Source organism: Bartonella sp. AA56HLJMS (assembly GCF_042197145.1).
In the GTDB taxonomy this organism is placed as follows: domain Bacteria; phylum Pseudomonadota; class Alphaproteobacteria; order Rhizobiales; family Rhizobiaceae; genus Bartonella.
In genome coordinates this window covers 57,672-115,342 of the sequence record NZ_JBHIRL010000001.1, presented here as the reverse complement: position 1 = coordinate 115,342, position 57,671 = coordinate 57,672, and the positions used below count along the sequence as shown (strand labels likewise).

Annotated in this window: 50 protein-coding genes and 1 tRNA gene (2 of these 51 cut by a window edge); 33 read left to right on the top strand and 18 right to left on the bottom strand. The window is 37.4% G+C overall.

Annotation, left to right across the window (positions count from 1 at the left end; genetic code table 11):
* From rho to ACFINI_RS00455, 6 genes are all read left to right on the top strand, one after another.
* Nucleotides 1-965, top strand: partial view of a transcription termination factor Rho gene (gene rho, locus ACFINI_RS00480; RefSeq protein WP_015857121.1) — the 3' portion only. Its footprint begins 301 nt before the window's first position; 965 of the gene's 1,266 nt are visible here — the last part of the coding sequence; the start codon falls outside the window, past its left edge; its stop codon occupies nucleotides 963-965.
* Between the two features lie 31 nt (nucleotides 966-996).
* A complete protein-coding gene (gene mnmE / locus ACFINI_RS00475) occupies nucleotides 997-2,304 on the top strand; it encodes a tRNA uridine-5-carboxymethylaminomethyl(34) synthesis GTPase MnmE (RefSeq protein WP_375645373.1) in 1,308 nt (435 codons plus the stop codon).
* A gap of 106 nt (nucleotides 2,305-2,410) precedes the next feature.
* A complete protein-coding gene (mnmG, locus tag ACFINI_RS00470; RefSeq protein ID WP_375611340.1) occupies nucleotides 2,411-4,279 on the top strand; it encodes a tRNA uridine-5-carboxymethylaminomethyl(34) synthesis enzyme MnmG in 1,869 nt (622 codons plus the stop codon).
* Nucleotides 4,279-4,926 carry a 16S rRNA (guanine(527)-N(7))-methyltransferase RsmG gene (gene rsmG, locus ACFINI_RS00465; protein ID WP_375611339.1) on the top strand — a complete coding sequence of 216 codons (648 nt, stop codon included), beginning with the start codon at nucleotides 4,279-4,281 and terminating at the stop codon, nucleotides 4,924-4,926. Before mnmG ends, rsmG begins: the two co-directional genes overlap by 1 nt.
* 6 nt (nucleotides 4,927-4,932) lie before the next feature.
* Nucleotides 4,933-5,730: a ParA family protein gene (locus ACFINI_RS00460; RefSeq protein WP_273790170.1), complete on the top strand. Its 798-nt coding sequence runs from the start codon at nucleotides 4,933-4,935 to the stop codon at nucleotides 5,728-5,730.
* Between the two features lie 41 nt (nucleotides 5,731-5,771).
* Nucleotides 5,772-6,668 (top strand): ParB/RepB/Spo0J family partition protein, encoded by an 897-nt coding sequence (locus ACFINI_RS00455; protein ID WP_375639853.1) that lies wholly within the window; start codon nucleotides 5,772-5,774, stop codon nucleotides 6,666-6,668.
* A 23-nt stretch (nucleotides 6,669-6,691) separates the two neighbouring features.
* On the opposite strand, the gene ACFINI_RS00450 is transcribed toward ACFINI_RS00455, so the two are convergent.
* The 7 genes from ACFINI_RS00450 to dapF form a co-directional block, all read right to left on the bottom strand.
* Nucleotides 6,692-7,159: a hypothetical protein gene (locus tag ACFINI_RS00450; protein WP_375639857.1), complete on the bottom strand. Its 468-nt coding sequence runs from the start codon at nucleotides 7,157-7,159 to the stop codon at nucleotides 6,692-6,694.
* A 195-nt stretch (nucleotides 7,160-7,354) separates the two neighbouring features.
* A complete protein-coding gene (locus ACFINI_RS00445) occupies nucleotides 7,355-7,852 on the bottom strand; it encodes a hypothetical protein (RefSeq protein ID WP_375629108.1) in 498 nt (165 codons plus the stop codon).
* A gap of 2 nt (nucleotides 7,853-7,854) precedes the next feature.
* The gene (gloB, locus tag ACFINI_RS00440; RefSeq protein WP_375645372.1) at nucleotides 7,855-8,616 is read right to left on the bottom strand and encodes a hydroxyacylglutathione hydrolase; all 762 of its coding nucleotides are present in this window, start codon (nucleotides 8,614-8,616) and stop codon (nucleotides 7,855-7,857) included.
* A gap of 62 nt (nucleotides 8,617-8,678) precedes the next feature.
* Entirely contained in the window at nucleotides 8,679-9,365 is a 687-nt protein-coding gene (locus ACFINI_RS00435) for a septation protein A (RefSeq protein WP_375629102.1), read from the bottom strand.
* Nucleotides 9,362-10,615, bottom strand: coding sequence for a signal recognition particle-docking protein FtsY (gene ftsY, locus ACFINI_RS00430; protein ID WP_375611333.1), 1,254 nt, complete (start codon nucleotides 10,613-10,615; stop codon nucleotides 9,362-9,364). Before ftsY ends, ACFINI_RS00435 begins: the two co-directional genes overlap by 4 nt.
* A gap of 14 nt (nucleotides 10,616-10,629) precedes the next feature.
* A complete protein-coding gene (gene mtaB, locus ACFINI_RS00425; protein WP_375645371.1) occupies nucleotides 10,630-11,913 on the bottom strand; it encodes a tRNA (N(6)-L-threonylcarbamoyladenosine(37)-C(2))-methylthiotransferase MtaB in 1,284 nt (427 codons plus the stop codon).
* On the bottom strand, nucleotides 11,913-12,764 hold the full coding sequence (dapF, locus tag ACFINI_RS00420) for a diaminopimelate epimerase (RefSeq protein ID WP_375645370.1): 852 nt from the start codon (nucleotides 12,762-12,764) through the stop codon (nucleotides 11,913-11,915). The genes mtaB and dapF overlap by 1 nt, the downstream gene beginning before the upstream one ends.
* A gap of 225 nt (nucleotides 12,765-12,989) precedes the next feature.
* Between dapF and ACFINI_RS00415 the strand changes: the two genes are divergently transcribed.
* The 8 genes from ACFINI_RS00415 (at nucleotide 12,990) to lpdA (ending at nucleotide 24,119) form a co-directional block, all read left to right on the top strand.
* On the top strand, nucleotides 12,990-13,535 hold the full coding sequence (locus ACFINI_RS00415) for an AprI/Inh family metalloprotease inhibitor (protein ID WP_375620904.1): 546 nt from the start codon (nucleotides 12,990-12,992) through the stop codon (nucleotides 13,533-13,535).
* Between the two features lie 98 nt (nucleotides 13,536-13,633).
* Nucleotides 13,634-14,833, top strand: a complete 1,200-nt coding sequence (gene zapE / locus ACFINI_RS00410; protein WP_375645365.1) for a cell division protein ZapE — start codon at nucleotides 13,634-13,636, stop codon at nucleotides 14,831-14,833.
* A 289-nt stretch (nucleotides 14,834-15,122) separates the two neighbouring features.
* Nucleotides 15,123-16,085 carry a malate dehydrogenase gene (gene mdh, locus ACFINI_RS00405; protein WP_375645360.1) on the top strand — a complete coding sequence of 321 codons (963 nt, stop codon included), beginning with the start codon at nucleotides 15,123-15,125 and terminating at the stop codon, nucleotides 16,083-16,085.
* An 86-nt stretch (nucleotides 16,086-16,171) separates the two neighbouring features.
* Entirely contained in the window at nucleotides 16,172-17,368 is a 1,197-nt protein-coding gene (sucC, locus tag ACFINI_RS00400) for an ADP-forming succinate--CoA ligase subunit beta (RefSeq protein WP_375611327.1), read from the top strand.
* 3 nt (nucleotides 17,369-17,371) lie between these two features.
* Entirely contained in the window at nucleotides 17,372-18,274 is a 903-nt protein-coding gene (sucD, locus tag ACFINI_RS00395) for a succinate--CoA ligase subunit alpha (protein WP_375611326.1), read from the top strand.
* 163 nt (nucleotides 18,275-18,437) lie between these two features.
* Complete coding sequence (locus ACFINI_RS00390; RefSeq protein WP_375611325.1) at nucleotides 18,438-21,437, top strand: 2-oxoglutarate dehydrogenase E1 component; 3,000 nt, start codon at nucleotides 18,438-18,440, stop codon at nucleotides 21,435-21,437.
* A 32-nt stretch (nucleotides 21,438-21,469) separates the two neighbouring features.
* The gene (gene odhB, locus ACFINI_RS00385; protein ID WP_375628547.1) at nucleotides 21,470-22,681 is read left to right on the top strand and encodes a 2-oxoglutarate dehydrogenase complex dihydrolipoyllysine-residue succinyltransferase; all 1,212 of its coding nucleotides are present in this window, start codon (nucleotides 21,470-21,472) and stop codon (nucleotides 22,679-22,681) included.
* Nucleotides 22,682-22,712: 31 nt separating this feature from the next.
* Nucleotides 22,713-24,119, top strand: a complete 1,407-nt coding sequence (gene lpdA / locus ACFINI_RS00380; RefSeq protein ID WP_375645355.1) for a dihydrolipoyl dehydrogenase — start codon at nucleotides 22,713-22,715, stop codon at nucleotides 24,117-24,119.
* Between the two features lie 1,131 nt (nucleotides 24,120-25,250).
* On the opposite strand, the gene ACFINI_RS00375 is transcribed toward lpdA, so the two are convergent.
* Together ACFINI_RS00375 and ACFINI_RS00370 are read right to left on the bottom strand one after the other, a co-directional pair.
* On the bottom strand, nucleotides 25,251-26,489 hold the full coding sequence (locus ACFINI_RS00375) for a saccharopine dehydrogenase family protein (RefSeq protein ID WP_273790154.1): 1,239 nt from the start codon (nucleotides 26,487-26,489) through the stop codon (nucleotides 25,251-25,253).
* Nucleotides 26,490-26,543: 54 nt separating this feature from the next.
* A complete protein-coding gene (locus ACFINI_RS00370) occupies nucleotides 26,544-27,641 on the bottom strand; it encodes a carboxynorspermidine decarboxylase (protein WP_375645450.1) in 1,098 nt (365 codons plus the stop codon).
* Between the two features lie 167 nt (nucleotides 27,642-27,808).
* On the opposite strand from ACFINI_RS00370, the gene ACFINI_RS00365 reads away from it, so the two are divergent.
* From ACFINI_RS00365 to mnhG, 7 genes are all read left to right on the top strand, one after another.
* Complete coding sequence (locus ACFINI_RS00365; protein WP_375645348.1) at nucleotides 27,809-28,306, top strand: BA14K family protein; 498 nt, start codon at nucleotides 27,809-27,811, stop codon at nucleotides 28,304-28,306.
* A gap of 228 nt (nucleotides 28,307-28,534) precedes the next feature.
* Nucleotides 28,535-31,456 (top strand): monovalent cation/H+ antiporter subunit A, encoded by a 2,922-nt coding sequence (locus ACFINI_RS00360; protein ID WP_375645344.1) that lies wholly within the window; start codon nucleotides 28,535-28,537, stop codon nucleotides 31,454-31,456.
* Nucleotides 31,456-31,797, top strand: a complete 342-nt coding sequence (locus tag ACFINI_RS00355; RefSeq protein WP_273790150.1) for a Na+/H+ antiporter subunit C — start codon at nucleotides 31,456-31,458, stop codon at nucleotides 31,795-31,797. The genes ACFINI_RS00360 and ACFINI_RS00355 overlap by 1 nt, the downstream gene beginning before the upstream one ends.
* Entirely contained in the window at nucleotides 31,797-33,419 is a 1,623-nt protein-coding gene (locus ACFINI_RS00350) for a monovalent cation/H+ antiporter subunit D (RefSeq protein WP_375645340.1), read from the top strand. Before ACFINI_RS00355 ends, ACFINI_RS00350 begins: the two co-directional genes overlap by 1 nt.
* Nucleotides 33,416-33,901: a Na+/H+ antiporter subunit E gene (locus ACFINI_RS00345; protein WP_375611318.1), complete on the top strand. Its 486-nt coding sequence runs from the start codon at nucleotides 33,416-33,418 to the stop codon at nucleotides 33,899-33,901. The genes ACFINI_RS00350 and ACFINI_RS00345 overlap by 4 nt, the downstream gene beginning before the upstream one ends.
* Nucleotides 33,898-34,179 (top strand): K+/H+ antiporter subunit F, encoded by a 282-nt coding sequence (locus tag ACFINI_RS00340; RefSeq protein WP_375606068.1) that lies wholly within the window; start codon nucleotides 33,898-33,900, stop codon nucleotides 34,177-34,179. The genes ACFINI_RS00345 and ACFINI_RS00340 overlap by 4 nt, the downstream gene beginning before the upstream one ends.
* Nucleotides 34,176-34,586 carry a monovalent cation/H(+) antiporter subunit G gene (gene mnhG, locus ACFINI_RS00335; RefSeq protein WP_375611317.1) on the top strand — a complete coding sequence of 137 codons (411 nt, stop codon included), beginning with the start codon at nucleotides 34,176-34,178 and terminating at the stop codon, nucleotides 34,584-34,586. The genes ACFINI_RS00340 and mnhG overlap by 4 nt, the downstream gene beginning before the upstream one ends.
* A 16-nt stretch (nucleotides 34,587-34,602) precedes the next feature.
* Here mnhG and ACFINI_RS00330 read toward each other — a convergent pair whose 3' ends face one another.
* The 4 genes from ACFINI_RS00330 to ACFINI_RS00315 form a co-directional block, all read right to left on the bottom strand.
* Nucleotides 34,603-34,995, bottom strand: a complete 393-nt coding sequence (locus ACFINI_RS00330) for an MliC family protein (RefSeq protein WP_375611316.1) — start codon at nucleotides 34,993-34,995, stop codon at nucleotides 34,603-34,605.
* A gap of 17 nt (nucleotides 34,996-35,012) precedes the next feature.
* The gene (locus ACFINI_RS00325) at nucleotides 35,013-35,408 is read right to left on the bottom strand and encodes an MliC family protein (protein ID WP_375611315.1); all 396 of its coding nucleotides are present in this window, start codon (nucleotides 35,406-35,408) and stop codon (nucleotides 35,013-35,015) included.
* 415 nt (nucleotides 35,409-35,823) lie between these two features.
* Complete coding sequence (gene aroB, locus ACFINI_RS00320) at nucleotides 35,824-36,957, bottom strand: 3-dehydroquinate synthase (RefSeq protein ID WP_375620917.1); 1,134 nt, start codon at nucleotides 36,955-36,957, stop codon at nucleotides 35,824-35,826.
* The gene (locus tag ACFINI_RS00315; protein WP_375645449.1) at nucleotides 36,932-37,564 is read right to left on the bottom strand and encodes a shikimate kinase; all 633 of its coding nucleotides are present in this window, start codon (nucleotides 37,562-37,564) and stop codon (nucleotides 36,932-36,934) included. Before ACFINI_RS00315 ends, aroB begins: the two co-directional genes overlap by 26 nt.
* A gap of 260 nt (nucleotides 37,565-37,824) precedes the next feature.
* On the opposite strand from ACFINI_RS00315, the gene ACFINI_RS00310 reads away from it, so the two are divergent.
* The 3 genes from ACFINI_RS00310 to ACFINI_RS00300 all read left to right on the top strand — a co-directional run bounded on the left by ACFINI_RS00310 (nucleotide 37,825) and on the right by ACFINI_RS00300 (nucleotide 40,588).
* Nucleotides 37,825-38,763 carry a site-specific tyrosine recombinase XerD gene (locus ACFINI_RS00310; protein WP_375645336.1) on the top strand — a complete coding sequence of 313 codons (939 nt, stop codon included), beginning with the start codon at nucleotides 37,825-37,827 and terminating at the stop codon, nucleotides 38,761-38,763.
* A gap of 78 nt (nucleotides 38,764-38,841) precedes the next feature.
* Entirely contained in the window at nucleotides 38,842-39,798 is a 957-nt protein-coding gene (locus tag ACFINI_RS00305) for an acetyl-CoA carboxylase carboxyltransferase subunit alpha (protein ID WP_375611312.1), read from the top strand.
* 40 nt (nucleotides 39,799-39,838) lie between these two features.
* The gene (locus tag ACFINI_RS00300) at nucleotides 39,839-40,588 is read left to right on the top strand and encodes a L,D-transpeptidase family protein (RefSeq protein ID WP_375620918.1); all 750 of its coding nucleotides are present in this window, start codon (nucleotides 39,839-39,841) and stop codon (nucleotides 40,586-40,588) included.
* Between the two features lie 892 nt (nucleotides 40,589-41,480).
* Here the strand turns inward: ACFINI_RS00300 and ACFINI_RS00295 are convergent.
* The 3 genes from ACFINI_RS00295 to ACFINI_RS00285 all read right to left on the bottom strand — a co-directional run bounded on the left by ACFINI_RS00295 (nucleotide 41,481) and on the right by ACFINI_RS00285 (nucleotide 45,544).
* On the bottom strand, nucleotides 41,481-42,542 hold the full coding sequence (locus ACFINI_RS00295; protein ID WP_375611310.1) for a CobW family GTP-binding protein: 1,062 nt from the start codon (nucleotides 42,540-42,542) through the stop codon (nucleotides 41,481-41,483).
* 405 nt (nucleotides 42,543-42,947) lie between these two features.
* A complete protein-coding gene (locus tag ACFINI_RS00290; RefSeq protein ID WP_375611309.1) occupies nucleotides 42,948-44,045 on the bottom strand; it encodes a D-alanyl-D-alanine carboxypeptidase family protein in 1,098 nt (365 codons plus the stop codon).
* A gap of 692 nt (nucleotides 44,046-44,737) precedes the next feature.
* The gene (locus ACFINI_RS00285) at nucleotides 44,738-45,544 is read right to left on the bottom strand and encodes a lysophospholipid acyltransferase family protein (RefSeq protein WP_375611308.1); all 807 of its coding nucleotides are present in this window, start codon (nucleotides 45,542-45,544) and stop codon (nucleotides 44,738-44,740) included.
* 128 nt (nucleotides 45,545-45,672) lie between these two features.
* On the opposite strand from ACFINI_RS00285, the gene thiD reads away from it, so the two are divergent.
* A complete protein-coding gene (gene thiD, locus ACFINI_RS00280; protein ID WP_375645332.1) occupies nucleotides 45,673-46,527 on the top strand; it encodes a bifunctional hydroxymethylpyrimidine kinase/phosphomethylpyrimidine kinase in 855 nt (284 codons plus the stop codon).
* Between the two features lie 1,696 nt (nucleotides 46,528-48,223).
* On the opposite strand, the gene ACFINI_RS00275 is transcribed toward thiD, so the two are convergent.
* Nucleotides 48,224-48,298, bottom strand: a tRNA-Gly gene (locus ACFINI_RS00275).
* 186 nt (nucleotides 48,299-48,484) lie between these two features.
* Here ACFINI_RS00275 and ACFINI_RS00270 point away from each other — a divergent pair.
* The 7 genes from ACFINI_RS00270 (at nucleotide 48,485) to ACFINI_RS00240 (ending at nucleotide 56,912) form a co-directional block, all read left to right on the top strand.
* Nucleotides 48,485-49,462, top strand: coding sequence for an ABC transporter substrate-binding protein (locus ACFINI_RS00270; RefSeq protein ID WP_375645329.1), 978 nt, complete (start codon nucleotides 48,485-48,487; stop codon nucleotides 49,460-49,462).
* A 63-nt stretch (nucleotides 49,463-49,525) separates the two neighbouring features.
* Complete coding sequence (locus ACFINI_RS00265; protein WP_375645326.1) at nucleotides 49,526-50,422, top strand: ABC transporter permease; 897 nt, start codon at nucleotides 49,526-49,528, stop codon at nucleotides 50,420-50,422.
* Nucleotides 50,415-51,209: an ABC transporter ATP-binding protein gene (locus ACFINI_RS00260; RefSeq protein ID WP_375645323.1), complete on the top strand. Its 795-nt coding sequence runs from the start codon at nucleotides 50,415-50,417 to the stop codon at nucleotides 51,207-51,209. The genes ACFINI_RS00265 and ACFINI_RS00260 overlap by 8 nt, the downstream gene beginning before the upstream one ends.
* Nucleotides 51,210-51,213: 4 nt before the next feature.
* Nucleotides 51,214-52,254, top strand: coding sequence for a DNA polymerase III subunit delta (gene holA / locus ACFINI_RS00255; RefSeq protein WP_375612211.1), 1,041 nt, complete (start codon nucleotides 51,214-51,216; stop codon nucleotides 52,252-52,254).
* A gap of 1,956 nt (nucleotides 52,255-54,210) precedes the next feature.
* Nucleotides 54,211-55,140 (top strand): prephenate/arogenate dehydrogenase family protein, encoded by a 930-nt coding sequence (locus tag ACFINI_RS00250; protein WP_375645320.1) that lies wholly within the window; start codon nucleotides 54,211-54,213, stop codon nucleotides 55,138-55,140.
* A 410-nt stretch (nucleotides 55,141-55,550) separates the two neighbouring features.
* Nucleotides 55,551-56,405 (top strand): YihY/virulence factor BrkB family protein, encoded by an 855-nt coding sequence (locus ACFINI_RS00245; RefSeq protein ID WP_375645317.1) that lies wholly within the window; start codon nucleotides 55,551-55,553, stop codon nucleotides 56,403-56,405.
* Nucleotides 56,406-56,435: 30 nt separating this feature from the next.
* Complete coding sequence (locus ACFINI_RS00240) at nucleotides 56,436-56,912, top strand: YaiI/YqxD family protein (protein WP_375612882.1); 477 nt, start codon at nucleotides 56,436-56,438, stop codon at nucleotides 56,910-56,912.
* Between the two features lie 2 nt (nucleotides 56,913-56,914).
* On the opposite strand, the gene ACFINI_RS00235 is transcribed toward ACFINI_RS00240, so the two are convergent.
* Nucleotides 56,915-57,610, bottom strand: a complete 696-nt coding sequence (locus tag ACFINI_RS00235) for a TlpA disulfide reductase family protein (protein ID WP_375645314.1) — start codon at nucleotides 57,608-57,610, stop codon at nucleotides 56,915-56,917.
* Nucleotides 57,611-57,642: 32 nt separating this feature from the next.
* Here ACFINI_RS00235 and argH point away from each other — a divergent pair, with 32 nt between their 5' ends.
* Nucleotides 57,643-57,671, top strand: partial view of an argininosuccinate lyase gene (gene argH, locus ACFINI_RS00230; protein WP_375645309.1) — the start only. Its footprint extends 1,372 nt past the window's final position; the window shows 29 of its 1,401 coding nt (coding positions 1-29); it begins with the start codon at nucleotides 57,643-57,645; the stop codon falls past the right edge of the window.

Below are 57,671 nucleotides of genomic sequence, written 5' to 3'. Positions count from 1 at the left end.
AAGGCCCCATACGCAGTCCAAAAGAGGGAGAACGTTATTTTGCTCTCCTTAAAATTAATACAATTAATTTCGAAAAACCTGAAAAGATTCGTTATAAAATCCACTTTGATAATCTTACTCCTCTTTATTCAAATGAACGTTTCCAAATGGAAATACAAGATCCTACAGAGAAAGATATGTCATCACGTGTGATTGATTTGATATCTCCATTGGGAAAAGGACAAAGAGGATTAATTGTAGCTCCTCCTCGGACGGGAAAAACAGTTTTACTTCAAAATATTGCTCATTCTATTACCACTAATCATCCTGAATGTTATCTCATTGTTCTTTTAATTGATGAACGACCAGAAGAAGTTACTGATATGCAGCGTTCAGTAAAAGGAGAAGTGGTTTCTTCTACTTTTGATGAACCTGCAATACGTCACGTACAAGTGGCAGAAATGGTTATTGAAAAAGCCAAACGTCTCGTTGAATATGGGCGTGATGTTGTTATTCTTCTCGATTCTATTACACGTCTTGGGCGTGCATATAATACAGTTGTTCCTTCTTCGGGTAAAGTTTTAACAGGTGGTGTGGATGCAAATGCCCTCCAGCGTCCAAAGCGTTTTTTTGGTGCAGCACGTAATATTGAAGAAGGCGGATCTTTAACCATTATTGCAACGGCTTTGATTGATACAGGAAGTCGTATGGATGAGGTTATTTTTGAAGAATTTAAAGGAACAGGTAATTCGGAAATTGTTCTTGATCGAAAAGTTGCTGATAAACGTATTTTCCCTGCTATGGATATTTTAAAGTCAGGAACGCGTAAGGAAGAACTGCTGGTAGAACGACAAGATTTACACAAAATTTTTGTTCTTCGTCGTATTTTAGCATCTATGAATGTAACAGATGCAATTGAATTTTTGATTGATAAATTAAAGCAAACAAAAAATAATAGTGAATTTTTTGATTCAATGAATACGTAAAGTCATTAAAGTTTTTATTAGGATAAAACCTGTGGATACAATCTTTGCTGTTTCGAGTGGATTGTTACCTTCAGGGGTTGCAGTCATTCGGCTTTCTGGTCCTCATGTTGTGGATATAGTTAAAACGCTTTGTGGTCGTTTACCTAAAGCACGTTTTATGCATTATGGAAATCTTACTGCTCGTGATGGTAGTTTTTTAGATTCTGGTTTAACTGTTTTTTTTCCTGCTCCTCATAGTTTTACGGGGGAAGATTGTGCAGAATTCCATTTACATGGAGGAAAAGCAGTCGTTAATCGTTTTCTCGATGAATTGTCGACATTTTCTGGATGCCGTATTGCAGAAGCAGGTGAATTTTCACGTCGTGCTTTTATGGAAGGAAAATTAGATCTTGTTCAAGCAGAAGGTCTTGCTGATTTAATAGAAGCAGAAACGGAAAGCCAACGGCGTTTAGCTGTTATGGGTACAAGTGGACATTTAACGACGCTTTATCGTGATTGGCGTCATAAGCTTATGAAGGCGCGTGCTTTTATTGAGGCAGAACTTGATTTTGTTGATGAAGCAGATATTCCCAACGCAATATCTGATAAAGTTTGGAAAGATGTTGAGGATCTTTGTACTTCTATTCGGGAATATATTACTGAAGGAGAACGTGCGAGTATTTTACGTGATGGATTAAAAATTGTTATTGCTGGTGCTCCAAATTCTGGAAAATCAAGCATTATGAATCGTCTTTCAGGAAGATCTGTTGCTATTGTAACGGAAGAAGCAGGAACAACCCGTGATGCTTTAGAAATGAGAATTATTCTTGGTGGTTTACCTATTTTTTTAACCGATACTGCTGGTTTTAGAAAAACAGAAAATAAAATAGAACAGATGGGAATAGAAATTGCTAAACAGCATGTTAGGGAAGCTGATTTGGTTATTTTGGTTTATGATATAGGAAATCCTAAGCAAGTTGATTTACCAGAAACATCGGCTGAAATATGGTGTGTTGGCAATAAACTTGATCTTTATGAAAAAAATGATCAGCGTTGGTCTATACAATTTTCCGCATTAACTGGTTTAAATTTTGATTATTTTATAAAAGAACTTGAATCATTTTGTCATTATCGTGCTTCTAAAATTGGAAATATTGTTCCAGCACGTAAAAGGCAACTTCAATTATTAAAGCAGGCTGTTAAAGAGATTGAATTTTCTCTTAGTTATCATTCTCTTGATCTCAGTTTACGTGCAGAACATCTCCGTTGTGCAAGTGATTTTCTTGGGAAAATTACAGGAGATATTGATGTTGAAGATTTGCTTGATATTATTTTTTCAGAATTTTGTGTTGGTAAATAATGATTCACGTGAAACATTGATTATTTCATAGACAGATTATAAAGATTATGTAATTTATATCCTGTTTCACGTGAAACCTTAGAATATTTTCTACGGAATGAATTAAATGCAATCATATGATGTTGTTATTGTTGGTGGTGGTCATGCTGGCTGTGAAGCGGCTTCAGCTTCAGCACGTGTAGGAGCCAAAACAGCGCTTGTTACACATAAAATATCAGCACTGGGGACAATGTCGTGTAATCCTGCTATTGGTGGACTTGGAAAAGGGCATCTAGTTCGTGAAATAGATGCGTTAGATGGTCTTATGGGAAGAGCAGCGGATGCTGCTGGAATTCAGTTTAGACTCCTTAATAGACGTAAAGGACCGGCAGTAAGAGGACCACGGACACAGGCAGATAGACAACTTTATAAAAAAGCAATTCAAAAATTATTAAAAGAACAAGAAAATCTTACTCTTATTGAGGATGAAGTTATTGATCTGGTTGTTAAAGATAATTGTGTATCAGGTGTTATTTTAAAAAAACAAGGAACAATTTTTTCTGGTGCTGTTGTTTTAACAACAGGTACGTTTTTAAATGGCTTTATTCATATTGGTAATAAAACATGGGCTGCTGGTCGTATGGGAGATCAGTCAAGTGTAAAACTTGCTGAACATTTGAAAAAATATCATATAAAACTTGGACGATTAAAAACAGGAACCCCTGCTCGTTTGAGTAAAAAAACAATTGCTTGGGAAGCTCTCCAAAAACAACAAGCAGATGAAAATCCCATACCCTTTTCTCTTTTAACAGAGAAAATTGAACAACCACAAATTGAATGTGCAATAACACGTACAAATGAGAAAACACATCAAATTATTCGCGAGAATATTTATCGCTCTGCTTTATATTCTGGAAATATTGAAGGGTTAGGACCACGTTATTGTCCTTCTGTTGAAGATAAAATTGTGAAATTTGGAGAACGTGATGGACATCAGATCTTTCTGGAACCAGAAGGATTAAATGATAATACTGTTTATCCAAATGGTCTTTCTACTTCTCTTCCTGAAAATGTACAAATTTCTCTATTGAAAACCATTGAAGGATTGGAAAATGCTATAGTTTTGCAACCTGGTTATGCTATTGAATATGATTTTGTTAATCCACAACAATTAACGAGAAGCTTAGAATTACGCTCTTTACCAGGTTTATTTTTAGCAGGCCAAATTAATGGTACAACAGGATATGAGGAAGCAGCAGCACAAGGACTTTTAGCTGGATTAAATGCTGCACGTAAAGTAGGTAAATTAGATGAAATACTTATAAGTCGTTCTACTGCTTATATTGGTGTTATGATTGATGATTTGGTTTCACGTGGTGTTTGTGAACCTTATAGGATGTTTACATCACGTGCTGAATTTCGTTTATCTTTACGATCTGATAATGCTGATACGCGTTTAACACCTTTGGCACAAAAATGGGGTATTGTAAGTAAAATACGTTGGGAATGTTATCAGAAAAAACAACAACGGCTTGATCAAGCACGATCAATATGTCAAAATCTTTTTTTAACACCCAATGAAGCTTCTGCTCATGGATTACATGTTAATCATGATGGAATTCGGCGTTCGGCTTATGATTTTCTTGCTTATCCTCATATGACCTTAGAGCGTCTTTCAGATTTTTGGCCACAATTAAAAACAATTGATTCTAAAACAGCAGAATCTTTAGAAATTGAAGCACAATATGCGGTTTATTTAGATAAACAAGCACAAGATATTGCCTCTCTTCAGAGAGATGAGCGTTTAGAAATTCCTTCTTCTCTCGATGTTCAGGCAATTTCAGGTCTTTCAAATGAACTTAAATCAAAAATTCAAGAAGTGTCGCCGCGTTCAATTGCTGATGCACAAAAAATTGATGGCATGACACCCGCCGCGTTATCGCTTATTATTACACATATTCAACGTCAACGACGTGAAAAGGCTAAAACAGCTTAATGAATTTTTCTACAGAAAAAAAATATCAACAATTATTAAATATTGTTCCTTCTGTTTCACGTGAAACGATGGAAAATTTAATTCAGTTTGAGTCTTTAATACTTCAGTGGAATGCACATATTAATTTGATATCTGCTACAACTATACCAGATCTATGGACACGACATATTCTAGATTCAGCACAAATTTTTCCTTTGTATGCTCATTCTTTACATTGGTGTGATTTAGGATCAGGAGGAGGTTTTCCTGCAATTGTGATTGCTATCTTTTTGAAAGAAAAAAAAGCAGGACATATTAATCTTGTTGAAAGTAATGGGAAAAAAGTTGCTTTTTTGCGAACAGTTATTGCTCAACTTAATCTTCCAGCAACGGTTTATCACGCTAGAATTGAAGATATATATCAAAAAATTCCCATATCTGATATTATAACAGCACGGGGATTAGCGCCGCTTGATACTCTTTTACAACTCATTTTTCCTTTATTAACAGAAAAAACAATAGCTCTTTTGCAAAAAGGTCGGGATTACGCTACAGAAATAAAAAATGCCTCTGCCAATTGGCACTTTGATCTGTTAAAACATAAAAGTAAAGTTGATGAAAATTCTGTTATTTTGGAAATTTCTCATATTCGATCATATAGAGGGTAGAGCAAAATGAGCGAAACACGAATTATCGCTATTGCAAACCAAAAGGGTGGAGTCGGAAAAACAACCACAGCAATTAATCTTGCTACAGCTTTAGCGGCTATTGGTGAAAATGTCCTTATTATGGATGTTGATCCACAAGGTAATGCTAGTACAGGTTTAGGGATTGATCGTAATAGCCGTCCTTTATCTTCTTATGATGTTTTGGTTTCGGGCGTTTCAATTACACAGGCGGCTTTAAAAACAGCCGTACCCAATCTTTATATAGTTCCTTCTACACTTGATCTCTTAGGTGTGGAAATGGAAATTTCTTCATCAAAAGATCGCATACAACGCTTACGTAAAGCTCTCTATGATGATCCGGAAATGGAAAAAAAATTCAATTATATTTTAATTGATTGTCCTCCCTCCCTTAATCTTTTAACACTTAATGCTATGGGGGCTGCGGATTCTGTTTTAGTGCCTATGCAGTGTGAATTTTTAGCACTTGAAGGTTTAAGTCAATTACTTGAAACAGTAAAACAAGTGCGATCCGTACTTAATCCATCTTTAGAGATCCAAGGTATTGTTTTAACAATGTATGATGGACGTAATAACCTTTCAAATCAAGTTGTTGAAGATGTACGCTCTTTTATGGGAGATAAAGTTTATCGTACTGTTATTCCACGAAATGTAAGAGTATCAGAAGCGCCTTCTTTTGGCAAACCTGTATTGCTTTATGATCTTAAATGTGCTGGGAGCCAAGCTTATTTGCGTCTAGCATCAGAAATGATTCAACGTGAAAAACAAGCACGTGCTGCTGCTTAAAAATGTAAAATTTTTTGTAAGAAAACTCAAAGAGCAAAATTATGAACGATGATCTATCAAAAAAAAGACTAGGACGTGGATTAGCGGCATTGATTGGAGATATCAATTTAAACAACAATATTGCACGTTCATCAAGCTTTGATAAATTAAATGAATCCGGTAGTCTTTCTGAGCAATTTATTTCTATTGAATCTATTTCATGTAATCCTCACAATCCTCGGCGTCATTTTACTGAAACAGAGCTTGATAATTTGACACAATCAATTCGTCAACACGGTGTGGTTCAACCGGTTATTGTGAGGCCTTTAAGAGATCATCCTCATCGGTTTGAATTGATTGCGGGTGAACGGCGCTGGCGTGCAGCACAACGTGCAAATTTAAGTCAATTACCCGTTATTATTCGTGATGTGGACGATAAAACGGCTTTGGAATTGGCAATTATTGAAAATGTTCAACGTGCAGATCTTAATCCTATCGAAGAAGCAAAGGGATATGAGATGCTTCTAAATGAACATGATTATACGCAAGTAGATTTAGCGCAAGTTATAGGAAAAAGTCGTAGTCATGTTGCAAATACGCTTCGTTTGTTAAAACTTCCAGAAAAAGTACAACAATTCTTAACTGATGGACAACTTTCTGCAGGTCATGCACGTTGTCTTATAACCGTTGATGATCCACAAAATTTAGCTGAGAAAATTATTCGTGAAGGGCTTTCAGTACGTCAAACAGAAATACTTGCATATGAGCAAGCTAATCCTAAAACTAAAAAGCGTACCAATACGGAGAAAGATGCTGAAACAAAATCTTTAGAAAAATTACTTGCAGATGTGATAGGAATGAAAGTTATTATTCGACATGGTAAAAAAGGTGGAGATTTAAAAATACATTACTCTTCATTAGAACAATTAGATGAAATTTGTCGGCGTTTACAAAGTTAATCAATTGTTCTAAAAAGATTTTTTTAACAGTTATCTTTTAAAATTTTTATTATTCTATACATATGCTCTTTAGCAAATTCTATATTGCTTGAAGGTAAAAAGTTTTTTTCATAAGTAGAATTTTCTTCATCAGTAAGTACATACAATGTCGCTTGAAGTGCTAGGTGAGCAATAACAAACTCTTTCGGTGTTATATTATTTTCTTTTAAAATATTCACAAGTTTTGGATTATTAGAAATATAGGCAGCGTATTTTTCAATATTATCATTATAAGTATTGAAGTCACTTTTTTTATTTATTTGTTCTGGTTCTGAAGATAAATTTTTACATTCTATTTTGATTTTTTCCAGCTTTAAAAGAAGATCTTCTGTTAAGGGATAATTTGCAATGAAAGGCGGTATAAAAGAAAGATCATCTATTTCTTGTTTTTTTTCTTGAGCGTATGATGCAAAAGGAAAAATGAAGAAAAAGCACAAAAGAAGTTTAAACATGACTAAAAATTATCCTTTCTTTTTTGAATTTCAATAAATATTTTTTCGTCTGTTATTCTTTATTTTTATAAAAACATTTGTTAAATATAGTCGAAATAAACACAATTATTAGGAATGATAAAAACACGGTGATTTTTAATGCACGGACTTTTTTATTAGATTAATGGGATGATATTTTTAATGTGTCATAGCTGATTAGTTGCTCAAAATGAGTTTTTCACAGCTATCTAAAAGAATTGTCGCTTTAAAAAAATGTTTTTTAACAAATTCAAGATTGTTTAGAAATATAGTATTTTTCTCAGTAGAATATTCCTTTTCAGGTACAAATATGAGAAGCGTTGATATTTCTTTAAGAGCTAAGGTTCCTGAAGCAAAATCTTTCGATGTTATATTATTTTCTTTTAAAATATTTACAAGTTTTGGTTTACTAGAAATATAGGTAGTGTAATTTTCAATACTAGAGTGGATACTAGAATCATAAGTTATAAGATTATTTTTTGTTTCTGGAAGTAAGTTTTTACATTCTTTTTCAATTTTTTCCAGCTTTAAAAGAAAATCTTCTGTTAAGGGATAATTTGCAATGAGAGATGATATAAGAGAAGAATTATCTGTTTCCTTTTCCTCTGCCCTTGTTAGTTGAATATGTATCACGAAAAGAAAAAGGAGGAACAAACGTAATACGAACTTAAGCATGGTTAAAAATTATCCTTTCTTCTTCGAATTTCAGCAAAAACTTCTTCATCTGTTTCTTCTTCCATTACAAGGTTTCTTCGCAATACACTATCATCCCAGCGGAGAAAGGGATTGGTGGCTTTTTCTTGCCCTAAGGTTATTGGTAAAGTCATAGCGTTTTTTGCACGTAGCAAAAAAACTTCCTCTATTCTTTGGTGGAGTTTTTTATTATGTGGGTCAATTGTTAGTGCGAAAAGAGCGTTATTTTTTGTATATTCATGTCCACAATAAAGAAGTGTTTCATCAGGAAGTTTACGAAGTTTTTTTAAAGAATTCAGCATTTGTGCTGGTGTTCCTTCGAAAAGACGTCCACAGCCCAATGAAAAAAGTGTATCTCCAGCAAAGAGTAAATTATTTTCAGGAAAATAGTAAGATAATGCGCCTAGAGTATGACCAGGTGTTGAAAGAGCTAAAAGAAGGTGTGAGCCAAAAGAAAAACTTTCATCAGGTTGAAGTGTTTTATCAAGATGATCAATCTTTTCTTTTTCTGCTTCTGGTCCGATAACCGTAGTGTTGTAAACTTGTTTTAATTCTGATAGGGCTTCTACATGGTCGTGATGATGATGAGTTACAAAAATAGTGTCAAGTGTCCAATTGTGGCGCTTTAAGGCGTTGTGAATCGCTTTGCCTTCAGGAGCATCTATTGCAGCTGTCATACCACTTTTTTCATCATGAAGGAGTACACCGAAATTGTTTTCTCGACAAATAAACTGTTCAATCAACATATTTTTTCTCCCGAACAGTGTTTGGCGATGAATCTATAAAATAATCGGTAGTGATGATTTTTTTAAGAATCAGATTTGTCCTCTTCTGTAAAAAGTCCTTTTGAATGTTTTATAATTATAGGCATTTGGGTAAGCATGAAAAGGACTGTTATAGGCATGACGCCAAATACTTTGAAACTTGTCCAGAAATTATCGCTAAAATTACGCCAAATTATTTCATTCAAAATGGCAAGAAAAATGAAAAAAAACGCCCAACGATAGGTAAGTTTTTGCCAACCTAAATCATCAAGTTTTAAGGTAGAATCAAGAGCATAACGTAAAAGTGGTTTTTTAAAAAACATCCCACCAAAAAGTATAAAAGCAAATAAGCTATTAATGATTGTTGGTTTCATTTTTATGAAAGTTTCATTATGAAGCCAGAGAGTTAGAAAGCCAAAAACTAAAACAAATATTCCTGAAATAAGAGGCATAATAGGAATTTGTCTTGCAAGGATCCATGATAAGTTTAGGGAAATAATAATAGCTACCATAAAAATAGCTGTTGCAGGGAAAATAGGCTTACTAAAATTTTGAAAAAATCCAATGTTTTTTATCAGCCATTCTCCCTTATAATTGGCAAAAAAGAAGGCAACCAATGGACCCATTTCCAAAAGAAACTTAAGTGTTGGTGAGAGAGAATTTTTTTTATTGTTATTCATCTTTTTTTCAGAATTATTGTGTAAATTAGGATTAGATAAAGGCTGTTTCATGCGTGTTTTCCTGCAATAGTTTCGGCAAAGTCAGAAGCAGAAAAGGGTTGAAGGTCTTCAATATCTTCTCCTATACCGATAAAATAAACGGGTAATTTATATTTTGCTGCGATAGCGACAAGAATTCCTCCTCGTGCAGTTCCATCTAGCTTTGTCATAACTAAACCATTAACACCAGCAATATCACGGAAAATGTCCACTTGGTTGAGTGCATTTTGTCCGGTTGTTGCATCAAGAGTTTGAAGGATTGTGTGGGGTGCTTGGGGGGTGTGTTTTTTTAAAACACGAATAATTTTTGCCAACTCATCCATTAATTCAGATTTATTTTGTAAACGCCCTGCTGTATCAATAATTAATACATCACTGTTTGTTTTTTTTGCTTTTTCATAAGCATCAAATGCTAAGCTGGCGGCATCTGCACCCAATTTTGTCGAAATAACAGGAGAATTGGTACGTTCACCCCAAATGTGTAGTTGCTCAATAGCAGCGGCTCGGAAAGTATCACCTGCTGCCAGCATAACTTTTAATCCCCCTTCTGTTAATTTGGCTGAAAGTTTTCCAATAGTTGTCGTTTTTCCAGTGCCATTTACACCTACCAGCAAAATAACATGAGGTTTATGGCTGAGATCAAGTTCTAATGGTATTGCAACAGGTTCCAGAACTTTTTTGACCTCATCAGCTACAATAGTATGAATATCATCTGGGGAGAGGTTTTTTCCGTAACGACTGGAAGCTAAAGTATTTGTGATGCGTGTTGCCGTCTCTACACCTATGTCAGCTTGGATAAGAATATCTTCGAGCTCTTGCAATGTATCTTCATCAAGTTTTCTTTTAACAAAGAGATCGCCAATTGATCCGCTTAGGCGTTGTGAAGAAAGGGATAGGCCTTTTTTAAGGCGCCCAAACCACGCTGTTTTTTTTTGTTCAACAGAAGGTTCAGATAAAATTTCTTCATTCTTTTTTTCACGGATGTTGTCTGTGACAATAATTTTACCAGAAAAGGGAATTTTATCAGAATGGGATTCTAGAAATGGAGATTTTTCATCATATTTTGTAAGTATTGACTCTGGATTTTTTGTTTGTTCTTCTTTTTCTGTGTTTATAGAGATTTGATTATTTTTTGTCTTTTCATTTTTGTCTTTATTTTCTTCTATTATATCGCTTTTATCAGGAATAGAAATCTGTTGTTCAATTTCTTGCTCTTGAGATTTGTTAAAAGAGAATATTTTTTTTATAAAAGATTTAGTCATAAGAATTCTCCTGCTCAAGCAGCGTTTAATTTTGGAGGGACAGCAATCAATTTATCGCCATCATGATCAACGATAAGGGCTTGAACAATTGTTCCTGCTTTTGCACCTTTAACTTGTACAAGAGTATAATCTTCTGTTCGTCCGATTTCATCTTTTTCAACGAGAATTGTTTGTAGACTGTTTTGTAAATGAGCAAGATGCTTTTTGTAAGCCATATCACCTGCTTTACGCAATTTTTCAGCACGCAGCTTAATTATTTTACGGTTGATTTGTGGCATACGTGCGGCAGGTGTTCCTTCTCTTGGACTAAAGGGGAAGACATGGAGATGGGTTAAATTACAATCTTTGATTAAGGCAAGACTATTTTGAAACATCTCTTCTGTTTCTGTAGGAAAACCAGCAATTAAGTCGGCACCATAAACCATTGTAGAACGTTTGGCACGCAATTCTTGGCAAAATTGAATGGCATGTTCGCGCAGATGACGCCGTTTCATCCGTTTTAAAATCATATTATCACCTGCTTGCAAAGATAAATGCAAATGGGGCATGATTCTTGTTTCATAAGCTAAAAGATTTATGAGTTCTTCGTCTGCTTCAATAGAGTCAATAGATGAGAGGCGTAATCGGGCTAAGTCAGGGACATGATGCAAAATAGCTGAAGTTAATTTTCCTAGAGTAGCTTTTCCAGGAAGATCGTGGCCATAACTTGTAAGGTCAACACCTGTAAGGACCACTTCTTGGATACCCCCACCTATCAGCTTTTTAATTTGTTCTATGACAGCACCCATGGGAACTGAACGAGATGGTCCTCGTCCATAAGGAATAATGCAAAATGTACAGCGGTGATCGCATCCGTTTTGTACCTGTACAAAAGCGCGGGTGCGCTCTTGCATTGCACTGACCATATGTGGAGCAATTTTTTGTACTTCCATAATGTCATTGATATGCACCTTTTCAGAATGATTAATACCAAAATCAGGAAGTTGACGATAAGAATGAGCGTGAAGTTTATCTTCGTTTCCTAAAACAAGATCTACTTCTGTCATTGAGGCAAAATTTTGTGCTTCTGTTTGGGCTGCACACCCTGTTACAATGATACGCGCATGAGGATTTTCACGTCTTGCTTTGCGGATAGCTTGTTTTGCTTGTCGTACGGCTTCGGCAGTGACAGCACAGGTATTAAAGATAATAGCACCATCTTTAAGTTGATCTAGCCCTGAAGAAGTACTTTCTTTGCGAATGATTTCCGATTCGTAGCTATTAAGTCGACAACCAAAAGTTACAATTTCTATTGCCATCAGGAGTGATCCTTTTTGTAGCACCCTGTTAAAGGGCTTAAAAAACCACTAAAGTGATATTTAATTGGTCCTGTCATGATAATATGATCGTCTTCTCGGTAAAAAATATTAAGTGTTCCCTTTGGTAAATTTACATCAACATGGCGCTCTGTAAGTCCACGACGATAAGCAGCCACTGCACTTGCACAAGCAGCACTCCCACATGCTTGTGTTAATCCTGCCCCTCGCTCCCATGTACGTAAATTTAGACTTTTCTTTGACGTTATGCAAGCAATGGAAATATTGCACCGTTCGGGAAACAGGGGATCATGTTCAAGTTTTGGCCCATATTTTTCTAATGGAATATGTTGAATATCATTTTCAACAAAAAAGATAGCATGGAGATTGCCAATGGATATGAGACAAGCGTCTTTTAGGGGACCAGCCATAATTTCTACGTGATTGGTATCAACTATTTCACGTGAAACAGGCATCTCTTTTACACTGAAATTTGGGCATCCCATATCAACAGAAATGAGATTATCGGTTTGGTATTTTCCTTCAATAATTCCAGCGGGAGTTTCTAAATGAAATTTTTCACCAAAATTGTGATCTTTAAGCCATGCGATGACACAGCGGGTACCATTGCCACAAGCTTTAGCCATTGATCCGTCGGCATTCCATATTTCTATGCGGAAGTCGGTTTTTTTCTGGGTTGGTGTGTGGATAGCCATGATTTGATCAAAATGCATTTCAGGATCTGCCGACAAAGCAAGGATTGCTTGTGGTGTAAGAGCGTATGTGCTTTCACGCATATCAACAACAATAATTTGATTTCCAAGACCGTCCATTTTGCTAAATGGCGTTTTCATGAAACTTCTCTATTTCTAATGATTACTTATAAAAAGATATATGACTGAAAATATTATAAATTTCTAGTGTTTAATAAATATAAAATTGGGTACATAAATTATTTCTTTTAAAATAAGTGATTTTAACCTGTTTTTTTTAATTTGTTAATTTATCTTTGTAACTATAACAAATATTCGCTTAATTTTTTTGTGAACTTATTTATTGTCGTGGGAGAGAGTACAGACATGGCGTTTTCAAAAGTTTCGTTTTTCGTTGCACTATCAACTGTAATGTTTTTAGGGGGATGTTCAACAACACGGTTTGATGGTAATGACGATGGTAACGCATTAGAAGTTTTTTATCCATCTCAACAAATGACAATATTAGAAGCGTCTGATCTGTCGTCTACTTCTTCGTCGATATCTGAAGATGCAAACGCTCCGATGTATGAAAAAGGAGATTCTCAGAGCGATGGACGAATGGCTAGTCTCGAATTGCCAAGTAATGCCACTGATTTATTTCCTGCAAGTGTTGCTGGGGTATGGAATCTTTCTATGGGAGGAAAAGTTTGCCGGATTGCAACTCCACAAACAAAGTTTGGACAAGGGTACCGTGCTGGTCCTTTACACTGTCCAGGAATTGCTTCCCAAGTGAGATCGTGGGCTGTTAAAGGAAAAAGATTATATTTTTATAATAACTCTGGACGAGTTATCCTCGTTCTTTATTCTTCAAATGTTGATCGTTTTGAGGGACGTACACTTGATGATCATCCCGTTATTTTAAGTCGTTAAATCATTTTTGATCGTTTATGATAAACTAAACTAGACGGACAGATTCTTGAAAAGTATTTGTATTTTTCATTGAGATCAGTTTGAAAAAGGCTTTTTGGATGATTCTCGTTTCAACACGTTATAAGGAGCTTGTCGCTAAAGGAGAGGTTTGTTTTGATCCCGCTCAATTAGCTATAACAGAATATTTTGATCATTTATTAAAAAAAATTGCGGAACAAAATATCTCTCATTCTTTGCCTTGGATATTTTGCTCTTTCTTTAACAGAATATTTAAAAGGAAAAAACAAAATATTTCTTGCGTTGTAAAACAAGGAGATGAAACAGGTTTTTTTCAGGGACTGTATATTTATGGTGAAGTAGGACGGGGCAAAACCATGCTGATGGATTTGTTCTTTTCTTGTTTGCCTAAAGGTCATAAAAAACGTGCCCATTTTAATGATTTTATGGCTGATGTGCATGAGCGTATTAATTCTTATCGTCAAGCATCTGGGTGTACAAAATTTAAACAAGATAATCCTATTTTAGCTGTTGCTGAAGATCTTGTACGAGAAGCAAAAGTACTTTGTTTTGATGAGTTTAGTGTAACGGATATTGCTGATGCTATGGTATTGGGGCGGCTTATTTCTGCTCTGTTTGATAAAGGAATTTTCTTTATTGCGACTTCAAATGTGGCGCCGGATAACCTTTATTGTAACGGTTTGAATCGTGAGCTCTTTTTGCCTTTTATTCAAGTTTTGAAAGCATATGTTCGTGTTGTTAATCTTGATGCAAAAACAGATTATCGCCTTGAAAAATCAAATCTACAACAGATGTATGTATCGCCGTTGGGGGTCCAAGCAAATGAATATATGGATCAAGCATGGGCACTTGTATTGCAAGGACATAAGGAGATGTCTGATGAGCTTTCTATAAAAGGGCGCTTTATTCCTATTCCGCGCTTTGGTGCAGGATGTGCTCGTTTTGATTATGGGGATTTATGTGCAAAGCCTTTGGCCGCGGCTGAATATTTGTTATTAGGAGAGCATTATCATACGATTTTTATTGATAATGTACCGGTCATGGATGATACATGTCGCAATGAAACAAAACGGTTTATTTTGCTTATTGATATTCTTTATGAGCGGCATATACGGTTGTTTATGTCGGCAGCCGCAGGGATAGGGGATTTGTATAAAGGGCATGCGCAGATTACGGAAACATTTGAATTTCAAAGAACACAATCACGTCTTTTCGAAATGCAAAGCTACGATTATTTAAAACTTTGGGAAGAACATTTTCTTTTGAAGAAGAAGCATTGATTATACTTTTACCTTTACGTAAACTGTCAAAACAATAACTTTTTGAAATTAAAGAAATATAATAATTCTGTTGTATTTTTTTTAAATTCACTTTATCGATACATCGTGATAATTTTCTAATAGTTGTTTCAGCGGAGGGTTGTTGTTTCTGTAAGGAGATAAATTTGTAAATTTCATTTCTTTACTCCTTTTTATGATATTGTTTGAATATGGTTGAAGTCAAAAATATTCAGTATACGGACGTTGATTGGGTGTGCGCTGAATTATCTAAAAGTTAGGAAAAAATAAAATGGCACGGAAAAAAATAGCTCTCATTGGTTCAGGTATGATTGGTGGTACTTTAGCACATATTATTGGGCTTAAAGAGCTTGCTGATGTGGTCTTATTTGATATTACAGAAGGTGTGCCACAAGGTAAGGCTCTAGATATAGCCGAATCTTCTCCCGTTGATGGTTTTGATATCAGTCTAAAAGGTGCTAATGCTTATGAAGCAATTGAAGGTGCTGATGTTGTTATTGTAACAGCAGGCGTTGCGCGAAAACCTGGTATGAGCCGTGATGAACTTTTGGGCATTAATTTAAAGGTTATGGAACAAGTTGGAGCTGGAATTAAAAAATACGCTTCTTCAGCGTTTGTTATTTGTATTACCAATCCCCTTGATGCGATGGTGTGGGCATTGCAGAAATTTTCAGGTCTCCCTACACATAAAGTGGTTGGGATGGCTGGTGTTCTTGATTCAGCGCGTTTTCGTCATTTCTTATCTGAAGAATTTAAGGTCTCTATTAAAGATGTGACAGCGTTTGTTTTAGGGGGCCACGGTGATACAATGGTTCCTCTCGTGCGTTATTCAACGGTTGGTGGTATTTCTTTGCCTGATCTTGTAAAGATGGGCTGGACAACACAGGAAAGAATTGATCAAATTATCCAGCGTACCCGTGATGGCGGTGCAGAAATTGTTGGTTTGTTAAAAACAGGTTCTGCTTATTATGCACCAGCAGCTTCTGCTGTTTCTATGGCTGAGGCTTATCTAAAGGACACTAAGCGTGTTGTGCCTGTTGCAGCTTATCTTTCAGGAGAATATAGGGTTAATGATACCTACGTTGGTGTTCCTGTTGTACTTGGTGCAGGTGGTGTTGAACGAGTCATTGAAATTGATCTTGATAAGGAAGAAAGAGGTGCTTTTGATCATTCAGTAAATGCGGTTAAAAAGCTTTGTGAAGCTTGTATTGCTCTTGTACCTAGTCTCAAGTAAATTGAACAAGGTTTAATTCATTAAAATAAGTATAGAATATTAAAACTTTAGGATTAATAAGATCCATAAAAGAAAAGGACAAATGCATGAATATCCATGAGTATCAGGCCAAACGTCTGCTTCATGAATATGGAGCACCAATTGCAAATGGTGTCGCTGTTTATTCTGTAGAGCAAGCTGAAAAATGGGCGGAAAAATTGCCCGGACCTCTCTATGTGGTTAAAAGTCAGATACACGCTGGTGGTCGTGGTAAGGGTAAGTTTAAAGAACTTGGTCCTGATGCAAAGGGTGGTGTTCGGCTTGCACAATCTGTTGAAGAAGTTGTCGCAAATGTTCAAGAAATGCTTGGAAAAACTTTGGTAACTAAACAAACTGGTCCAGAAGGTAAGCAGGTCAACCGCCTTTACATTGAGGATGGTGCCGATATTGAACGAGAGCTTTATCTTTCACTTTTGGTTGATCGTAGCGTTGGTCGAATTGCTTTTGTTGTTTCAACAGAAGGGGGAATGGATATTGAAACGGTTGCTGAAGAGACACCAGAAAAAATATTCACGCTTCCCATTGATGCTGGAGAGGGTGTTACTTCTGCTGATTGTGCAAGACTTTGTGATGCGTTGAAACTACAAAGTAGTGCGCGAGAAGATGGTGAAAAACTTTTTCCGATTCTCTATAAGGCATTTTGTGAAAAAGATATGAGCCTTTTAGAAATCAATCCGCTTATTGTGATGAAAGATGGTCATTTGCGTGTTCTTGATGCGAAAGTTTCTTTTGATAATAATGCTCTGTTTCGTCATCCAGATATTTTAGAATTGCGCGATCTTTCAGAGGAAGATCCAAAGGAAATAGAAGCATCAAAGCATGATCTTGCTTATGTTGCTCTTGAGGGTACGATTGGTTGCATGGTTAATGGTGCTGGGCTTGCTATGGCAACAATGGATATCATTAAGCTTTATGGAGCAGAGCCAGCGAATTTTTTGGATGTTGGTGGTGGAGCATCAAAAGAAAAGGTGACAGCTGCTTTTAAGATTATTACGGCCGATCCAAATGTTAAGGGCATTTTGGTTAACATTTTTGGTGGTATTATGCGTTGTGATGTCATTGCTGAAGGTGTGGTTGCTGCTGTTCGTGAGGTTGGTTTAAAAGTTCCCTTGGTTGTTCGTCTTGAAGGCACTAATGTTGAGCAGGGTAAAGCAATTATTAATGAGAGTGGTTTGAATGTTATTCCTGCTGATGATTTAGATGATGCTGCCCAAAAAATTGTTGCAGCCGTGAAGGGAGCTTAAGCTATGTCGATTCTTGTGAATAAAGAGACAAAAGTTCTAGTTCAAGGGCTTACAGGAAAAACAGGAACATTTCATACAGAACAGGCGCTTGCTTATCATGGTACGCAAATGGTTGGTGGCGTTAATCCTAAAAAGGGTGGAGAAACATGGGAAGGTTCAAAAGGTGAAACTCTTCCTATCTTTGCTAATGTTGCAGAAGCAAAAGAAAAAACAGGCGCGGATGCTTCCGTTATTTATGTTCCTCCTGTAGGGGCTGCGGCAGCTATTATAGAGGCTATTGAAGCTGAAATTCGTTTAATTATCTGTATTACGGAAGGTATTCCCGTTATGGATATGGTTAAAGTGAAGGCGCGATTAGAAAACTCAAAGTCTCGTCTTATTGGTCCTAATTGTCCCGGTATTCTTACACCAAATGAATGTAAAATTGGTATTATGCCTGGTTCTATTTTTAGAAAAGGTTCTGTTGGGGTTGTCTCGAGGTCGGGAACTTTAACTTATGAAGCCGTTTTTCAAACGAGTCAGGAAGGTCTCGGACAAACGACTGCTATAGGGATTGGTGGCGATCCTGTTAAGGGCACTGAATTTATTGATGTGTTGGAAATGTTTTTAGCGGATGATGAAACCGAGTCTATTGTTATGATTGGTGAGATTGGTGGTTCTGCTGAAGAAGAAGCAGCACAGTTTTTGCAAGATGAAGCAAGAAAAGGTCGTAAAAAGCCAGTTGTTGGCTTTATTGCTGGCCGTACGGCTCCTCCAGGACGTACAATGGGACATGCTGGTGCTGTTATTTCTGGTGGTAAAGGTGGAGCAGAAGATAAAATTGCGGCAATGGAATCAGCAGGGATTCGTGTGTCTTCTTCGCCATCACAGATAGGTAAGACTTTGATGTCAGTTTTGAAAGGCTAAAAGAAAGTTTCACCTGAATAAGAAAAGGTTCTTAGATTCAGGTGAAAAAGCTTGAGTATAAAAAGGTAAAACTTTTTTGAATGTTCGAATCACTGCTTGTTTGTAAGCATTTAAAGGTCAAAAAGAGATATAAGGAGACGGAATAAATGTTCCGGAGAAGTATATGGCAAGGCAGGACGAAATAAATAGCCTTTTTGCACAGACATCATTTCTTTATGGTGGGAATGCGGATTATATAGATCAACTTTATGCTCAATATGAAAAAGATCCTACCAGTGTTGATTCACAGTGGCGTGCTTTTTTTGAAGGACTTCATGATAATAAAGAAGATGTTCTTAAAAATGCTGAAGGAGCAACATGGCAGCGTGATCATTGGCCATTAAAAGCAGAGGGTGAATTGGTTTCTGCTCTTGATGGTGATTGGTCTTCTCTTGAAAAATATCTTGGCGATAAATTAAAGGAAAAAGCAATAACAGGTGCTGCACAAAAGGGAAAAACTTCCAGTAAACAAGATATTATTCGTGCAACACGTGATTCCGTTCATGCAATTATGATGATTCGTGCGTTTCGAGAACGGGGACATCTTCATGCGCAGCTTGACCCTCTTCAATTGGCCGAAAAACAAGAAGATTATAAGGAACTTTCTCCAGAAGCTTATGGTTTTACTCCAGCTGATTACGAGCGTCCCATTTTTATTGATAATGTTTTAGGGTTGGAATATGCAACTATTCCGCAAATGCTTGAGATTCTCAATCGTACCTATTGTTCAACAATCGGTGTGGAATATATGCATGTTTCTGATCCGGTTCAGAAAGTATGGCTTCAAGAACGCATTGAAGGGCGAGATAAAAAAAATTCTTTCACACAACAAGACAAGAAAGCTATTCTGAATAAGCTTATTCAGGCAGAGGGATTCGAACAGTTTTTAGACACTAAATATAAAGGTACAAAGCGTTTTGGACTCGATGGTGGTGAGGCGCTGATTCCCGCTCTTGAACAGATTATCAAATGTGGTAGTGCTTTGGGGGTTAGGGAAGTTATTTTAGGAATGGCACATCGTGGTCGTTTAAATGTTCTTTCACAAGTTCTTGCCAAACCGCATAGGGCTATTTTTCATGAATTCAAAGGGGGATCTTACAAGCCTGATGATGTGGAGGGATCCGGTGATGTTAAATATCATTTGGGAACTACCGCTGATCTGGACTTTGATGGTAAAAAAGTTCATTTATCACTGTTGGCCAATCCATCTCATCTTGAGATTGTTGATCCGGTTGTTATGGGAAAAGCACGTGCTAAACAAGATCAACTTATGGGACCTGCGCATACTGATTTACTCCCATTAAGTGAGCGTTCAAAAGTGATGCCATTGCTTATTCATGGTGATGCCGCTTTTGCAGGACAAGGCGTTATCCAAGAAACTTTTGGTCTTTCAGGTCTTAAAGGTTATCGTGTTGCAGGCTCACTTCATGTTATTATCAATAACCAGATTGGTTTTACAACATCTCCACGTTTTTCACGTTCTTCGCCTTATCCATCAGATGTCGCAAAAATGATTGACGCACCAATTTTCCATGTGAATGGTGATGATCCTGAGGCAGTTGTTTTTGTTGCCAAAATAGCAACAGAGTTTCGCCAAATTTTCCATAAACCAGTGGTTATTGATATGTTTTGTTATCGCCGTTATGGGCATAATGAAGGTGATGAACCTTCCTTTACGCAGCCGCTTATGTATAAAGCAATACGTAATCATAAAACAACACTTCAACTTTATAGTGACCAATTAGTAGCAGAAGGAATGGTTACTTCAGAAGAAATTGAGCAACAAAAAAAATTATGGCGCGATAAGCTTGAAGGTGAACTTGAAGCAAGTGCTTCTTATAAACCTAATAAGGCTGATTGGCTTGATGGAAGCTGGACGGGACTCAAAGCTTTTAGTAGTTCTGATGAGCAGCATTCTAGAACAACTGGTGTTGAATTAAAAACTTTAAAGGAAATTGGTCAGAAAATTGTTGAAATTCCGGCAGATTTTCACGTTCACAAAACCATTCAACGTTTTTTAAATAATCGTGCTAAAATTTTTGAAACCGGTGAGGGTGTTGACTGGGCAACTGCTGAAGCTTTAGCTTTTGGTTCACTTTGTTTGGAAGGAGCACCGGTTCGTCTTTCCGGTGAAGATGTTGAACGGGGAACTTTTTCACAACGTCATTCAGTTCTTTATGACCAAGAAAATGAGGCGCGTTATATTCCTTTGAATCATTTACAAAAGGGGCAAGCGCTTTATGACGTTGTTAATTCTATGCTTTCTGAAGAAGCTGTTCTTGGTTTTGAATATGGATATTCTCTTGCTGAACCACGAGGATTAACACTTTGGGAAGCACAATTTGGTGATTTCTCTAATGGTGCACAGGTCATTTTTGATCAATTTATTTCATCTGCAGAGCGTAAGTGGCTTCGTATGTCTGGTCTTGTGTGTTTATTGCCTCATGGTTTTGAAGGGCAAGGGCCGGAGCATTCTTCTGCACGTTTAGAACGGTTTCTTCAACTTTGTGCGGAAGATAATATGCAGGTTGCTAATTGTACAACCCCTGCAAATTATTTTCATATTTTGCGTCGACAAATTAAGCGTGATTTCCGGAAGCCATTGATTTTGATGACACCGAAATCACTTTTACGTCATAAGCGAGCTGTTTCTCTTCTCAATGAAATGGGGCCAGAAACAAGTTTCTGTCGTGTGTTGCTTGATGATGCAGAATGTCTCAAAGATTCTGTCATTAAGTTGCAAAAAGATAATAAGATTCGCCGTGTCGTTCTTTGTACTGGTAAGGTTTATTACGACCTTTATGAAGAACGTGAAAAAAGGGGTATTGATGATGTTTACCTCCTTCGTGTTGAACAGCTTTATCCTTTCCCTGCAAAAGTTTTGGTGAATGTGTTATCGCGCTTTTTGCAGGCGGAAGTTTTTTGGTGCCAAGAGGAACCAAAAAACATGGGGGCTTGGTCATTTATTGAGCCTTATTTGGAATGGGTTTTGACGCATATTAATGCGCAATATTCACGTGCTCGTTATGCAGGACGTCCTGCGAGTGCGTCACCGGCCTCTGGGTTAATGGTGAAACACCTTGAACAACTGGCTGCGTTTCTTAAAGACGCGTTAGGTTCTTAATTTATTACTACTCTGATGTATGGAAAAATATTATGACTACTGAAATTCGTGTTCCTACTTTGGGCGAATCGGTTACCGAAGCAACGGTTGGCAAATGGTTTAAAAAACTTGGCGAAGCTGTCGCTATGGATGAGCCTTTGGTTGAATTAGAAACTGATAAGGTAACCGTTGAAGTTCCTTCTCCTGTTGCTGGGAAATTATCTGAAATCATTGCAAAAGAAGGCGATACGGTTGAAGTAAATGCTCTTTTAGGAGTGGTGAAAGCTGGAGAAGCTGGTATCTCCCAATCACTTTCACCTTCTGCTACACTTGTTCCAGCGGCTTCATCTGAATCGAAGAAGCCTGCTTTGAGCAGTGCAATGCCTCCTTCTCCTTCAGCAGCAAAATTGATGGCTGAAAATAATGTTGCAAAAAGCGATATTTCAGGTTCTGGAAAACGTGGACAAATTCTTAAAGAAGATGTTCTTGGTGGATTAAAACAAAGTACAAATGCTCCTACACCCTCTTCTTCTGCGACGAGTTCTTCGGCACCTCCTGTCCAAGAAACACGTGAAGAGCGGGTTCGTATGACGAAATTGCGTCAAACAATTGCTCGCCGTCTTAAAGATGCACAAAATGTAGCAGCAATGTTAACCACATTTAATGAGGTTGATATGTCAGCGGTGATGGATTTGCGCAAGCGTTATAAGGATCTTTTTGAAAAGAAACATGGTGTTAAGCTTGGTTTTATGGGTTTTTTTACCAAGGCTGTTTGTCATGCATTAAAAGAACTTCCTGCTGTTAATGCAGAGATTGATGGGACAGATATTGTTTACAAAAACTATGTCAATGTTGGAATTGCTGTTGGAACGGATAAAGGGCTTGTTGTTCCAGTGGTGCGAGATGCAGATCAAATGTCATTGGCAGAGATTGAAAAAGAGATTGGTCGTTTGGGGCGTCTTGCGCGTGATGGAAAATTAGCCGTTTCTGATATGCAGGGCGGAACTTTTACCATTACCAATGGTGGTGTGTATGGATCGTTGATGTCAACACCGATTTTGAATGCACCACAATCTGGTATTTTGGGAATGCATGCGATTAAAGAGCGAGCAATGGTTGTTGAGGGTCAAGTTGTGATCCGCCCCATGATGTATTTAGCGCTTTCTTATGATCACCGTATTGTGGATGGGCAAGAAGCTGTGACTTTCCTTGTGCGTGTTAAGGAAAGCTTAGAAGATCCGGAACGCCTTGTTCTTGATTTGTAAAATACAGTTTTCAGGATGAAAGGAGAAACGGATGTCTTATGATGTGGCTGTGATCGGAGCGGGTCCAGGTGGTTATGTAGCAGCAATAAAAGCGGCGCAACTGGGACTTAAAGTAGCAATTATTGAAAAGCGTACAACATTAGGAGGAACATGTCTCAACGTTGGTTGTATTCCTTCTAAAGCGTTGCTGCATGCTTCAGAAGTGTTTTCTGAAACCCAGCATGGTTTTGAAACGCTTGGTATTTCTATTGGTAAATCTAAGCTTAATCTTGAACAAATGATGATTCATAAGAAAGCTGTGGTGACAGCCAATACGAGTGGTGTTTCTTTTTTGATGAAAAAAAATAAAGTTGATACTTTTTTTGGGACAGCCAAAATTTTGAGTGCGGGTCATGTGGAAGTTGTTGTCAGAGATGGTAATAAACAAACAATTGAGACAAAAAATATTATTATTGCTACCGGTTCAGAGAGTTCAGGCATTCCAGGGGTGAATGTTGAAATTGATGAAAAGACTATTGTTTCTTCTACGGGAGCTCTTTCACTTGAAAAAGTACCAACGCATATGATTGTAGTAGGTGCTGGTGTCATTGGTTCAGAACTTGGATCAGTTTGGAGCCGTTTAGGTGCTAAGGTGACCATTATTGAGTATCTTAATAAAGTTTTGGGCTCAATGGATGGTGAAGTTTCACGGCAATTTCAGAAATTAATGGAAAAACAGGGGATTGAATATAAAACGGGTGCAAAGGTAACAGCTGTTACACAATCTGGCTCAACTGCTCAGGTGAGCTTTGAATCTGTCAAAGGTGGTGAATCTGAAACTTTAGAGGCTGATGTTGTGCTTATTGCTACTGGACGTTCTCCTTATACAGAGGGGCTTGGATTACAAGAGGCTGGTGTTCAGTTAGATGAACGCGGATTTATTGCAATTGATGCTCATTGGCAGACGAATGTTCCAGGAATTTATGCGATTGGTGATGTCGTAAAAGGACCAATGCTAGCACATAAAGCAGAGGAAGAAGGCGTTGCTGTGGCAGAAATTTTGGCAGGTCAAAAAGGGCATGTTAATTTTGATGTTATTCCTAGTGTTGTTTATACACAGCCGGAAATTGCGAGTGTAGGAAGGACAGAAGAAGAGCTAAAAACTGCTGGTATTGAATATAATGTTGGCAAATTTCCTTTTATGGCCAATGGTCGTGCACGTGCAATGCAAAAGAGTGATGGGTTCGTTAAAATCCTTTCTGATAAAAAAACAGATCGGGTATTAGGGGGGCATATTCTTGGATTTGGTGCTGGTGAAATGATCCATGAAATTGCAGTTTTAATGGAGTTTGGTGGTTCATCAGAAGATCTGGGACGTTGTTGCCATGCACATCCTACCTTATCAGAAGCCGTGCGTGAGGCAGCTTTGGCAACATTTGCTAAACCACTTCATATTTAAAAAGCTTTTAAAAAGTAAATTTTAAAAAGTACGGGGGGGGCAGAAAATATTTGTGAAGCATGCAACAACATTTTAAAACTTTAAAAAAGAATATAACCAATTGTATTGAAGTGTTCCGTTTGTTGTATGCTTTTCGATAATTACTGTTTTAGATATCTGTTGTGCAGTTTTGATTGATTATTCTGTTGTGCACTATCGTTTAGAGCGGTGGTGTTTAGTCTATGTAAAGTTTTATATATGGGGTAGTTTTTATACTGTTATAAAATATTTAAGATAGGATTCTGAGCCTATCTGCGTGCTTTGTGTTAAGAAGACATCTCTCAAAATGCCCAAATCTACTTCGCAATGGTGCTCGTGAATGGTATAGCTGTAAAGTTTCTCTTGAAATATATGAAATTCATTCAAACTGTTATAAGACCTATTGTGCACCATCATCTTTATGTTTAGTAGAAGTACACGCTGACATTGATAATACACTTTTTCAGTTCTCAATATTGCTAAAGCTTTTAATTATTTGAGAGTTTTCATAAGAGAATTTTTATTCTGTTCTTTTATCATTTTACCTCACACGCTCGCTTTGTTTGTGATGCGCAGACAAAAGATTTTAATTGCTTCAATGTGAGAGAGTTTGTGATTAAGAGAATTTTACAGTATTCAGCGTTATGAATCAACATGTTATATATGATGATGAATCATATGAAAAGGGAAGCCAAGAGGAATTCATTCACCCGAAGAAATTGAATTGTTTAATGATTGGTATAGGTTAAGGATCTTTGTCATTTAAGATGAAGAAGGGAGGAATTGAATATTCTACAAAATACCGCTCTTCTTTAAAAGAGCGGTATTTTTATATCTTTTGTTTATGACACTATCTTTTTGATGATAATGACAAGTTATACAGTGTGATTAAATTAGTTTTTTCTTCTCTGTTTTTCTTGATCATTGCTCGCTATGTTTTAAAAAGATGCTATGTTTCTTCTTTACGGTTGTTAAGAAATCGCAATGTTGCCAAAATATAACGAATAGCTAAAATTTTTTTTGAAAACCATAATTACACGAGAATATTAAGTTTGTTTTCATTGGGCAGTTTCGTGATAACTTAAAAAATTAAGCATATGCTTTCTATAGGTATTAAAATTGTAATTTTTTATCCTCTTGTTGTTCTCTTATAAAAGTGGGAAGCCCCATATGATCAAGATATTTAAGGAAAGGGTGGGGTGGTAACTCTTCCACATTGACCATAGTTTTAACATCCCATTCGCCTGTGGCAATAAGAAGAGCTGTTGCGGCTGCTGGTACGCCAGCTGTATAGGAAATGCCTTGTGCCCCAGTTTCATGAAAAGCTTGTTTGTGATCGGCTATATTATAGATAAAAATTTCTCTCGAGTTTCCATCTTTTTCGCCTTTAATAAGATCTCCGATACAGGTTTTTCCTGTGTAGTCTGGGGCGAGAGAGGAAGGGTCGGGTAAGACGGCCTTCACGACTTTCAAGGGCACGACTTCTTGACCTTCTGCCGTTTTAATTGGTTGTTCGGATAAGAGTCCGAGGTTTTTTAGAACCGTAAAAACAGTGATATAACGATCACTAAATCCCATCCAGAAACGGACATTCTCTACATCAAGATTTTTGGAAAGTGAATGAATTTCATCATGTCCTGTCATATAGGCTTTTTGTTTTCCCACAACGGGAAGATCCCATTCATGGCTGATTTCAAACATTTTATTGGAAGTCCATTTTTTATTTTGCCATGACCATACTTGTCCTGTAAATTCACGGAAGTTAATTTCTGGATCAAAATTTGTAGCAAACCAACGCCCATGATTTCCGGCATTAATATCAATAATATCAATATCTGTGATTTTATCAAAATAATCATCGCGCGCTAATGCAGCATAAGCATTCACTACACCTGGGTCAAAACCTGCTCCTAAAATAGCGGTTATACCAGCTTTTTCACATTCTTGACGTCGAGGCCATTCATAATTGCCATACCAAGGAGGTGTTTCACAAATTTTCAATGGGTCTTCATGAATTGCGGTATCGATATAAGCGCATTTGGTTTCAATACAAGCTGAAAGAACAGACATATTAAGAAAGGCAGAACCAACATTAATGACAATTTCGCATTTGGTCTTTTGGATGAGCTTTATAGTTTCTTCTACATTCATGGCATTGAGCGAATGGCTTTTGAGAACACCCTGTTCTTTCATTGTGTTTTTTTCTTTAATAGAAGCAATGATGGCCTCACATTTTTTGAGTGTTCGTGAAGCAATATGAATTTCACCAAGAATATCGTTGTTTTGAGCGCATTTATGCGCAACAACTTGTGCAACACCTCCGGCACCAATAATGAGAACATTTTTTTTCATTGTAGGTCCATCTCCTTTTTAATACTGTTGTATGACGTTTTTTATGGTTTATCTTTATGAAAGGCTTTCCTGATAGTCGTTATAGCTGAATTGGCGTTGAAGTGTTAATGTACCATCGCACTCTTTGAGAACAATAGCAGGCATTGTAACGCCATTAAACCAGTTTTTCTTGACCATTGTATAACCTGCTGCATCCTGAAAAGACAGTCTATCGCCTATTTTAAGAGGTTTTTGAAATTGAAATGTTCCAAAAATATCGCCGGCAAGACAAGACTTTCCACAAATCATAATTTCGTGTGGACCTTGATTGGGTTCTAATTTGGCATTCTCACGATAAATTAAAAGATCAAGCATATGTGCTTCAATTGAGCTATCAACGATGGCTAGATTCTTTTCATTATACAATGTGTCAAGAACACTGACTTCTAAAGTGGTGCTTTTGGTAATAGCAGCTTCTCCTGGTTCTAGAAAAAGAGTGACACCATGAGTTTTAGAAAATTGTTTTAAGCGTTTTGCGAAAGCTTCTAGAGGATAATTTTCAGCCGTAAAATGGATTCCGCCGCCAAGGCTTATCCAGTCAACAGCAGAAAAAAGTTCTGCAAATTTTTCTTCCATATACCCAAGCATTTGGTTAAAAAGATTAAAATCAGCATTTTCACAATTGTTATGGATCATCAATCCGTTGATAAGAGGCAGAACTTCTTTGATAGCGCTTTGGTTTGTTTCTCCTAAGCGGCTAAAAGGGCGAGAGGGGTTGGCAAGATCAAAATTTGATGCGCTCATTCCTGGGTTTAACCTTAAACCTCTTTGAATGGTTTTTGTTGCATCAGAAAAGCGTTGAAGCTGTTGGATGGAATTAAAGATGATTTTATCTGCATAACCACAGGCTTCATCAATTTCATCATCTGCCCAAGCCACTGAATAAGCATGGGTTTCTTTGCCAAATTTTTTTCTTCCTAAACGCAGTTCATAAAGGGATGATGATGTGGTTCCATCCATGAACTCAGACATTAAATCAAAAACACTCCATGTGGCAAAACATTTCAAAGCAAGTAAAATTTTAGCTCCGGACATTTCCCGTAAACGAGAAATTGTTTGCATGTTTTTTATGAGTTTCGATTTGTCTATAAGATAGTAGGGGGTTTTTATCATCATTTATTCATTCTTTTTTGTAGGATCTTATTACCAAGATCAACGTTTAGTACAAAGAGTAACAGAATGTCTCAAGAAAAAAGAATCTTAAGAAAAGAATCTGTTTCTGTCCAGCAAGAGAAAGGCTTTCTGTGATTACTGTTGTTTATTATGTTGAGTTTTTTGTTATGAGTATGAAAAAAAAATTATATTATGCTTTAGCTTTTGTATTTGTTAGCAGTTTTTTCATTATAACAACCACTCTTGTTAATTGGGGGCAAAATAGGAGTGATGCTAAAGCCAAACTGGTTACTCAGACCTCTCTCCAAGATAGTTCGGTGCCTTTGATTTTTACGGGGCGTAGAGAACTTAATGGTTTTAAAGGTTATCGTCATTATCGGCGTGGTTATCGTAAATACAGTGATAATTGGTGGTATCCTGAAGCGGCATTTATTACATCACCGCACTTAAGCACAAAAGGCGCATCATTAAAAGTTGTACCAGATGCTAAAAAAGTGTTTTTAACGTCTTCTTCGGAAAAATTAGAAAAAAAAGAGCCATGGATGCTTAAACAACATATTGAATCTTGCCTTGCGCGTTATCGCTCTTATAATAAAAATGATAATAGTTTTCAGCCTTTTCATGGGGGGCGTAGGCAGTGTTTATCACGCTTTTTTAAAGGGTAGAAATTAAATAAAATTTTAATTGCTTCTTGTCGTGAGCGTTATTGTTCTTACAATAAAGAGAAGACTTGTGTGGTGCGCAGTATTTTCATGCAAGCATTGTTTTTTTAAAAATTTTAAATGCTTTTAAGTTTTATTAAATCTTATTATCATTAAGTGTGGAATGGGGGTGAGAATATAAGTTTTTGTTTTGTCGATGACAAAATATTAAGGTAAAATGGAGTTTAAAGAATGACAACACGGGAAGCAATGTTGGTATTGCTCGTTTTGCTTCCCTTTGGTGGAAGTGCTGTCATTGGCTTTTTTCGTTCGACAGCAAAAAATAATGAAGCGTGGTTTGCTGGGGTTGTCGCACTTTTCTGTCTTATTTTTACAATAATGCTTTATCCGGAAGTTAGCGGAAACCACATAGTGCGTTTAGATATTTCTTGGCTTCCAGAATGGGGAAGCGATTTGATTCTCCGCATAGATGGTTTGTCGTGGCTTTTTTGCTTGCTTATTACAGGGATTGGGCTGCTTGTTGTCATTTATTCACGTTATTACATAGATCCAGCGGATTCTGTACCGCGTTTTTTTTCCTTTTTTTTGGCCTTTATGGGATCAATGATAGGAATAGTTTTATCAGGTAATCTCGTCTTTTTGGTTGTTTTCTGGGAACTTACCAGTATTTTTTCTTTTTTGCTGATCGGCTATTGGTACCATAATGCAAGTGCGCGTGAGGGTGCGCGTATGGCTCTAACGATCACAGGTTTTGGCGGCTTTGCTCTTTTTATTGGAGTTTTATTGATTGGGTATACTGTTGGCAGTTTTGATTTGGATAAGGTGCTACAGTCTGGAGATATGATCCGGTCAAGTTCTCTTTATAGTCCTATCCTTATTTGTATTTTATTGGGAGGGTTAACAAAAAGCGCGCAATTTCCCTTTCATTTTTGGCTACCTAACGCGATGGCTGCTCCAACTCCCGTATCGGCTTATTTGCATTCGGCAACAATGGTAAAAGCGGGATTGTTTTTGCTTGTTCGTTTATGGCCTGTGCTCTCTGGAACAGAATCTTGGTTTTGGCTGGTTGGCTTTTCAGGACTCTCAACTCTTCTTCTAGGTGCCTATTTTTCCATGTTTCAGCAAGACTTGAAAGGACTGCTTGCTTACTCGACTATTAGTCATCTTGGATTAATTACAACACTTTTAAGTCTTGGTAGTCCACTTGCATGTGTTGCGGCGATCTTTCATATGGCCAATCATGCTACTTTTAAAGCTTCTTTATTTATGGCTGCTGGCATTATTGATCACGAGACGGGAACACGTGATATGCGTAAACTGTCAGGGCTTTATCGTTCTATGCCTATCACAGCAACTCTTGCTTTAGTTGCGAGTGCAGCGATGGCTGGGGTTCCTTTGTTGAATGGTTTTTTATCGAAAGAGATGTTTTTTGCTGAAGCTGTTGAAACGCATATGGAATCATGGCTCGATTGGATTGCGCCTTATGTGGCAACGCTAGCTAGTCTGTTTAGTGTGACCTATTCTATACGCTTTATTCATGGCGTTTTTTTAGGACCAAAGCCTGACAATTTACCCAAGACTCCCCATGAACCACCGCATTTCATGCGTTTACCAATGGAGCTTTTGGTGTTTATTTGTTTAGCGGTTGGTATTTTTCCTAATTTAACAATAGGACCTATTTTAGATAATGCGGTCGTGTCTGTTTTAGGACCAATGACAATTCCTTATAGTTTGGCTGTTTGGCATGGGTTTAACACTCCATTAGTGATGAGCTTTGTTGCATTATTAGGGGGCGGATTGCTCTATGCTGTTGGGCATCGTTATTTTTTATCCTGTGATGATGGGGCTCCTTTTTTCCGTCACTTAAAAGGACCGCGTATTTTTGAACGCATTCTCGTAATTATTTCTTGGAAATGGGCCCGTGCGGTGGAGTCTGCTTTGTCAACACGCCGTTTGCAGATCCAATTGCATTGGATTTTTTGGGTCTGTTTTGCCTTTGTTGGTCTTTTACTTTGGTGCGATGGTTTCATTCCAGTGGGGACATTACCGCTTTTTCCACTTGATATTCCTTTTCTCGCTCTTTGGCTGGTTGGCGGATTATGTGCGCTTTTAGTTGCTTGGCGAGCAAAGTTTCATCGTCTTGCTTCACTTATGCTTTTAGGGGGAGCTGGTTTGATGACTTGTGCAACCTTTTTATGGCTTTCTGCTCCTGATTTAGCAATAACACAATTGGTTGTTGAGGTTGTTACAGTCGTTTTATTATTGCTTGGTTTACGGTGGTTGCCTAAACGTTTGCATGACCCTGGGCCAGCTGCTGTTCATTTTTGGGTTCGCTTGCGTCGTTTCCGTGATTTCATCATATCCCTTGTAGGAGGTGCTGGTGTAGCATGGCTTTCTTTTGCAGTGATGACACGTCCCCAAGGTACAACGATTTCTGATTTTTTTCTAACGCATGCTTACTCAGATGCTGGTGGTCGCAATGTTGTGAATGTGTTATTGGTTGATTTCCGTGGTTTTGATACCATGGGAGAAATTGTGGTTTTGGGTGTTGTTTCCCTTACTGTTTTTGCACTCTTACGACGTTTTCGTCCTGCGCCTGAGAGTATTGATGCGCCTTTTCAACAACGTATCCAGAAAGCCTTTGATATAGCACAGCCTAATCGAAATGTGGGAGATACAGTATTGAATTATTTAGCTGTTCCTGCTGTTATTATGGGTTGGCTCTTTCCAATTATTATCGCTTTTGCTATTTATTTATTCATGCGAGGGCATGATCTGCCAGGAGGTGGATTTGTCGGTGGTATTACTTTGGCTATAGGATTTATTTTACAATATCTTGCACGCGATATTCGGTGGGTGGAAACGCATTTGAGAGTTTTACCTTTGCGTTGGATAGGCTTTGGTTTATTATTGTCAGTCGTAACGGGGATGGGCTCTTGGTTTTTTGGATATCCTTTTTTAACATCCTTTTTTCGATATATTCATCTTCCGTTAATTGGGAAAGTTCCCATGGCATCTGCTTTTTTGTTTGATTTTGGTGTGCTTTCTCTTGTGTTAGGAGCAACTGTTCTCATTTTAATTGCACTTGCACACCAGTCAATTAGGAGTTACCGAATCGGTAAGAAACCTATTTTAAAAGAGAAGGAAAATTAATGGAAATTGTTCTTTCTTTGGGTATCGGTGTTTTTGTCGGATCAGGTATTTGGCTTGTTTTGCGTCCACGTACTTTTCAAGTCATTCTTGGTTTGTCCTTGATCTCCTATGGTGTTAATCTTTTTATATTTTCAATGAGTAGACCGCGTAGTAATGCTGCTCCAATTGTTGATCCTACCACTGTTATTAATCCAGCTAATTATGTCGATCCTCTTCCACAAGCCTTGGTTTTAACTGCGATTGTGATTGGTTTTGCAACAACAGCTTTATTTTTAGTTATCTTGTTGGTTTCACGTGGTTTAACGGGTTCTGATCACGTTGATGGACGTGAGGTGCAATAATGGAAATAGGAGTGCATCATCTCCTTATTTTGCCTATTCTTTTGCCGTTAATCACTGGAGCACTTCTTCTTTTTTATGATGAACGTCGTGCAAGACTTAAATCATTCATCAGTCTTTCTTCTGCGGGACTGTTGGTCGTTACTGCCATTTTATTGATTATACGTACTCTTGAAATAGCACCGGCTTGCGATGTTTATCGACTTGGTAATTGGCCGTCTTCTTTTGGAATTGTTTTAGTCCTTGATCGCTTAAGCGCTATGATGCTTTTACTTTCCAGCTTGTTGGTGACTAGCGTGTTGGTTTTTGCGCGGGCTCATTGGTACAAAGCTGGTTCTCATTTTCAGTCACTAATGCAATTTTTTATGGTGGGGATAAATGGTGCTTTTTTGACTGGCGATTTATTTAATTTATTTGTGTTTTTTGAAGTTATGTTAACGGCTTCCTATGGGCTTGCTTTGCATGGTTCTGGTCAGACACGCGTGCGTGCAGGGTTGCATTATGTTGTGGTTAATCTTGTTGCTTCATTATTTTTTTTAGTTGGTATAGCGCTCATTTATGGAGTCGTTGGTACTCTTAATATGGCCGATTTGGCTGTTAAAATAAAATATATATCTTCTACAGATATTGTTTTGTTCGAAATAGGTGTTGCACTTTTAGGTATTGCTTTTTTGCTTAAAGCGGGTATGTGGCCGCTTAATTTTTGGTTGGTGCCAACTTACAGTGCAGCAGCAGCGCCTGTTGGAGCTTCTTTTGCACTTTTGAGCAAGGTTGGTATTTATATTATTTTACGTTTAACGTTGCTATGGTTTGGTCCTGAAAGTGAATATTTTAACCATTTTGGTCATACGGTTTTGTTTTATGGTGGGCTTGCCACTATGATTATTGGTTTTATTGGAGTATTGGCGAGCCAAGTTTTGGTGCGTTTGGCAGCTTATAGCGTTCTTGTCTCTTCTGGCACATTGTTGGCTGCGATCGGGATAGGCAATGCAGCACTGACAGCAGGCGCACTTTTTTATATTGTTTCTTCAACTTTAGCACTGGGAGCTTTTTTTCTTTTGGTAGAGTTGGTAGAACGCTGTCAAGATGTGGCTGCTAATGTTCTTGCTGTCACAATGGAGGTGTATGGTGACGATGAAGAGGAGGAAGAAGATGAAGTTGGCATCTATTTTCCAGTAACCTTGGCAATTCTTGGAGCTTGTTTTGGTATCTGTGCCATTTTGATTATTGGATTGCCGCCTTTTTCTGGTTTTGTTGCTAAATTTATGATGTTCATGGCAATTTTAAACCACAGTAGAGAGGATTTTTCTGCTTCTCTTCCGGTTTACCAAGATTGGCTTTTTGTAGTTTTTGTCACTCTCTCTGGTTTTGCGGCTTTGATTGCATTGACACGAACGGGTATCCGAACTTTTTGGGTTTCTCTTGAAGGGCGTATTCCTCGTGTGCAAGTGATAGAATTTGCGCCTATTGCCGTTCTCCTTGTTTTGTGTTTTCTTATAACAATTGTAGCCAGTCCTGTTAGTCATTATATGTCTGAAACTGCTAAGACTTTGTATGAACCTCAAAACTATATTGGGAGCGTTTTAACGGATTTTTCTCTCGAAAATAGGGAGATAAGTAAATGAATTGTTTTTGTCCTTCCCCTTTTTTCAGTGGTGTCATTGTCCTTATGTGGCTTATTTTAAATGGTTTTAGTTTAGGGCAATTGCTTTTAGGGATTTTAACCGCTTTGTTTTGTGGTTGGATGATACGGCTTCTGGAGCCGGAGAAGGTTGTTATTAAAAGCTGGAGTGCGGTTTTTCGTCTCGTTTTTCGAGTATTTATAGATTCTATATTCTCAAATGTTTCGGTGGCTTGGTTTGTTTTAACAAAAAGGTCTCGAGTGCAGAAATCTGGTTTTATTGTAGTACCTCTTCTGCTTCATAATCGCACTGCTTTGGCTATTTTAGCATGCATCCTTTCGGCAACCCCTGGAACTGCTTGGGTTGCCTATAATAGTAAAAAGGGTGAACTTTTGCTTCATGTCTTAAATTTAAAAAATGGATATGATTACAAACAGTTGATCAAACAACGGTATGAGCAATTGCTTTTGGAGATTTTTTTATGAGTATGGTGATTCTTTATTGGGGGCTTTTCTTTTCACAGTTTTTTTTAAGTTTAGCGGTGATTTTCGCGCTGTTTCGGTTGATTCGTGGTCCACGGGCGCAGGATAGAATTGTTGGTTTGGATGCCCTTTATATAACCACTATTCTTTTGTTTCTTACATTCGATATTCGTTCAGGAACAACCACTTATTTTGTCGCAGCTCTCATTATTGGATTGTTGGGATCTGTCTCAAGCATCGCTTTGGCGAAATTTCTTATGCGGGGGGAGATTATTGAATGAAAGATGATATATCGCTTGTGGTTGCTATTGCTATCACAGTTTTCTTAATATTAGGGTCTGGATTGACATTGATCGCAACGATAGGTTTGGTGCGTTTTTCCAATTTTTATAAGCGTTTGCATATGCTTTCAGTATGTACGAGTTGGGGCGTTGGTAGTATTCTTATTTCTTCATTTCTTTATTCAATATTTGTGGACCATTATTTTGTTTTTCATGAAGTGTTGCTGATGTTTTTTTTGTTTTTAACAGCACCGGTAGCTTCTATGTTGCTTTCACATACAGCAGCTTATCGACATCATTCAGAAAAACAATCAGAAAAACCGCTGGCTCTTTTATTACACCAAACGGAGGAAAAGCTACCCACATCAGAAGGAACATCACGAGATGAGAGCCAGCGCGGTTCTTGAAATGTAAGAATCTTCCTTATTCTGTGCTTTTTTCTTCTACACAGTGGATGGGCTTTTCTTCTTTTGGATCATTAATAAGATCGTAAAATATGGCTTCATTTTTAGTTATCCACCAAATGTATTGTCCACCCACATATTTTCCTCCAGAAGCGGCAATTACATTAGAACCAACGATGCGCTTACCGTTCCATTTTAAATCAACAAGCGCAATATTGCCAGCATTATAATAAGTTGCTTCAACATACTCTTTGCTTGTTCCCATATCGCATTGATAGGAGACGGTCTCTGTTGTTGGTTCTGGATCATCTGGTACTTCAATGACTAAAGAACTTGCTAATGCATTAATTGAACCGAGGAGGAGCACACTTAAAGTAATGAAAAATTGTTTAGTAAAAGAAATTTTTTTCATAATATTTCCCGTGTTATTTAAAATAATAATGTTGACTCATCTTTACAGAGGATAGGTTTTTTTTCTTCTGGATCCTGAGCAAGGTCATAAAGCGTGACTTCTTTGTTCTTCTCCCACCAGATATACTGAGCTCCTGCAAATTTTGCTCCTGTTGCCGCGATGACATTAGCAGCAATGACACGGTCACCATTCCATTTGAAATCAACCAACGAAATATTATCAGCATTAAGATAGACTGCCTCAATGCGCTCTTTACCTGCTCCAGTTTCACACTGATAGGTAATGGTCTCTGTTTTGGGCTCTGGATTGTCTGGTACTTCAATGATTAAAGAACCAGCTAAGCTATTGTTTGAGCTGAAGAGTGATAAACTTAAAGCGGTGAAAAATCCTAAAATGTGCAAAGTTTTTTTCATGATGCTTCCCTATATTCCTAATATTGTGCACAAAGAATAATTTGACTGATACGATGGTGTCTACGGCAGGATTCGAACCTGCGACCCCAGGATTCATACCACTTCGATTTTCACCGCCAGCCTTATCGGCTGTTTGTGGTCTGGACTGTCTCTTCACCTTGAAGCTTTTGCTCTTTAGGTGCTGCCCGTTCAGTCTCTACACCTTTCTCTCATTTGAAAAGAGACTTGGCTCGGGATTGGCATATAGTCGCCCATGAAGCTTTCCCCGAATTTGAGCAGATTCACTTTGAGGATTTCTTCTCAAAGTGCCCAATTTCTTTAGGAATCCTGTGCTCTATCCTACTGAGCTACGCAGACATCATCATGTTAATCTTTAATAGAAGTATAAAAACGAATCAATTATATTCAATATGAATTAACGAATTTCTGTTAATTTTTGTTCCAAAAAGGATAAAACGGCATCTGGTGAAACATTTTTTGCAATAAATGATTGGCCAAGTCCGCGTGTTAAGATGAAAGTCAAATTGTTTTGCGAAACTTTTTTATCTTGGGCAATGAGAGTCATTAAAGTTTCAGCATCTGGTAGACATCCTGGGATATCCTTTAATTGTGTAGGCAATCCTATAGATTTGAAGTGCGCTTCAATGCGTTGTGTAAGCGTGGGGCTTATTAAATTTAATTGAGCAGAGAATTGATGAGCTAGAATCATCCCAATTGCTACACTTTCGCCATGGATTAAACGGTTGGAGTCATAAGCGGTTGCTGTTTCAAGCATGTGTCCAAATGTATGGCCGAGATTTAAGAGTGCGCGCTCTCCTTTCTCATGTTCGTCACGTGCTACAATGGCAGCTTTAAATTGGCATGAGCGAACAATGGCCTCTGTTCGCATAGGGCCATTAGAGAAAATTTTCTGCCCATTTTTTTCAAGCCACTCAAAAAAGTCAGGTTGGTTAATGAGACCGTATTTTACTATTTCTGCGTAGCCAGCGCGAAATTCGCGCGGTGGCAGGGTATCAAGAAGACACGTGTCAGCAATAACGCATTGTGGTTGATAAAAGGCACCAATAAGATTTTTGCCATATTGGCTATTGATTCCCGTTTTTCCACCAACAGAAGAATCAATTTGTGCAAGAAGCGTTGTGGGCATTTGAATGAAGTTCATGCCACGGCGGATTATACTTGCCGCAAATCCCGCTAGATCACCAATGACACCACCGCCAAAAGCAATAACACAGTCGCCTCTTTCTAAACGCGCAGCAAGAATTTGATCGATGACAACTTGCAGGGTTGAAAATGATTTTGATTGTTCTCCTGCTTCTACAATAATAGGGACAGTATGAATTTTATTTTTTGTTAATTCTGCTTGCAATATCTCCAAATGAAGGGAAGCAACATTTGTATCTGTAACAAGTGCCAAGCGCGTTTGATGAGGATCTTTTTTATTAAGAGCATGTTTAATCTGTGAAGCAGCTTGTGTAATCAGACCCGGACCAATGATGATATCGTAACAGTGTTTGTCAAGTTTAACAGTGACGGTTTTGGTTTGCATGCTGGTTATCCCTATTGTTAATTTCTGTGTATAGGTAGTGCTGTACGGATCGTATAACATTTTGTGCTACGGTATGACGGCTTTCTTTATGACTGTTAATTGTTAAGTTTGCCTTTTCATAGATAGGATAACGCTGTTCCATGAGTTTTTGCATGGTTTCTTTAGGATTGGCTGTTTGAAGCAGGGGACGTGTCGGGTGCTTTGAGACACGTTGCATGAGGATATCAAGATCGACTTTTAGCCATATAGATATACCATTTTTGTGAATGGCTTTTCGGATATTTTCATTTATGTAGGCACCACCACCTGTTGCTAAAATAAGGGGACTTTTTTTCATGAGGTTTAGAATAACACGCTGTTCAAGAGCACGAAATTCGGATTCACCATAAATTTCAAAGAGTTCCGTGATTGTCATTTGTGCAGCTTTTTCAATTTCTTGGTCAGAATCATAAAAGGGTAAACGAAGCATGGTGGCGACGCGTTTTCCGATCACTGATTTGCCTGCCCCCATAAGGCCAACAAGGACAAGTGCTCTTTTATCAAGGGACGATAAGAGCTGATTCTTTATTTGTGTTATGGGGATTCGTTTTGGTCGATTGCTTTTCATAACTTTATTTCGGCATTTATCCATCTTAAAGTCAATTCCTGTTAATCTTTGTGAGGCATTATACGAGATAGAATATTTTTGGGTAGGTTATTGTCTTATGCCAACATTGACTAGATTTTTGATGATTCTTTTCATTTTGTTTTCTGTTCTTTTCATTATAATGGGTGCTCTTGTGGTTTGGTTTGAACCAGTAACTGTGGATATGTACATTGATGTTCCCTTGGATTCATGGAATCTTTCTACGGAAGTGAATCAATGAAATGAAAAGTGGTGCTGTGATAGATCATTTTCTTGAGATGATGAGCGCGGAGAGAGGGGCTTCACCTCATACACTTGCGGCTTATCAGCATGATTTGCAGTGGGCACAAGACGAATTGTCTTCACACTCTGTTTCGCTTTTTTCAGCACAAAAAGAAGATTTAATTACCCTTTTGTCGCTTATGCATACTTTTGGTTTTGCGGCATCGTCGCAAGCGCGCCGTTTATCGACTTTGCGACAGTTTTATCAATTTCTTTATGCTGAAGGGTTGAGAGCAGATGATCCCTCTCATGATATTGATGCACCTCGTCAGGGGCGTCCTTTGCCCAAAATCATGAGTGAAGATGCAGTGATAAAATTGCTTGATTTGGCACAGTTAGAAGTCAATCAAGCAGATTATGGGTCCAAAGGTTATTTCCGTGCACTGCGTCTTCAGCTATTGATTGAAATGCTGTATGCAACGGGATTACGCATCAGTGAGTTGGTGAGTCTGCCGGTTCAGTCTGTTCGAAGGAAGGAGTACAGCGTTTTGGTTCGTGGTAAGGGCAAAAAAGAACGAATGGTGCTGTTATCAAAAAAAGCATGCCAAGTTCTTTCACAGTGGTTAAACTTGCGTGATCAGGGAAAGGATGCTACGAGTTCTTATCTTTTTCCCGCGCATTCCGAGACAGGATATATTGCTCGTCAAGTCGTTGCGCGGGAGTTGAAAAATCTCGCTAGAAGAGCAGGAATAGAAAGTGATAGCTTTTCTCCCCATGTGTTGCGTCATGCTTTTGCTAGTCATCTTTTGCAAAATGGTGCTGATTTGCGTGCCGTTCAACATTTGTTAGGTCACTCTGATATTGCTACTACTCAGATTTATACCCATGTGTTGGAAGAGGGACTTTATCGTTTAGTCAATGAGCATCATCCACTTGCCGATGAGCAAAAGGCTCGTTAAAGAAAAGGTGATGTTTTTGAAAAAGACTTTATAAAGCAAATTATAAGTGTATAAGTGACACTGAATGAGTTGACACAAATGTATAATTATCTTGATTTTGAAAAACCAGTTGCTGATCTTGATGGGAAAATTCTTGAATTAAAAAAAATTTCTCAGGAAAAAGGCAGTCTTGATATGAGCGATGAGATTGCTCGCCTTGAAACGCGTTCCCAAACAGCGTTGCGCGATATTTATAAAAAATTATCGCCGTGGCAAAAAACACAAGTCGCTCGTCATCCGGATCGTCCCCATTTTATGGACTATTCTAAACGCCTATTGAGTGACGTTACGCCTTTGGCCGGAGATCGCAAGTTTGCTGAAGATGAGGCTATTCAAGCGGGGTTTGCACGCTTTAAAGGTGAGGCCGTTGCTTATATTGGTCAAGAGAAAGGTCACGATACGCAAACACGTTTGCGCTATAATTTTGGTTCTGCACGTCCAGAAGGCTATCGTAAAGCTGTACGTATTATGGAAATGGCTGACCGCTTTGGTTTGCCCCTCCTTACTTTTATTGATACAGCAGGTGCTTATCCTGGGGTAAGCGCTGAAGAACGTGGGCAAGCGGAAGCAATTGCTCAATCAACAGCTACAACTTTGCGTTTGAAAGTTCCTGTGGTTTCCGTTGTTATTGGAGAAGGCGGTTCTGGAGGGGCGATAGCAATCGCGGCTGCCAACAAAGTTTATATGTTGGAGCACGCAATTTACTCTGTTATTTCACCAGAAGGAGCAGCTTCTATCTTATGGCGTGATCCAGCTCGTGCAAAAGATGCTGCAATGAATATGCGTATTACCGCTCAAGATTTGTATCGCTTAAAGATTATTGATGGCATTATTTCGGAACCTTTAGGGGGAGCGCATCGTGGCAAAGAGATTGTCATTGATGCAACGGGTGATGTTATTTCAGAGGCTTTAAAAGCTATGGCTGGAAAAGATGGTCAAGTGCTTAAACAAGAGCGAAGGGAAAAATACCTTCAAATTGGTCGGTCTCTAACATAGGTTATTTTTTGTGAGGGGTGTTGGATTGGAGTTTTATTCGATGACATTTAGCAGATTTCTCGCTGTGTGTGTGTTGTTTGTAATGGGACTATTGGCAGCATGTGAAGGAAGATTACCAGCCTCTATTCGCGCTAAAGTTGAACAGCCGTTGCCGCAAGAAATCAAAAATAGAATGGTTCTGTATGATATAGATCCCTATGCACCGATTATGATGCGGTTTTTTAAGGAAGAAAATCTTGCTGAAGTTTGGAAGCAATCTCGTTCAGGACCTTTTATCTTGGTTGCTCGCTATGGCATTTGCAAATGGTCTGGTAAGCTTGGACCTAAATATAAAGAAGGGGATCTTCAGACACCAGAGGGTTTTTATACTATTAGCGCAAACCAAATGAATCCTTATTCAAAATATTATCTCTCTTTTAATATAGGATTTCCTAACCTTTATGATCAGGAAAATGGTCGCACAGGAAGCAATCTTATGGTGCATGGTTCTTGCTTTTCCGCAGGTTGTTATTCTATGAGTGATAAGAACATGGCTCAGATTTATGCGTTTGCACGGGATGCTTTTAAAGGAGGACAAAGAGAGTTTCAGTTGCAGGCTTTTCCTTTCCGCATGACCGAGGTTAATATGTCACGTCATAGCAAGAATCCTCATTATCAATTCTGGGTTATGCTTAAGAAAGGTTATGATTTTTTTGAAAAAAATCGTCAACCTCCAACTGTTGAGGTTTATGAAAAACGTTACGTTTTTAATCGCGATACTGATAAAACTTCAGTTTCTCTAATGCAGTAAGTGTTATTGTATCTTACAGCACCGTAAACACTATCACTTAATAATGGCGATACAGGATATGCAAAAACTTTGCACACAAGGTGTTTAAGTGAGTGGTCAATAGTCTTAAAGTGCAGAGTTTTTTCATAGAGCCTTAATGTAAGTAAATCATATGAAGTGGGAAGCCAAGAGGAATTTTCTCAAAGAAGTTGGATTGTTTGCACATCGGCACTGGTGTCAATCTTCGTTTTTAGTGAAGAGTAAGTTAACATAAAATGCACCTCTCTTTTTATTTCTTTCAAAGAGTTTTATTCTTTTATGCTGTAAAATATTGTCTTGTCGTGCTGTTATATAAAATACATTCACATATTTTAAAATGCGATATTGCCTCTGTCTGATTTTGGTTTTTTTCTTAACAGGGATTTTGATTTCAATTAGCTTGAATAAATATAGAGTTGAGCAGAATATTTTAGAACCAAGAATTTGGTCAATCTGTCTGTGAAATGAATCACATGAAGTGGTTTGCAGATGAAGCGCATTTAGAGAGAAAACAATCTGTTTGCAGATTGATGGATATTAAATTTTTTATCATAACAATTTTATTTATAATGATAATTTAGTGTTATTCAAGTTAAATTAGAACCCTGAATACCGTAAGATTCTCTCATTTCAAAGCCGTTCCATGTTGAATAAATTAAAACCATTTTCTTGCACGTTACAAGCAGGGATAACCGCGTGGGTGAAACTGTGCAAGAAAGACTAAAATGCTTTTTACAAACCGTCTAAAATACCAAGGGCTTGTTTCAACATTGGGAATTAGCAAAGTGTGTAATGGTGCCGGTTTGCTTCTTTAAAAGCATAAAGATGGTGGTGCCAATGAATTTAATATTATATCATTGAAGGGGAGAAAAAATTAAAATTTTATTCCTGGAATGACCAGAGGATTTTCTAAGAGAGCTGTTTTGTCTGCAGTATCTATTGCTGGTTTATTAAAAAAAGCATTGAGGAGCTTTTGTATTGCGTCTTTTTCAACACCATCGGCAATGATGACAAAACGTGTTTGTTTTATTCCTTTTGGCCATGCCGGCAATCTTATGGGAGGATGAAAAAATGTTTGTACGCCATGTAATACAAGTGGGCGATAAGGGTCATCACGCAATGCGATAATTGCTTTAATACGTAATAATTTTGTACCATAACGCTCTTGTAGGAGATCTAAAAAAGCTTCAATTGTGGCGTAATCAACAGGACCCTCACAGTTTAGTGAAAAGGTACGAATGGTTTTATGGGGGGTATGATCATGTGGGGTAGTCGTAAGATTTTGTTTAAGTTTTGTATTTTCTACTTTTTCATCCCATAATGTGTTATTTATTAATAGATTTGAACAGAAATCTTTAGAATGGGCGTCAATGATTTGTGCTGTAGGATTCATTGTTTTAAGTGTGCTAAGGAGTGCATCTGAAAGCGTTTGTGGGTCTCTAAGATCTGTTTTGGTGAGAATGATTTTATCAGCAAATATTAATTGTTTATATATTTCAGGATAGCGCTTACATATGGAAAGTGGACTTAATGTATCAAATGTTGCAAGAACAGCATTTATGGACAATGTTTGAATAAACAATGGGTGGCTTAAAAGTATTTGTAAAATAGGGGCGGGATCAGCCATCCCTGTGGTTTCAATGATAATATGATGGAGTTGTTTGATCTGTCCTGTCTGAACGCGATTTATTAAATCAATTAATGTGTCGATGAGATCACTGCGTAAATTACAGCATAAGCAACCATTGGCAAGCTCAATAATTCCTTCTGTCGTTTTTTCAACCAGAAGGTGGTCAATACTGATTTCGCCGAATTCATTGATGATAACAGCACATTCTGTTAGAAGAGGGTCTTGTAGCATACGGTTGAGCAAAGTTGTTTTGCCAGAGCCTAAAAAACCCGTAATAAGCGTGAGAGGGATGCGCTTTATTTTCATGTTAATCATCAATCATAGTTTTGTTTTTAAAAAATATATCTCAGTATGTCTAAGCAATTTATAATGATGTCCGTGAGGGATATAATGGTTAATCCCCCATGAAATCCATTGTACTACTATCTTTACGCTTATAAAGGTAGGTGCACGTGGGTATATTATACACTTTTAGCGTCAATGTTATGATAATTCTTGGTTCTTGAAAGGACTTATAGGAAGGATTTTTATTCCTTGTTTTAATTATTTTATCTACATGTTCATCCACCTTGTGGCGCGCAAGAGACTGGTTTTATTGATTCAACAAATACAGATTTGAAATGAGAGAATCTTACAATACTTGTGGTTTTGACATAAGGTACAAAATAATTAATTATCATTATAAATCAAAGTATTATAATTAATTGTAGATTATGATTTATGGCTTTTTATAGAATGGTTTGCGTGCCTTTTATACGGAATATAGGGTTTTCTTAGTGGTTTTACTGTCATTTTAGGTGTTTGTGGCGTACGAATGAGGTGTACTGATAAAGGATGAGAAAAAGAAGGTGGAGCAGTGATAAAAGGTGAGGTGAGAATAATATTTCCTTGATCATCATATGAATTTGCATGCATTTTTATGGCTTCAGGTGTGCATGTTTGTTGTCTCATATTGTTGGCTTGTGTTATGTTGCTCCCATAAGGTTTTAATGTTGCTAGTGTTAATTGGGGGCTTCCTTGGTGCAAAAATCCTATTTCAAGAAGTTGTGCAGCTTTTTCTTCTCTTTCACTTATGTTGTTAGCACCTAGAATGACAGCAATAATTGTACGTTTATTGCGGGTGGCTGAGGCAACAAGATTAAAACCAGAGGCACAAATAAAGCCTGTTTTCATACCGTCTATCCCATAAAAACGGCCAATGAGGTTGTTTGAGTTATGTTGGATTTTTCGATTATTACCAAAATCAATGGCTGGAATAGAAAAATAATGAGCATATTGTGGAAATTCTCGACGTATTTGAACGGCTAAAAGAGCAATATCGCGTGCCGTGGAGTAGTTTTGAGGATCTGGTAAACCACTTGCGTTCGCAAAATGGGTGCCAAACATGCCTAAACGTTTAGCTTCGCTATTCATTTTACGTACAAAATCTTTCTGTGAACCCGCAACAGCTTCACTCATGGCAATGGCTAAATCATTGGTAGATTTAACCATGGTGATACTTAAGGCTGTATCAAGTGTGAGTACAGAACCAGCTTTATAGCCTGAACGATATGAGGGAGCTTTTGCGGCGTATTCGCTGATGGTGATATGTTTGTTTGGTGAAACTTCCCCTCGGCTCATGGCACGAAAAATAACATAAGCGGTCATTAATTTTGTCAAGGAAGCAGGATACCAACGCTCAAAAGCTTGATTATGTTTTAAGATACGCCTCGTTGTAACATCAACAGAAATAAAAGGCTGCGCTAGAGCAACAGCGCTGGATAAACTCAAAATCACAGAAAAAAATAAATTATAGAAGAGACGTCGCATTAATTTAAATCTAGTTCCCTCTTATTCGTTATTTAGAATTGTTTTAATGTAGCACACAAAGCATTTAAGTCTAGGATAGGAAGGAAAGATGGTTAATTGCTGTATCCGTTGTGTCTGTGGGATAAAAACCAATTCTCATTTTTATTTTCCCCTTGAATTTGGTTTGATGACTTAAGTATCTCAAGAAATACTTTTTAAATAATGAAGATTGTACAAGATTTCAGGTTCTTGGAGGGATTGAATTTCTCAGAAAGGAATGAATCTGCATAATCATGCATTTTTCTTGCTCTCCTGTTAGGATAGCCCTTGGCACTTGAGACGGTTCGTAAAAAGCATTTTAATCTTTTCTTGTATCGTTTTATTCACACAGATATCCCCGCTTGTAATGTGTAAGAAAATGATTCTAATTGATTCAACCTAGAATAGATTTGAAATGAGAAAATCTTACGGTGTTCAGGGTTCTCATTCAAGTTGAATAACGCTAAAACATCCTTATAAATCAATGAGATGTATGTTATTTAAATGATTTTAAAGAGAGGAAGAATTCTTTTTCAAAAAAATTTACACATTGATCATTTCTTATCATGTACAAGTGTTTTACAATTTTAAATTAGAAAGTTTGAAGTATCTTTCTTATATTTTTGTTCCCTATACTCCGCTCAATATACAAAGTTATGCATTATTCTTATCAATCAGTGCATTGTTTCATGTTGATTTAGTTTTTGAAGTTTCTGAACAGCGTATGGTGGCATAGGAGGAGGGGTAGGGTCTTGAGCTGCTAAGAGAAGCAGTTCATCACACGCTTTTTCAGTTTTTTGGACAAGTTGATCTAGAAAATCACGTTTGCTTAAACCAGCCTCTATCGGGGGAAGAATACGGACACGAATTGTTCCGGGATAGCGGCGAAAATTATTGCGTGGCCAATATAAACCCGCATTATGTGCAATAGGAACAACTTGAAGTCCTAATTCATTATAGAGCGCGACAATTCCTGACTTATAATCTGGTTCTTGACCGGGTTGTCGGCGTGTTCCTTCGGGAAAAATCAAGATTTGGCGCCCTTGTTTTACTTTCTCTTTTGCTTTTTGTATAATCATTTTTAAGGCTTTGATGGGTGTTGTGCGGTTAATGGGGATAATTTGCGTTTTTGCCATATACCAGCCAAACAATGGAATCCACATCAATTCACGTTTTAAAATGAGAGTGGGATCATCAAAATAAGGAACAAGACTGAAAGTTTCCCAAGCCGATTGATGCTTTGGAGCAATGATATAGGGTCCTTTGGGAAGATTTTCTAAACCTTCAATCTCATAACTTGTGCCTGCGATGTATTTTTGCAAAAAGAGTGTAACGCGCGCCCATGTTTTAGGGACAATCCATGCCTTTTTGCGGGGCATTAAAAAATAAACGGGAGCGTAAAGAATCATTTGTATGAAAGTTGATGTATAAAAAGCGAACGTAAAAAGAATAGAACGAAGGATAAGCACTACATTTTCCATTTTATATCTATAAGAAGATTTCGTATATAATATAATTCACGTGAGAAAACATCTTCTTTATATTTTTTCAAGCATCTATTTTTCGGTAACTCATTTTCCGATATTTAAAAACAGAAGGAAAGAGGTTGATGGAATTACAAAAAGATAAACTTTTTATTCCACGGATTTTATCTATTGCGGGAACAGATCCTTCTGGTGGCGCTGGAATGCAGGCGGATTTGAAGGTTTTTTCAGCTATGAAAACTTATGGTATGAGTGTGGTTACAGCTGTTGTTGCACAAAATACTCAGGGTGTGCGTTCTTTTCAGGCATTAGATGCTTCTTTTGTTGCAGATCAAATTGATTCTGTTTTTGAGGATATTCATGTTGATGCCGTTAAAATTGGTATGGTTGCAAATGCTCAGATTGCACAGGTTATTGCAGAACGTCTTGCTTATCATAAAGCGCGTTTCATTGTTTTTGATCCGGTTATGGTTGCAAAAAGTGGTGATGTTCTTTTAAAGTCTAATGCAATTGAAATTATGCGTGATGTTCTTGTGCCGATGTCAACTTTGATCACGCCAAATTTGCCTGAAGCTGCATTGTTATTGGGATGTGAAGTGCAATGGTCTTTAGAGACTATGTATCAATATGCTCCACGACTCTTGGCGCTAGGGTGTCATGCAGTTTTGTTAAAAGGGGGACATTTGAATACGCTGACCAAAAATAGTACAGAAAATTACGATTGTTCTAGCCCAGATCTTTATTGTGATTGTGAAAACCTTTTTATACTTGAAGCTTCTCGTCTTTCAACCACTCATGATCATGGGACAGGGTGTACCATTTCTGCTGCCATTGCAGCTCTGTTACCTACTCAACCTTTGGATTGCGCTGTTAAACAAGCAAAAGATTATTTGCATGGCGCTTTAACTGCCTCAGATGCTTTAAAAGTAGGGAAAGGGCGAGGGCCGCTTCATCATTTTTATGCATTATGGAAAGATTAATACAACGGTTGATAGTGAAAAATCTTCACTCTATGAATTTGTTTCGTCATTATATGATGTTTTGGACTTGTGACTGATAAGTGTTAGCGCATTGTAGCTTAACAGTTATTTTGTATTAAGAAGGATAAGAAAAAATGTTATAATTTGTTTCTTTTATATATTTTTTACGATTAATCTATCCTGTTTCAGAGGCAATTTTGAGTATAAAAAAGAGAGCAAGGAATTGTAAAATCAGGATTTGATAGCAAAAAGAGTAGAGGGAAAAACCTTTTACAAGGGGATATTAAAACTGGCGGATCCACTATATTCGCTGTTTCTTATATTGGTGGCAAAACAGGATGAGCCAAAATCGTCATCAAAATTATTATATATCTAACATTTACATAGTTTTTGTCGGCATGGATGGGGTTTTCTAAATAGAAATTGATACTTCCTGATGGAATTATCAATGATCTTTCAGGTGATGTGGTAAATTTTTTTCGGATATTACAACGTCATTATCCTTTTTTATGGAACTGCTTTATGAAATTATTGGCGTTTCAGATGAGTAGCCATGAGGAGTTTCAACATTTAATACAGCAAGATCTAGAAACTTTTACGAATTTAGAGCGGACTTTAAGGTTTTTATATTTATAGTGATTAAGTTTTAGCGAGAAGGTAGTCGATTGCACAATCGGAGTTTCAATAGGCCTGTAGCATATGGTTTAATCTTTTCAAAATTGAATTTTCATTCTGTTGTTTAGCAGAGGCTACCATTAAATATTTAAAATGGTCTGATTTTATTGTGCGCTATGATGGTTTCAATACTTTATGTTACCTTATCTTGATTTGAAGTTATGCTCCTCATGTAAAATAGAATGCATTTATATTGTTAATTCACATGTCTATTTTAAAGAGATTTCTCTCAAAGTGTGTCATATCCATTTTATAATAACGTTCGTGAATGGTCTAAAGCCTCTATGAAGTGTATAAAGCTATTATGCTTCCCATTTTTACGTTTTCAAGGTGAAAGGGGTACTCCCCTATACTATTTTAGCTCCCAATTTTGCGATAATCTTTGGTATTTCAGAGTGTTCAGAAGAAGAGTTTTTATTCCTTTCTTCAAGTGAATTTTATTGATGCCTCAATTTTTCCTGTTATGCATGAGCAGATGATTGTGAGTGATTTTAATGTATAGAGATTTGAAATGAGATAATCCTATGATATTTTAGACGCTTGCTCAATATGAATAATTATAAATTATCTTTATAAACCAAGTTATTAATTTATTTTTGTATTGAAGATTATTCTGGATAAGAATTTGTTCAAGAAAGAGGATTATCAAATGATGTGCCAGAAATCCCAAAAACTTAATTTACTCTAAATAATAGGTGAAAACAGTTATTTCGTTTGAAAATAATTACAATTAGCGTGAGAGATTTTTCATCATCGACTGCGATATAGAAAAAGAAACAATACACATAAAAGACCTTTAAATGATCTTTGAAAGGTCTTTGAAGACCCTTTGAGAACCCCTTAAAAACTCTTTGAAAAAAATAAATTGGTACAAAACCTAGTGGCAAAATATACAAAAACCGCTGGCAAGCTACACTAGTGGCAAATTATACAAAACCTGCTGGAAAGCTACATACATACAGCTACAACAACCGATGACAAGCTATAACTCCACACAAGAACGAATAAATACAAAATTCAATGGAGCGGGCGATGGGATTCGAACCCACGACCCCAACCTTGGCAAGGTTGTGCTCTACCCCTGAGCTACACCCGCTTACCGATTCGATATATGTCTTGTCTGTATGGCGTAGGCTTCTACGAATTGCAACAAAAAAATATCATTTTAGTTTGATTTATTTTGTCCATGTTTAAATAAAATGAAATAAAGATTGATTTTAGAAAATTCTTCAGTAATAAATTATTCCTTTTTTAATTTTTGCATGGAGAGGGGTGGAATATAATGTTGAAGAGAATAAATATATTAGGGATTATCATTGCAACTGTTTTTATGATGAACAGTGTTGCAAAGGCCGATGACCAAGTTAAACACGTTAAAGTTGCAATAACGCAAATTATGGTCCATCCTGCTGCGGATGCTGTTCGTAAAGGTGTGGAAGATGTGCTTGCAGCAAATGGTTATAAGCAAGGTGAAAATTTTCAACTTACCTTTTTATCAGCGCAGGGTAATATTTCAACAGCAACGCAAATTGCACGTAAATTTGTTGGTGATAAACCCGATGTTATTGTAGCAATTACCACGCCTTCAGCACAAACGATGTTTGCGGCAACAAAAACAATTCCTATCGTCTTTGCAGCGATTTCTGATCCTATCGGAGCTAAAATAGTTTCTTCGCTTACCAAACCTGGCGGTAATGTAACAGGGAGTTCGGATCGTATAGATGTTGCAGAAAGTGTTAGACTTTTACAAGAAGTAAAACCAGATTTGAAAAAAATTGGTTATCTTTATAATGCTTCTGAGGCAAATTCTGTTTCGACACTTAAAACGTTAAAGGATGTAGCAAAAAAAGCTGGAATTGAAATTATTCCCTCATCGGCACCAAAGCCTTCAGATGTGCAGGCAGCAGCACGCGCTTTAATCGGTAAGGTCGATATTATTTTTGTTCCTGCTGATAATACGATTTTATCTGTTTTAGAAGGTGCAATAAAGGTCTCAGAGGAAGCCAATATGCCTGTATTTACTGTTGATGCTAATACTATCGGGCGCGGGCCTTTTATGACGCAAGGTGTGAATTTCTATGATGTAGGGGTTGATGCTGGGAAATTGGTTGTGCGTATTCTAAAGGGTGAAAAGCCTGGTGATATTGATGTTGTGCAGGCGGCTAATAATGACATTCGAATTGATTTGAAAGCAGCCCAAAAAGCAGGGATTATTATTCCGCAGGCAGTTATTGACCGTGCAACAAAAGTGATTCAATAACTTTTATTGATAGAGTGTTGATACAATAAAAATACGTTAAGTTTTCATGGGGATTGTCTTTACATGAATATATTTGCGTTTTCTGGTGCTGTGGAATTAGGCCTTATTTATGCGTTTGTTGCTATAGGGGTTTATCTTTCATTTCGGGTTTTAGATTTTCCTGATTTAACGGTTGATGGATCGTTTCTTCTTGGATCCTGTGTCTGTGGTGTTTTGATTCTCTTGGGTTTCAATGCATGGACAGCTATGGCATGCGCTTTTTGTGCAGGTATGGTGGCTGGTTTATTAACAGCTATGTTGAATTTGCGTTTTGGCATTTTGAATCTTTTAGCTTCTATTTTAACAATGTCGGCACTTTATACGGTTAATCTTCGTATTATGGGAATTATGGGAGGGTCTAATGTTAATTTAGCTCTTGCTGATACGGCGTTAACGCCCTTTTATAATCTGTTTGGTTTGTCTGATATTTTTGTGCGTCCTCTTTTCGTTGGTATTGTGTTGCTCGTTATGGCGTTTTTGATTTGGCGCTTTTTGGAAAGTGAAATTGGTCTTGCTATGCGTGCAATGGGAGCTAATCCACGCATGGCGACGGCGCAAGGTGTTCATACATCAGCATTGATATATTTTGGAATGGGGCTTTCCAATGCGTGTGTGGCACTTGGTGGTTCTCTTTATATTCAAACTGCGATTGCAACAGATATTACCGGTGGAATTGGAACAATTGTTTTTGGATTGGCAGCCGTGATTATCGGTGAAACTCTCGTTCGTACGCGCAATATTTTTTGGATTATAATCAGCTGTATTGTAGGGTCTGTGCTTTATCGTGTGGCGGTGCAATTTGCATTTGAAGCAAATGGCATTGGTATTGATACGTCGACAGATCTTCAGTTGATTACTTCACTGTTGGTTATTTTAACCCTTATTGTGCCACGCTATTGGAGGAGGCATAAACGTGATTGAGTTTTTTCATGTTGGGGTCACATTTAAACCGCAAACACCTTTGGAAAAACAGGCTTTAATTGATATTAACCTGAAAATTGATCAGGGTAGTTTTGTTACGGTTATTGGTTCAAATGGTGCTGGTAAATCAACTTTGCTCAGTGTTTTAGCGGGTGCAACGCTTCCTTCAACAGGGAAAGTGGTTATCAATGGACAAAATGTTTCTAGGCAATCAGTCAGTGAACGCGCTGGAAAAATTGCTTGTGTTTTTCAAGATTCGTTAGAGGGAAGTTGTGGTTCTTTAACAATTGAAGAAAATTTGGCTCTTGCTGCTCTTCGAGGAAGTCGTCGTGGTTTGCTTGCGGCGTTAAATTATGAGAAACGGCAATTTTTTCGAGAGAAAATTGCTCAATTAGGCATTGGTCTTGAAGCATATATTCATAATCCTATGGATAGTTTATCAGGTGGGCAACGCCAAGCAGTTTGTCTTGTGATGGCAACATTAGCACATGCGGATGTTTTATTGCTTGATGAACATACCTCAGCGCTTGATCCTGGAATGGCTGATTTTGTGATGCGGTTGACTGAAAAAATCGTTGAAGAGAAAAAATTAACGACTATCATGGTGACTCATTCTATGCGTCAGGCTCTTGATTATGGCGATCGCACCTTGATGTTGCATGGTGGAAAAGTGATTTTGGATGTCTGTCATGAAGAGCGTAAGGGCTTGGATGTCAATGATTTAATTGGCATGTTTCAGAAAGTTCGCGGGGAAGTTCTTGATGATGATGAACTGTTAATGGATTAATAGTGTGGCTCAGAAAAAAGCACATGAAGTTGATCAGTTTCTAATGCGTTTTTCACGTGCTTTTCCTATTGTTCTCATTTATGGGCCAGATCGTGGTCTTATTTGTGAGCGTGCACAATGTTTTGCAAAACTTACACGGGTAGCAATAGAAGATCCATTTTCGACAATTCGTTTGGATGCTGCTGAAATTGATAAAGATCCTGCACGTTTAGAAAATGAAGCGCGTACGTTATCGCTTTTTGGGGGAGATCGTTTGATATGGATCTCTAATGCTGCTAACCAAAAAGGTTTTCTTGCTGCCTTAAAACTTTTAATTGAGAAGCCACCAGAAGCTTGTTTTATTCTCATTGAGGCAGGGGATTTAAAAAAAGGAACAGGGTTGCGCAATGCTGTTGAAACAGCATCAAAAGCGATGGCTTTGCCCTGTTTTGCCGATGATATGCGTTCTCTTGACGGTTTGATTGATGAGGTTTTAGGACAGTTTAAGAAGACTCTTTCTTTAGATGCACGTAGATGGTTGCATGAATGTTTAGGGGCGGATCGCCTTGTATCACGAGGTGAATTAGAAAAGCTTTGTCTTTACGCTGCAAATGTTCATATTACTCTTGAAGATGTGAAAGCTGTTGTAAGCGATGTCAGTGCTCTTTCTCAGGATGAAGTCATTGATGCTCTTTTATTGGGCGATATATCAGGCTTTGAAGCGCATTTTAACCGACATGCAGCAGTGCAGGGGGCACTTTTTTTAATTTTGAGTACAGCTCAAAGGCATTTTCAGCAATTACAGCTATTGCGTTATCAGGTAGAGGTTGAAGGAAAATCGTCTTTTACGGTGGTTTCTGAAGCTCGTCCTCCCATTTTTTTTCAACGGAAAAAGGTCGTTGAACAAGCTTTAAAATATTGGAAATTAGAACAAATTTCTTATGCAATGGAAAGAATTCAGAGTGCTGTTTTAGACAGTCGTAAAAATCCACTTTTGAGCGAAGCTATCATTCGTCAAGTTTTGTTAGGGCTTACAATTATTGCACGACGCCAGATGGCAGCTTAACAGCCTAGAAATATAATGATTTTTTATTTTTGGTATACCACAGAGGCATTTTCAGTAATTAAAACTGTTATGCTATCAAGTAGAGGTTGATGGAACTTGTATTTTTGAGGATGCATTTTAGGAGCTTGAAAGCTTGATAGAAATTTTTCTTCAAAAGAAATAGTTTATTTTCAAAAGGCCATTTTGAAACAGTTTTATTATTTTGTTGTGTCGTAAAATACTGTTTTTAGGGTAGTGATACGAGGCCCATATCAAATTTTATGTGTTCGATGTTTTTTTGTGTGGGTATTTGGTGAATATTAGGTTGGTTCATAGAGTCTTAATGGAGTAACACCCCCATGTAAAACAGAGTATCTCAAACAACAGAAGACACTTGTATGGTAGATTCATACGCTTTCTTAGAAATATTTTTCAATGCGCGTCATATCTATTTCGCGGCGGTGTTTATGAATGGTGTAGAAGTAAAGTTCCTTGTGAAGAATATAAAATCCATAGAGCAACTCTATCTTTATGCTTAATAAAAGCGCAAGTCGACACTCATTATATACTTTGCTAGCCTCTAATGTTACTACAGTTTTTAGCATTAGAGAGCGTTTTTCATCATTTTTTCTCACATGTCTTCTTGTGACGTGTAGCCAAGAGATTTTAATTGATAAGAGGGTTTGTGATGGAAGAATTTTACAGTATTCGAAGTTATGATTCAAATTGAAAAAAAGTATTATTTTTATAAATCAATGTATTATAGATTAATTGAATCACTTAAAATAGTGAGCCAGAGGAATCTTTTAGACAAGAAAATGAATTGTTTGCAGATCAGTATGAATTAAGAATCTTCATGGGATGAGAAGAAAGTCAAAATAGATTATGATGAAAACCACAGCACCTATGGGGAAACTTTTATGTTTGATACAGAGATGATTATCTTAGCAATGAATGTGTCTCATAAACAGAGCTAGTCATCGTTTATTATTAATAATTTATTATTTTTCATATTAAATCAATCAGAACAATGTCTTTTGCACGTCATAAGTGGGGGGCGTGTGGATAAAAACTGTACAAGAAAGCACTAAAAATGCCTCTTATGAATGCTCTCAAATTCCAAGGTTTTTTGCAACATTGGGGGCAGGAAAATATAATGATAGTGTTTTATTAAGTGTAAAGAGGGTCGTGCTTAATGGATTTATAGTTATAACATTTACGAACATTGTCGTGAGATAGGCTGGGGAGCGAGATGCCTTTTTAAAACAAACGCATGAATTTGTAATCCAAATCTATTCTGTTGAGGGCGTTCTATTTTACGCGAGGGTTGTGATTCCATTAAAGGGATGTTCAGTGTTTTTGTTATCAAACTTTTTCTTTATTGAGAGGGCGTGTTTTTCTCATATTTATTTGATTTATGGTATCCGGAATCGGGAGAGGAAAATGTTTTTAATGGTATCTTTTGGTATGCGTTGTTTTACGGTGTTTTCAATATTCGCGAAACTCATGTTGATGTTGTAGGTGGAGGCGTAATACGTTTTTATATAGGTCTAATGTACAAATTAATGAACGTATCGGGATAATTGGAGAAGAGTTAGTGTCCGCTTACGCTTTTGATGTGTTTTTTTGTGAGTAAATTAGTAAGATAAAGTAAACTGATGAGATTTTATGTAGAGTCGTTGTTATCCTAATTGAGAGTGCATTTTATTTTGTTTCGGTGATGCGCTTTGATCAGTAATTAAGAGGGAGGTTTAGAGCGTGATGTTAGATTTCTCGTCATTTATTTTTTATGTGTTTTCTAGGTAAAGTGATCTGTTGTCAGCTTGCGCAGGTGATAATTGGTAAACTGCGTTATTCTTTATTCCCTAGTTGTCATTTTTTAATGTTTTACGCATAACTCTTGAACAAACAAACAAGAAAATTGTGATTTTACAATTGTCTTTATTGCCATTTGCAAAGAATCTTTGAAGGTGAAAGATGCTCCATATTCAGTTTGAAAAAATAGCACTCATTGGGATCGGTCTGATTGGGTCTTCTTTAGCAAGAGTGATTAAAAAGAAAAATCTTGCGGCTCAGATTTCTATTGCAACACGTCGTCCAGAAACCCTGAAAAGAGCGCGTGAATTGGAGCTTGGGGATTTTTATACGACAGATAATGCAAAAGCTGTTGAAGGAGCAGATTTGGTTATTCTTTCTGTTCCTGTTGGGGCTAGTGCAGAAGTGGCAAAAACCATTCGTGATCATTTAAAACTTGGAGCGATTGTGAGTGATGTTGGTTCTACGAAAGCGTTGGTTATTGCGGAAATGGCACCTTTATTGCCCAAAACGGTTCATTTTATTCCAGGGCATCCAATTGCTGGAACGGAATATTCAGGACCGGATGCTGGTTTTGCTGATTTATTTATGAATCGTTGGTGTATTTTAACGCCTTTTGCGGATAGCGATGCTGCTGCTGTCGCACGATTAACAGCGTTTTGGGAAGCTTGTGGTGCGCGTGTCGAAAAGATGGAACCTAAGCATCATGATCTTGTTTTGGCTATTGTTTCACATTTACCCCATTTGATTGCGTATAATACTGTTGGGACAGCGAGTGATTTAGAAAAAGTAACAAATTCGGAAGTGATTGCTTATTCCGCTTCCGGTTTTCGTGATTTTACGCGTTTGGCCTCTTCTGATCCCGTTATGTGGCGGGATATTTGTTTGCATAATAAGGATGCTATTTTAGAAATGTTGAGCCGTTTTAGTGAGGGGCTTGCTTTTTTAGAACGGGCAATTCATTTAGGAGATGGTGAGACACTGTTTAACTTTTTTACACGTACGCGTGCTGTACGTCGCAATATTATTGATGCTGGACAGGAAATTGATGCTCCTGATTTTGGGCGTCAGAATGTTTCTAAAAAAGGGTGAGTAAAAACAAGAGGTTTTTGTTGAATTTCGTTGGTTTTTTCTAAAAACCGATAAGAAGTTTTTTCTCTACTCAGTCATAGATTGCAATAAAAAAGAGTGGCGATTGCTCCGATATAGATAACCATGACTTCAAAAGGTTTTATGTGTGCACGATCATCTTGCTTAGTTCTCTATAGGGCATATGATGTACAGAAGAGGTTACTGATCTGTAGAAGTAACAAAAAAATGAAGTCGTTGTAGAACTTCATAGAGTGGGTTATTGTTTTTGTTTTGGTATAAAGTCGGGCTTGACCGTATTGATTATTGACCGTTATATTGCAACATTGCAAAATGTTTATTTGCAGAGTTTTGATGATTTTTATAAAACTTGAAATAGACTGAGGAAGAGTTTTACCAGAAAGTATTGAGTTTTGTTAAAAAATATCTTTTGGTATAGCTATCGTATTTTGTGTGACGCAGTAAGTCATTATTGGCGTGATAGTGGGAGTGCTTTTGCAAGCCATGTTGCGCTATCGGGGCTTTTAGCATTTTTCCCTTTTTTTATTTTTGGAACATCGTTTGCTCGTTTTCTAGGTGCTTTTACCTATACACCGCAGAAAATTAAAGCACTGGTGCAGTTATTGCCTGATGTTATTGCAGAGCCGTTATCTCAGGAAATTGTTAATGTTTTAACCATTCATCGAGGAGGTGTGTTGACGCTTTCTGTCATTGGAACGGCTTATTTTGCTTCTAATGGGATAGAGGCTTTGCGTACGGCTTTAAATAAAGCTTACCGTGTTACTGATCGACGGAGTTTGTTATTTTGTCGTTTTCAAAGTCTGTTTTTTGTAATCCTTGGAGCTGTTGGTCTTGTTGTGATTAGTTTTTTATTGATTCTGGCGCCTTTGTTGATCAAAATTATGCAAAATCATTCTTTTTTTATGACTGAATATATTGCTGTTATTCGTGTATGGCGTTATACAGTTGCAATCGTTATTTTGTTTATCAGTCTTTTGATTGTTCATAAATGGCTTCCAGCAGGGCGGCGGAAAATTATAGATATTTTACCAGGAATAGTGGTGACAATGTTTATATGGTTTATGGCTTCTATCGCTTTTGCGCAATATTTAACGATGTTTGATTATATTTCTACCTATGCAGGGTTGGCATCTATTATGGTTGCTATTATTTTTCTCTACATATTGAGTGCAATTTTTATTTTGGGAGGAGAAATAAACGCGGCGATAATGTTTTATCGCAAGGATTTGCAACATTCAGATAAATGAAAGAGCTTATTATTGCTTGAAAGCCAAGGTATGATTATCCCAATAAAGCCTGCTATCACTTTGTTGATTGATGCAGATGCTTGTCCTGTAAAAGATGAAGTTTATCGTGTGATGAATCGTTATCAGCTTAAGACATTTGTTGTGGCAAATCGTTCTTTGTCCCTTCCAGATGAAGCACTCATTGAAAGAGTGGTCGTTGCTGGTGAATTCAATGGTGCTGATGATTGGATCGTAGAACATGTGCATGAGGCAAGTATCGTTATTACCAGTGATATTCCTTTAGCAGCGCGGGTTGTGCAAGCTGGGGGTTTTTGTCTTTCGCCAACGGGGCGTATTTTTGATGTAAATTCAATTGGTCAGGCTTTGGCGATGCGCAATTTGATGGAAGATTTGCGTGGACAGGGCAGTATAATAGGTGGTCCCCGTCCTTTTTCTCGTAAAGACCGTTCTGCTTTTTTGTCAGCACTGGATCTTGTTATACAACGTTTAAAAAGACGCGGTTATTAAAGTTATAGGGCTTCTTTAATGACTGCTTTTATAAGTGCTTTGGCATCGTCATTGGCCCATGGAGCTGCACCATTGAAGGAAGCAATGAGATATCCCTCTTTATCAATGAGCAATGTAATGGGGAGTCCTAAAGCGAGCCCCTGTTTTCTAACATTGTTGAAAATATCCATTGTTTCATCGCGATAGTAAAGCAAATTATCTGAATGAATATTCTGTAAAAATTGCTGAATTTTTTCAGGAGAAGCAGTTTTATCGATATTTATAGCTATGACATCAAAGTTTTCTCCACCTAATTCACGTTTTAATTGCGCAAGTTCAGGCATTTCTGTGCGGCAAGGTGCACACCAAATAGCCCATAGATTGACCAGCATTGGTTTTCCGATAAATTCGCTGAGTGTGTGCTCTTTTCCTAGAATATCCTTGAAAGAGAGTTTATTCATATCTGAGGGCGTATCAGCAAATCGTATGTGGCTAAAAAAGCCTTTTGCTGCTTTTCGTATCGCCATCATTTTTTCTGCTCGTGCTTTATCAGTATTTATTTCTTGTGCTTGTGCTGCTGAAATGAAATTGAAAAGAAAAAACTCTCTTTTGGTATCGTAGTTTATGGTTGCGTATAAACTCAATGCAATGATAAAGAATGCAAGGGAGAGTTGCCTTTTTTTATTGTTTTTTTCGCTGATGAAAATTTGAAAAATCATAATTTTGTCCTTTGGATGGGTGTTTTCAGAATATGACAGATGAGAAGTTAAAGAACCAAAT

Bases quoted from the DNA above. Each gene is read 5' to 3' on its own strand.
- aroB (WP_375620917.1), bottom strand. From the start codon at position 36,957: ATGCAAACCAAAACCGTCACTGTTAAACTTGACAAACACTGTTACGAT.
- mdh (WP_375645360.1), top strand. From the start codon at position 15,123: ATGGCACGGAAAAAAATAGCTCTCATTGGTTCAGGTATGATTGGTGGT.
- ACFINI_RS00355 (WP_273790150.1), top strand. From the start codon at position 31,456: ATGGAAATTGTTCTTTCTTTGGGTATCGGTGTTTTTGTCGGATCAGGT.
- ACFINI_RS00310 (WP_375645336.1), top strand. From the start codon at position 37,825: ATGAAAAGTGGTGCTGTGATAGATCATTTTCTTGAGATGATGAGCGCG.
- thiD (WP_375645332.1), top strand. From the start codon at position 45,673: ATGGAATTACAAAAAGATAAACTTTTTATTCCACGGATTTTATCTATT.
- mtaB (WP_375645371.1), bottom strand. From the start codon at position 11,913: ATGGCAATAGAAATTGTAACTTTTGGTTGTCGACTTAATAGCTACGAA.
- rsmG (WP_375611339.1), top strand. From the start codon at position 4,279: ATGAATTTTTCTACAGAAAAAAAATATCAACAATTATTAAATATTGTT.
- ACFINI_RS00455 (WP_375639853.1), top strand. From the start codon at position 5,772: ATGAACGATGATCTATCAAAAAAAAGACTAGGACGTGGATTAGCGGCA.
- ACFINI_RS00295 (WP_375611310.1), bottom strand. From the start codon at position 42,542: ATGAAAATAAAGCGCATCCCTCTCACGCTTATTACGGGTTTTTTAGGC.
- odhB (WP_375628547.1), top strand. From the start codon at position 21,470: ATGACTACTGAAATTCGTGTTCCTACTTTGGGCGAATCGGTTACCGAA.
- ACFINI_RS00300 (WP_375620918.1), top strand. From the start codon at position 39,839: ATGACATTTAGCAGATTTCTCGCTGTGTGTGTGTTGTTTGTAATGGGA.
- ACFINI_RS00360 (WP_375645344.1), top strand. From the start codon at position 28,535: ATGACAACACGGGAAGCAATGTTGGTATTGCTCGTTTTGCTTCCCTTT.
- ACFINI_RS00350 (WP_375645340.1), top strand. From the start codon at position 31,797: ATGGAAATAGGAGTGCATCATCTCCTTATTTTGCCTATTCTTTTGCCG.
- ACFINI_RS00285 (WP_375611308.1), bottom strand. From the start codon at position 45,544: ATGGAAAATGTAGTGCTTATCCTTCGTTCTATTCTTTTTACGTTCGCT.
- lpdA (WP_375645355.1), top strand. From the start codon at position 22,713: ATGTCTTATGATGTGGCTGTGATCGGAGCGGGTCCAGGTGGTTATGTA.
- ACFINI_RS00325 (WP_375611315.1), bottom strand. From the start codon at position 35,408: ATGAAAAAAACTTTGCACATTTTAGGATTTTTCACCGCTTTAAGTTTA.
- mnmG (WP_375611340.1), top strand. From the start codon at position 2,411: ATGCAATCATATGATGTTGTTATTGTTGGTGGTGGTCATGCTGGCTGT.
- ACFINI_RS00265 (WP_375645326.1), top strand. From the start codon at position 49,526: ATGAATATATTTGCGTTTTCTGGTGCTGTGGAATTAGGCCTTATTTAT.
- ACFINI_RS00450 (WP_375639857.1), bottom strand. From the start codon at position 7,159: ATGTTTAAACTTCTTTTGTGCTTTTTCTTCATTTTTCCTTTTGCATCA.
- gloB (WP_375645372.1), bottom strand. From the start codon at position 8,616: ATGTTGATTGAACAGTTTATTTGTCGAGAAAACAATTTCGGTGTACTC.
- ACFINI_RS00375 (WP_273790154.1), bottom strand. From the start codon at position 26,489: ATGAAAAAAAATGTTCTCATTATTGGTGCCGGAGGTGTTGCACAAGTT.
- ACFINI_RS00435 (WP_375629102.1), bottom strand. From the start codon at position 9,365: ATGAAACAGCCTTTATCTAATCCTAATTTACACAATAATTCTGAAAAA.
- ACFINI_RS00445 (WP_375629108.1), bottom strand. From the start codon at position 7,852: ATGCTTAAGTTCGTATTACGTTTGTTCCTCCTTTTTCTTTTCGTGATA.
- ACFINI_RS00305 (WP_375611312.1), top strand. From the start codon at position 38,842: ATGTATAATTATCTTGATTTTGAAAAACCAGTTGCTGATCTTGATGGG.
- ftsY (WP_375611333.1), bottom strand. From the start codon at position 10,615: ATGACTAAATCTTTTATAAAAAAAATATTCTCTTTTAACAAATCTCAA.
- zapE (WP_375645365.1), top strand. From the start codon at position 13,634: ATGATTCTCGTTTCAACACGTTATAAGGAGCTTGTCGCTAAAGGAGAG.
- ACFINI_RS00365 (WP_375645348.1), top strand. From the start codon at position 27,809: ATGAGTATGAAAAAAAAATTATATTATGCTTTAGCTTTTGTATTTGTT.
- ACFINI_RS00415 (WP_375620904.1), top strand. From the start codon at position 12,990: ATGGCGTTTTCAAAAGTTTCGTTTTTCGTTGCACTATCAACTGTAATG.
- ACFINI_RS00250 (WP_375645320.1), top strand. From the start codon at position 54,211: ATGCTCCATATTCAGTTTGAAAAAATAGCACTCATTGGGATCGGTCTG.
- ACFINI_RS00390 (WP_375611325.1), top strand. From the start codon at position 18,438: ATGGCAAGGCAGGACGAAATAAATAGCCTTTTTGCACAGACATCATTT.
- sucC (WP_375611327.1), top strand. From the start codon at position 16,172: ATGAATATCCATGAGTATCAGGCCAAACGTCTGCTTCATGAATATGGA.
- ACFINI_RS00460 (WP_273790170.1), top strand. From the start codon at position 4,933: ATGAGCGAAACACGAATTATCGCTATTGCAAACCAAAAGGGTGGAGTC.
- sucD (WP_375611326.1), top strand. From the start codon at position 17,372: ATGTCGATTCTTGTGAATAAAGAGACAAAAGTTCTAGTTCAAGGGCTT.
- ACFINI_RS00235 (WP_375645314.1), bottom strand. From the start codon at position 57,610: ATGATTTTTCAAATTTTCATCAGCGAAAAAAACAATAAAAAAAGGCAA.
- ACFINI_RS00330 (WP_375611316.1), bottom strand. From the start codon at position 34,995: ATGAAAAAAATTTCTTTTACTAAACAATTTTTCATTACTTTAAGTGTG.
- ACFINI_RS00345 (WP_375611318.1), top strand. From the start codon at position 33,416: ATGAATTGTTTTTGTCCTTCCCCTTTTTTCAGTGGTGTCATTGTCCTT.
- dapF (WP_375645370.1), bottom strand. From the start codon at position 12,764: ATGAAAACGCCATTTAGCAAAATGGACGGTCTTGGAAATCAAATTATT.
- ACFINI_RS00340 (WP_375606068.1), top strand. From the start codon at position 33,898: ATGAGTATGGTGATTCTTTATTGGGGGCTTTTCTTTTCACAGTTTTTT.
- mnhG (WP_375611317.1), top strand. From the start codon at position 34,176: ATGAAAGATGATATATCGCTTGTGGTTGCTATTGCTATCACAGTTTTC.
- ACFINI_RS00315 (WP_375645449.1), bottom strand. From the start codon at position 37,564: ATGAAAAGCAATCGACCAAAACGAATCCCCATAACACAAATAAAGAAT.
- ACFINI_RS00270 (WP_375645329.1), top strand. From the start codon at position 48,485: ATGTTGAAGAGAATAAATATATTAGGGATTATCATTGCAACTGTTTTT.
- ACFINI_RS00240 (WP_375612882.1), top strand. From the start codon at position 56,436: ATGATTATCCCAATAAAGCCTGCTATCACTTTGTTGATTGATGCAGAT.
- ACFINI_RS00370 (WP_375645450.1), bottom strand. From the start codon at position 27,641: ATGATAAAAACCCCCTACTATCTTATAGACAAATCGAAACTCATAAAA.
- ACFINI_RS00290 (WP_375611309.1), bottom strand. From the start codon at position 44,045: ATGCGACGTCTCTTCTATAATTTATTTTTTTCTGTGATTTTGAGTTTA.